The 57,167-nt window shown below is 65.7% G+C and carries 54 protein-coding genes and 1 tRNA gene (1 of these 55 running past the window's edge); 42 read left to right on the forward strand and 13 right to left on the reverse strand.

Annotated elements, in window-relative coordinates:
- From DSM43276_RS07640 to DSM43276_RS24075, 5 genes are all read right to left on the reverse strand, one after another.
- A protein-coding gene (locus DSM43276_RS07640) for a sulfate adenylyltransferase subunit 1 (RefSeq protein ID WP_078325482.1) crosses the window boundary here: on the reverse strand, nt 1–1,161 show its 5' portion. 120 nt of this gene lie to the left of the window's left edge; 1,161 of the gene's 1,281 nt are visible here — the first part of the coding sequence; the start codon lies at nt 1,159–1,161; its stop codon lies off the left edge, out of view.
- 37 nt (nt 1,162–1,198) lie between these two features.
- Nucleotides 1,199–2,137, reverse strand: a complete 939-nt coding sequence (gene cysD / locus DSM43276_RS07645; protein WP_078328983.1) for a sulfate adenylyltransferase subunit CysD — start codon at nt 2,135–2,137, stop codon at nt 1,199–1,201.
- A complete protein-coding gene (locus DSM43276_RS07650) occupies nt 2,134–2,856 on the reverse strand; it encodes a phosphoadenylyl-sulfate reductase (RefSeq protein ID WP_078328984.1) in 723 nt (240 codons plus the stop codon). Before DSM43276_RS07650 ends, cysD begins: the two co-directional genes overlap by 4 nt.
- Entirely contained in the window at nt 2,853–4,535 is a 1,683-nt protein-coding gene (locus DSM43276_RS07655; protein ID WP_078328985.1) for a nitrite/sulfite reductase, read from the reverse strand. Before DSM43276_RS07655 ends, DSM43276_RS07650 begins: the two co-directional genes overlap by 4 nt.
- 103 nt (nt 4,536–4,638) lie before the next feature.
- Nucleotides 4,639–4,800 carry an Ms4527A family Cys-rich leader peptide gene (locus tag DSM43276_RS24075; RefSeq protein WP_412458644.1) on the reverse strand — a complete coding sequence of 54 codons (162 nt, stop codon included), beginning with the start codon at nt 4,798–4,800 and terminating at the stop codon, nt 4,639–4,641.
- A 71-nt stretch (nt 4,801–4,871) separates the two neighbouring features.
- Here DSM43276_RS24075 and hemW point away from each other — a divergent pair, with 71 nt between their 5' ends.
- Entirely contained in the window at nt 4,872–6,047 is a 1,176-nt protein-coding gene (gene hemW, locus DSM43276_RS07660) for a radical SAM family heme chaperone HemW (protein WP_078328986.1), read from the forward strand.
- Nucleotides 6,048–6,053: 6 nt separating this feature from the next.
- Here hemW and DSM43276_RS07665 read toward each other — a convergent pair whose 3' ends face one another.
- Nucleotides 6,054–6,362 (reverse strand): type II toxin-antitoxin system VapB family antitoxin, encoded by a 309-nt coding sequence (locus tag DSM43276_RS07665; RefSeq protein ID WP_078328987.1) that lies wholly within the window; start codon nt 6,360–6,362, stop codon nt 6,054–6,056.
- A gap of 121 nt (nt 6,363–6,483) precedes the next feature.
- On the opposite strand from DSM43276_RS07665, the gene hrcA reads away from it, so the two are divergent.
- The 9 genes from hrcA to DSM43276_RS07710 all read left to right on the forward strand — a co-directional run bounded on the left by hrcA (nt 6,484) and on the right by DSM43276_RS07710 (nt 14,673).
- Nucleotides 6,484–7,509: a heat-inducible transcriptional repressor HrcA gene (gene hrcA, locus DSM43276_RS07670; RefSeq protein ID WP_078329037.1), complete on the forward strand. Its 1,026-nt coding sequence runs from the start codon at nt 6,484–6,486 to the stop codon at nt 7,507–7,509.
- Between the two features lie 45 nt (nt 7,510–7,554).
- A complete protein-coding gene (dnaJ, locus tag DSM43276_RS07675; protein ID WP_078291061.1) occupies nt 7,555–8,703 on the forward strand; it encodes a molecular chaperone DnaJ in 1,149 nt (382 codons plus the stop codon).
- A gap of 6 nt (nt 8,704–8,709) precedes the next feature.
- Nucleotides 8,710–9,498, forward strand: coding sequence for a 16S rRNA (uracil(1498)-N(3))-methyltransferase (locus tag DSM43276_RS07680; RefSeq protein ID WP_078328988.1), 789 nt, complete (start codon nt 8,710–8,712; stop codon nt 9,496–9,498).
- Between the two features lie 106 nt (nt 9,499–9,604).
- A complete protein-coding gene (locus DSM43276_RS07685; RefSeq protein ID WP_078328989.1) occupies nt 9,605–10,657 on the forward strand; it encodes a PhoH family protein in 1,053 nt (350 codons plus the stop codon).
- Entirely contained in the window at nt 10,654–11,166 is a 513-nt protein-coding gene (gene ybeY, locus DSM43276_RS07690) for an rRNA maturation RNase YbeY (RefSeq protein ID WP_078291054.1), read from the forward strand. Before DSM43276_RS07685 ends, ybeY begins: the two co-directional genes overlap by 4 nt.
- Nucleotides 11,166–12,482, forward strand: coding sequence for a hemolysin family protein (locus DSM43276_RS07695; RefSeq protein ID WP_078328990.1), 1,317 nt, complete (start codon nt 11,166–11,168; stop codon nt 12,480–12,482). Before ybeY ends, DSM43276_RS07695 begins: the two co-directional genes overlap by 1 nt.
- Nucleotides 12,475–12,801, forward strand: coding sequence for a cytidine deaminase (locus tag DSM43276_RS07700; protein WP_078325489.1), 327 nt, complete (start codon nt 12,475–12,477; stop codon nt 12,799–12,801). Before DSM43276_RS07695 ends, DSM43276_RS07700 begins: the two co-directional genes overlap by 8 nt.
- Nucleotides 12,798–13,718: a GTPase Era gene (era, locus tag DSM43276_RS07705; protein ID WP_078328991.1), complete on the forward strand. Its 921-nt coding sequence runs from the start codon at nt 12,798–12,800 to the stop codon at nt 13,716–13,718. The genes DSM43276_RS07700 and era overlap by 4 nt, the downstream gene beginning before the upstream one ends.
- Before the next feature lie 106 nt (nt 13,719–13,824).
- Nucleotides 13,825–14,673 (forward strand): DUF559 domain-containing protein, encoded by an 849-nt coding sequence (locus tag DSM43276_RS07710; RefSeq protein ID WP_078328992.1) that lies wholly within the window; start codon nt 13,825–13,827, stop codon nt 14,671–14,673.
- 76 nt (nt 14,674–14,749) lie between these two features.
- On the opposite strand, the gene DSM43276_RS07715 is transcribed toward DSM43276_RS07710, so the two are convergent.
- On the reverse strand, nt 14,750–16,150 hold the full coding sequence (locus DSM43276_RS07715) for an amidase (protein ID WP_078328993.1): 1,401 nt from the start codon (nt 16,148–16,150) through the stop codon (nt 14,750–14,752).
- 73 nt (nt 16,151–16,223) lie between these two features.
- Here DSM43276_RS07715 and recO point away from each other — a divergent pair, with 73 nt between their 5' ends.
- Genes recO through DSM43276_RS07730 form a run of 3 tightly spaced genes read left to right on the forward strand, consistent with a single transcriptional unit; the run spans nt 16,224 to nt 18,320 of the window.
- The gene (recO, locus tag DSM43276_RS07720; protein ID WP_078325493.1) at nt 16,224–17,009 is read left to right on the forward strand and encodes a DNA repair protein RecO; all 786 of its coding nucleotides are present in this window, start codon (nt 16,224–16,226) and stop codon (nt 17,007–17,009) included.
- Nucleotides 16,972–17,880: an isoprenyl transferase gene (locus DSM43276_RS07725; RefSeq protein WP_109556006.1), complete on the forward strand. Its 909-nt coding sequence runs from the start codon at nt 16,972–16,974 to the stop codon at nt 17,878–17,880. The genes recO and DSM43276_RS07725 overlap by 38 nt, the downstream gene beginning before the upstream one ends.
- Complete coding sequence (locus DSM43276_RS07730; RefSeq protein ID WP_078328994.1) at nt 17,880–18,320, forward strand: hypothetical protein; 441 nt, start codon at nt 17,880–17,882, stop codon at nt 18,318–18,320. Before DSM43276_RS07725 ends, DSM43276_RS07730 begins: the two co-directional genes overlap by 1 nt.
- Here the strand turns inward: DSM43276_RS07730 and DSM43276_RS07735 are convergent.
- On the reverse strand, nt 18,317–18,709 hold the full coding sequence (locus DSM43276_RS07735; RefSeq protein ID WP_272948644.1) for a Fur family transcriptional regulator: 393 nt from the start codon (nt 18,707–18,709) through the stop codon (nt 18,317–18,319). The genes DSM43276_RS07730 and DSM43276_RS07735 overlap by 4 nt on opposite strands.
- A gap of 35 nt (nt 18,710–18,744) precedes the next feature.
- Nucleotides 18,745–19,104: an ArsR/SmtB family transcription factor gene (locus tag DSM43276_RS07740; RefSeq protein WP_078278400.1), complete on the reverse strand. Its 360-nt coding sequence runs from the start codon at nt 19,102–19,104 to the stop codon at nt 18,745–18,747.
- Between the two features lie 490 nt (nt 19,105–19,594).
- On the opposite strand from DSM43276_RS07740, the gene DSM43276_RS07745 reads away from it, so the two are divergent.
- The 24 genes from DSM43276_RS07745 (at nt 19,595) to DSM43276_RS07860 (ending at nt 44,888) form a co-directional block, all read left to right on the forward strand.
- The gene (locus DSM43276_RS07745; RefSeq protein WP_078329039.1) at nt 19,595–20,677 is read left to right on the forward strand and encodes a hypothetical protein; all 1,083 of its coding nucleotides are present in this window, start codon (nt 19,595–19,597) and stop codon (nt 20,675–20,677) included.
- A gap of 40 nt (nt 20,678–20,717) precedes the next feature.
- Complete coding sequence (locus tag DSM43276_RS07750; protein WP_169053095.1) at nt 20,718–21,833, forward strand: N-acetyltransferase; 1,116 nt, start codon at nt 20,718–20,720, stop codon at nt 21,831–21,833.
- Nucleotides 21,833–22,813 carry an SDR family NAD(P)-dependent oxidoreductase gene (locus DSM43276_RS07755; protein ID WP_078328995.1) on the forward strand — a complete coding sequence of 327 codons (981 nt, stop codon included), beginning with the start codon at nt 21,833–21,835 and terminating at the stop codon, nt 22,811–22,813. Before DSM43276_RS07750 ends, DSM43276_RS07755 begins: the two co-directional genes overlap by 1 nt.
- Complete coding sequence (locus tag DSM43276_RS07760; RefSeq protein WP_078328996.1) at nt 22,810–23,868, forward strand: fatty acid desaturase family protein; 1,059 nt, start codon at nt 22,810–22,812, stop codon at nt 23,866–23,868. Before DSM43276_RS07755 ends, DSM43276_RS07760 begins: the two co-directional genes overlap by 4 nt.
- Entirely contained in the window at nt 23,865–25,220 is a 1,356-nt protein-coding gene (locus DSM43276_RS07765) for an aminotransferase class III-fold pyridoxal phosphate-dependent enzyme (RefSeq protein WP_078328997.1), read from the forward strand. The genes DSM43276_RS07760 and DSM43276_RS07765 overlap by 4 nt, the downstream gene beginning before the upstream one ends.
- Complete coding sequence (locus tag DSM43276_RS07770; RefSeq protein WP_078328998.1) at nt 25,202–26,725, forward strand: pyridoxal phosphate-dependent decarboxylase family protein; 1,524 nt, start codon at nt 25,202–25,204, stop codon at nt 26,723–26,725. Before DSM43276_RS07765 ends, DSM43276_RS07770 begins: the two co-directional genes overlap by 19 nt.
- A complete protein-coding gene (locus tag DSM43276_RS07775; RefSeq protein WP_078328999.1) occupies nt 26,722–27,432 on the forward strand; it encodes a hypothetical protein in 711 nt (236 codons plus the stop codon). The genes DSM43276_RS07770 and DSM43276_RS07775 overlap by 4 nt, the downstream gene beginning before the upstream one ends.
- Entirely contained in the window at nt 27,429–27,947 is a 519-nt protein-coding gene (locus tag DSM43276_RS07780; RefSeq protein WP_078325500.1) for an SRPBCC family protein, read from the forward strand. The genes DSM43276_RS07775 and DSM43276_RS07780 overlap by 4 nt, the downstream gene beginning before the upstream one ends.
- Entirely contained in the window at nt 27,944–28,696 is a 753-nt protein-coding gene (locus DSM43276_RS07785; protein ID WP_078329000.1) for a hypothetical protein, read from the forward strand. Before DSM43276_RS07780 ends, DSM43276_RS07785 begins: the two co-directional genes overlap by 4 nt.
- A gap of 2 nt (nt 28,697–28,698) precedes the next feature.
- Complete coding sequence (locus DSM43276_RS07790) at nt 28,699–29,637, forward strand: ABC transporter ATP-binding protein (RefSeq protein ID WP_078329001.1); 939 nt, start codon at nt 28,699–28,701, stop codon at nt 29,635–29,637.
- Nucleotides 29,634–30,404, forward strand: coding sequence for an ABC transporter permease (locus DSM43276_RS07795; protein ID WP_078329002.1), 771 nt, complete (start codon nt 29,634–29,636; stop codon nt 30,402–30,404). The genes DSM43276_RS07790 and DSM43276_RS07795 overlap by 4 nt, the downstream gene beginning before the upstream one ends.
- Nucleotides 30,405–30,420: 16 nt before the next feature.
- Entirely contained in the window at nt 30,421–30,663 is a 243-nt protein-coding gene (locus tag DSM43276_RS07800; RefSeq protein ID WP_030095215.1) for an acyl carrier protein, read from the forward strand.
- Nucleotides 30,660–32,309: a fatty acyl-AMP ligase gene (locus DSM43276_RS07805; protein ID WP_078329003.1), complete on the forward strand. Its 1,650-nt coding sequence runs from the start codon at nt 30,660–30,662 to the stop codon at nt 32,307–32,309. The genes DSM43276_RS07800 and DSM43276_RS07805 overlap by 4 nt, the downstream gene beginning before the upstream one ends.
- A 35-nt stretch (nt 32,310–32,344) precedes the next feature.
- The gene (locus DSM43276_RS07810) at nt 32,345–33,175 is read left to right on the forward strand and encodes an MlaE family ABC transporter permease (RefSeq protein ID WP_078325623.1); all 831 of its coding nucleotides are present in this window, start codon (nt 32,345–32,347) and stop codon (nt 33,173–33,175) included.
- Nucleotides 33,172–34,032 (forward strand): MlaE family ABC transporter permease, encoded by an 861-nt coding sequence (locus DSM43276_RS07815; protein WP_078329004.1) that lies wholly within the window; start codon nt 33,172–33,174, stop codon nt 34,030–34,032. The genes DSM43276_RS07810 and DSM43276_RS07815 overlap by 4 nt, the downstream gene beginning before the upstream one ends.
- Nucleotides 34,033–34,045: 13 nt before the next feature.
- Nucleotides 34,046–35,542: an MlaD family protein gene (locus tag DSM43276_RS07820; protein ID WP_412458647.1), complete on the forward strand. Its 1,497-nt coding sequence runs from the start codon at nt 34,046–34,048 to the stop codon at nt 35,540–35,542.
- A complete protein-coding gene (locus DSM43276_RS07825; RefSeq protein WP_078329006.1) occupies nt 35,539–36,615 on the forward strand; it encodes an MCE family protein in 1,077 nt (358 codons plus the stop codon). The genes DSM43276_RS07820 and DSM43276_RS07825 overlap by 4 nt, the downstream gene beginning before the upstream one ends.
- A 1-nt stretch (nt 36,616) precedes the next feature.
- The gene (locus DSM43276_RS07830) at nt 36,617–37,660 is read left to right on the forward strand and encodes an MCE family protein (RefSeq protein WP_234802989.1); all 1,044 of its coding nucleotides are present in this window, start codon (nt 36,617–36,619) and stop codon (nt 37,658–37,660) included.
- Nucleotides 37,657–38,769, forward strand: coding sequence for an MCE family protein (locus tag DSM43276_RS07835; RefSeq protein ID WP_078329007.1), 1,113 nt, complete (start codon nt 37,657–37,659; stop codon nt 38,767–38,769). Before DSM43276_RS07830 ends, DSM43276_RS07835 begins: the two co-directional genes overlap by 4 nt.
- Nucleotides 38,769–39,884, forward strand: a complete 1,116-nt coding sequence (locus tag DSM43276_RS07840; protein WP_078329008.1) for an MCE family protein — start codon at nt 38,769–38,771, stop codon at nt 39,882–39,884. Before DSM43276_RS07835 ends, DSM43276_RS07840 begins: the two co-directional genes overlap by 1 nt.
- Nucleotides 39,881–41,080, forward strand: coding sequence for an MlaD family protein (locus DSM43276_RS07845; protein ID WP_078329009.1), 1,200 nt, complete (start codon nt 39,881–39,883; stop codon nt 41,078–41,080). The genes DSM43276_RS07840 and DSM43276_RS07845 overlap by 4 nt, the downstream gene beginning before the upstream one ends.
- Before the next feature lie 2 nt (nt 41,081–41,082).
- Nucleotides 41,083–41,979 (forward strand): metal-dependent hydrolase, encoded by an 897-nt coding sequence (locus DSM43276_RS07850; protein WP_078329010.1) that lies wholly within the window; start codon nt 41,083–41,085, stop codon nt 41,977–41,979.
- 94 nt (nt 41,980–42,073) lie between these two features.
- Entirely contained in the window at nt 42,074–43,480 is a 1,407-nt protein-coding gene (locus DSM43276_RS07855) for a glycine--tRNA ligase (RefSeq protein ID WP_078329042.1), read from the forward strand.
- Nucleotides 43,481–43,493: 13 nt separating this feature from the next.
- On the forward strand, nt 43,494–44,888 hold the full coding sequence (locus DSM43276_RS07860) for an aspartate aminotransferase family protein (protein ID WP_078329011.1): 1,395 nt from the start codon (nt 43,494–43,496) through the stop codon (nt 44,886–44,888).
- On the opposite strand, the gene DSM43276_RS07865 is transcribed toward DSM43276_RS07860, so the two are convergent.
- The 3 genes from DSM43276_RS07865 to DSM43276_RS07875 all read right to left on the reverse strand — a co-directional run bounded on the left by DSM43276_RS07865 (nt 44,885) and on the right by DSM43276_RS07875 (nt 48,691).
- Complete coding sequence (locus DSM43276_RS07865; RefSeq protein WP_078329012.1) at nt 44,885–45,907, reverse strand: 1-aminocyclopropane-1-carboxylate deaminase; 1,023 nt, start codon at nt 45,905–45,907, stop codon at nt 44,885–44,887. The genes DSM43276_RS07860 and DSM43276_RS07865 overlap by 4 nt on opposite strands.
- Complete coding sequence (locus DSM43276_RS07870; RefSeq protein WP_078329013.1) at nt 45,904–46,578, reverse strand: GntR family transcriptional regulator; 675 nt, start codon at nt 46,576–46,578, stop codon at nt 45,904–45,906. Before DSM43276_RS07870 ends, DSM43276_RS07865 begins: the two co-directional genes overlap by 4 nt.
- 70 nt (nt 46,579–46,648) lie before the next feature.
- Nucleotides 46,649–48,691 (reverse strand): TPM domain-containing protein, encoded by a 2,043-nt coding sequence (locus DSM43276_RS07875; protein ID WP_078329014.1) that lies wholly within the window; start codon nt 48,689–48,691, stop codon nt 46,649–46,651.
- 60 nt (nt 48,692–48,751) lie between these two features.
- Between DSM43276_RS07875 and DSM43276_RS07880 the strand changes: the two genes are divergently transcribed.
- Together DSM43276_RS07880 and dnaG are read left to right on the forward strand one after the other, a co-directional pair.
- Nucleotides 48,752–50,041: a deoxyguanosinetriphosphate triphosphohydrolase gene (locus DSM43276_RS07880; protein ID WP_078329015.1), complete on the forward strand. Its 1,290-nt coding sequence runs from the start codon at nt 48,752–48,754 to the stop codon at nt 50,039–50,041.
- Nucleotides 50,042–50,066: 25 nt separating this feature from the next.
- Nucleotides 50,067–51,971 (forward strand): DNA primase, encoded by a 1,905-nt coding sequence (dnaG, locus tag DSM43276_RS07885; RefSeq protein ID WP_078329016.1) that lies wholly within the window; start codon nt 50,067–50,069, stop codon nt 51,969–51,971.
- Nucleotides 51,972–51,976: 5 nt separating this feature from the next.
- On the opposite strand, the gene DSM43276_RS07890 is transcribed toward dnaG, so the two are convergent.
- On the reverse strand, nt 51,977–52,225 hold the full coding sequence (locus DSM43276_RS07890; protein ID WP_030095233.1) for a hypothetical protein: 249 nt from the start codon (nt 52,223–52,225) through the stop codon (nt 51,977–51,979).
- A gap of 228 nt (nt 52,226–52,453) precedes the next feature.
- On the opposite strand from DSM43276_RS07890, the gene DSM43276_RS07895 reads away from it, so the two are divergent.
- From DSM43276_RS07895 to DSM43276_RS07910, 3 genes are all read left to right on the forward strand, one after another.
- Nucleotides 52,454–52,526 (forward strand) — tRNA-Asn (locus tag DSM43276_RS07895).
- Nucleotides 52,527–52,919: 393 nt separating this feature from the next.
- Nucleotides 52,920–53,147 carry a PASTA domain-containing protein gene (locus DSM43276_RS07900; RefSeq protein ID WP_078329017.1) on the forward strand — a complete coding sequence of 76 codons (228 nt, stop codon included), beginning with the start codon at nt 52,920–52,922 and terminating at the stop codon, nt 53,145–53,147.
- A 567-nt stretch (nt 53,148–53,714) separates the two neighbouring features.
- Nucleotides 53,715–57,008: a DUF2339 domain-containing protein gene (locus tag DSM43276_RS07910; RefSeq protein ID WP_412458646.1), complete on the forward strand. Its 3,294-nt coding sequence runs from the start codon at nt 53,715–53,717 to the stop codon at nt 57,006–57,008.
- Nucleotides 57,009–57,167 lie beyond the last annotated feature (159 nt).

A 57,167-nucleotide genomic window follows, 5' to 3' on the forward strand; every position in this document is an offset into this window, starting at 1 on the left:
ATCGACACTGATCGCCTCGGCCAAGCGAACGCAAACCTGCCCGATGTCATTGAGTTCCAACGATTCCGGCGCGGGATCGGCCGACAGGTTCTGCTCGTCGAAGCGCTCCACCAGTTCGCTGACGATCGCCGGAACAGTGCGAGTGCCGTGCTTGAGCAGCAGGCGCGCGCCGGCCTTCAACGGCTTGTCGGCCAGCCAGCACACCGTGCCTTCAATCTCCGAAACCGGATCCGGCACGTCGGTTGATGCGATCAGATCGCCACGCGATGCATCGACGTCGTCGGCCAGGATCAGCGTCACGCTGCGGCCCGCCTCGGCGACCTCAAGTGGCCCATCGGCGGTGTCGATGCCCGCCACCGTGGTGCGCTGTCCGGCGGGGGAGATGACGACCTCGTCGCCCACCCGCACGACACCGGCGGCAACCTGGCCGGCGTAGCCGCGGTAGTCGGGGTATTCGGCGGTGCGGGGCCGGATCACGTACTGGACCGGGAAGCGCAGGCCGACATTGCTTGACTCCTCATGTGCCGGAATCGATTCCAGATGCTCGATGAGGGTTGGCCCGCTGTAGAAACCTGTCCGCTCGCTGCGGGTGGCGATGTTGTCGCCGTGCAGTGCCGATACGGGGATCTCCACCACGCTCTCCGGCTTCCAGCCCAGCGAGGTGGTGAGTTCGTTGAACTCGGCGCTGATCGCCTCGAAGATGCGCGCGCTATCGGCCACCAGGTCGATCTTGTTGACCGCCAACACCAGTCGTGGCACGCCCAGCAGTGCCAACACCGCCGCGTGGCGACGGGTCTGTTCGATGACACCCTTGCGTGCGTCGACGAGAAGGATCACCAGCTGTGCCGTCGAGGCCCCCGACACGGTGTTTCGGGTGTACTGCACATGCCCGGGGGTGTCGGCGAGGATGAACGAACGCTTCGGGGTAGCGAAGTACCGATACGCCACGTCAATGGTGATGCCCTGCTCGCGCTCGGCGCGCAGTCCGTCGACGAGCAGCGAAAGGTCGGGAGCATCGAGCCCGCGTGACTCGGAAGCCTTTGTCACAGCATCGAATTGGTCGATGAGCACCGACTTGGTGTCGTACAGCAGCCGGCCCACCAGGGTGGACTTGCCGTCGTCGACGCTGCCGGCGGTGGCGATACGCAGAAGATCGCTCATGATCGGCTCTGCCTTTGTTTCTTCGTGCAAGCCCTCATCAGAAATAGCCCTCTCGCTTGCGGTCTTCCATCGCTGCCTCGGATACTCGGTCGTCGCCGCGGGTCGCGCCCCGCTCGGTAATCCGCGATGCGGCCACCTCGGCGAGCACCGCCTGGACGTCGGCGGCATCCGAGAGCACGGCGCCCGTGGTCGAGCCGTCGCCCACGGTGCGGTACCGCACCGACAGTGTGTGCAGTTCTTCACCGTCGCGCGGCCCGCCCCACGGGCCCGGCGTCAGCAGCATGCCGTCACGGTTGAACACCTCGCGCTCATGCGCGTAGTAGAGGTTGGCCAGCTGCACATCTTCGCGAGCGATGTAACGCCACACGTCCAGCTCGGTCCAGTTGCTGATCGGGAACACGCGCACGTGCTCGCCCGGAGCATGCCTGCCGTTGTAGAGGCTCCAGAGTTCGGGACGCTGCTTCTTGGGATCCCACTGGCCGAACGCATTGCGCAGACTGAAGATGCGCTCCTTGGCGCGCGAGCGCTCCTCATCGCGGCGCCCACCACCCAGCACCGCGTCGAACTTGTTGTCGGTAATGGCTTCGAGCAGCGGGATGGTCTGCAACGGGTTACGAATGCCGTCGGGCCGCTCGGTCAGGCGGCCATCGGCCAGGTAGTCCTCCACATTCGCGACGACCAGGCGCAAGTTGTGGCGTTCGACGATCTCGTCGCGGAAGGCCAGCACCTCGGGGAGATTGTGGCCGGTGTCGACATGCAGCAGCGCGAAAGGAAGCGGCGCAGGCCAAAAGGCCTTGAGCGCGGTGTGTAAGAGCACCGTCGAATCCTTGCCGCCGGAGAACAACAGCACCGGGCGCTCGAACTCGCCGGCCACCTCGCGGATGATGTGAATCGACTCGGATTCCAGGTCGGTCAGTGTTTCGGTCTGATTCAACACGGTGTCCGTTCCGATTGCCGGTTCAATGTGTGTCGTCATGAGGCGTGCAACCCGCATTCTGTCTTGGCCATGCCCTGCCAGCGTCCGCTCCGCGCGTCGGCGCCGAGTGCCGGTTTGGCCGTGCACGGGGCGCAGCCGATCGATGGATATCCCTCGTCCACAAGCGGATTCACCAGGGTTCCGTGGTCGTCGATGTATTTCTGCATGTCCTCGTCGGTCCATGCGGCTATCGCGTTGATCTTCACCAGCCCGAATGCCTCGTCGAAGCTGATCAACGGTGCGTTGGCGCGGGTCGGCGCGTCGACGCGGCGCAGCCCGGTCACCCACGCGGAGTATCCGGAGAGCGACTTGCGCAGCGGCACAACCTTACGAAGCCGGCAGCATTCGCCGGGATTGCTCGCGAACAGGTCCTTGCCCACCAACTCGTTCTGCTGGGCCACCGTCTGCTCGGGGGCCACGTTGACGATGTGGATGTCGTACACCGATTCCACGGCATCACGCGTGCCGATCGTCTCGGCGAAGTGATACCCGGTGTCCAGGAACAACACGTCAACACCCGGGCGCACCTGTACGGCAAGGTCTATGAGCACCGCGTCCTGCATGTTGGAGGCGACGACGTACCCCTTGGGGTCATTGCCGAAGTTCTCCTCGGTCCAGCGCAGCAGCTCCTCGGCAGAGGCGTCCTGCAGTTCGGCGGCGCCGCGCTCAGCCAACTCACGCAGCTGGTCAGCGTTCCTCTGGCCCTCCAGAACGCTCATCGCAGATCCGCCTCCTCGGCCCGAACGGCCCACTGCGCGAAGCGCTCTCCGTCAGTGCGCTGCTTGACGAAGTTGCGCACCACCCGGTCGATGTAATCGCCGAGTTCGGTGCTGGTCACCTTGTGCTGACGCAGCTTGCGGCCGAATCCGCTGTCCAGACCCAGGCTTCCGCCCAGATGCACCTGGAAGCCCTCGACGCTGTTGCCCTCGCCGTCGTCGACCATCTGACCCTTGAAGCCGATGTCCGCGACCTGTGAACGCGCACACGAGTTGGGGCATCCGTTGATGTTGATGGTGACCGGAGTGTCGAGCTGTGCGTTGAGATCGTCCAACCGCTTGTCCAGCTCTGGCACCAGATCCTGTGCGCGCTTGCGGGTTTCGGTGAACGACAGCTTGCAAAACTCGATGCCGGTGCAGGCCATCAGATTCTTGCGCCAGTGCGACGGACGTGAGGGCAGCCCGAGCGCATCCAGCCCCTCCGTCAACTCGCCGAGTTTCTCGTCGGGGACGTCGAGGATGATCAGCTTCTGATACGGGGTGAACCGGACACGGTCCGAGCCCGCCTTCTCGGCAAGATCGGCGACGGCCGACAAGATGGTGCCGGACACCCGGCCGGCTATGGGCGAGACGCCAACGGCGTTGAGCCCGTTCTTGAGTCGTTGCACGCCGACGTGGTCGATGGGCCGCGGCGCCTGCACCGGAGCCGGTCCGTCGAGGAGTGGCCGCTTCAGATATTCGGTCTCGAGGACTTCGCGGAACTTCTCGACGCCCCAATCCTTGACCAGGAACTTCAACCGCGCCTTGGCGCGCAGGCGGCGGTAGCCGTAATCGCGGAAGATACTGACGACGCCTTCCCAGACATCGGGCACTTCGTCCAGCGGCACCCACACCCCGAGGCGCTGTGCCAGCATCGGGTTGGTCGACAGGCCGCCGCCCACCCACACGTCCAGACCCGGACCGTGCTCCGGGTGCACCACGCCGATGAAGGCGATGTCGTTGATCTCGTGCACCACGTCCTGCAGGCCGGAGATGGCCGTCTTGAACTTGCGGGGAAGGTTGGCGTACTCCTTCTTTCCGATGTAGCGGCGCACGATCTCGTCGATGGCCGGTGTCGGATCGAGCACCTCGTCCAGGGACTCACCGGCGAGCGGCGAGCCGAGGATCACGCGGGGGCAGTCGCCGCAGGCCTGCGTCGTGTGCAGCCCGACCTCGTCCAGACGGCGCCAGATCTCCGGCATGTCCTCGACCCGGATCCAGTGATACTGCACATTCTCGCGGTCGGAGAGATCGGCGGTATCCCGCGCGTACTTGGTGGACAGATCACCCAGGGTGCGCAGGGCGCCGACCGTCAACGCGCCGCCGTCCGAACGCACGCGCAGCATGAAGTGCTCGTCTTCGAGCATGTCGGTGTTCTCATCACCGGTCCAGCTGCCGTCGTAACCAGGCTTGCGCTGGGTGTACAGACCCCACCAACGGAAGCGGCCACGCAGATCGGTCTTGTCGATGCTCTCGAAGCCCTTGTGGGCGTAGATGGTTTCGATGCGCTCGCGCACGTTCAGCGGGTGGTCGTCCTTCTTCGCCTGCTCGTTGGCGTTGAGAGGTTCGTGGTAGCCGAGCGCCCATTGGCCCTCGCTGCGCTGTTGCTTCGGGCGAGCGGGCCGGGTCTCGCTGGTGGTCATGGTGCTCCTCAGAAAGGCAGGCACAGTCGTGGGCGACACACCGGGGGCTGACCGGAGGCGCAGATCCTCACGACCGTTTGGGTGGCAGACGGGTAGGACTACGTCAGTAAGGGAGACAACACGCGCTACAGACACGCTTCAGGTCGATGTGTCGCCGCGCGACAAGGGGGACCTGATGTGTGCTCACCCGGCCAATTGTGCCATGCGAAACTGGCACCCCGTACGACCGGGTCGTAATTCCGCTCATTGTGAGCAAAACCTCCATTCGGCTTGGGGGATTCCCGCTATTGACCGCACAGATTTTTTCTGCCGTCGACCCTGGCACACACTTGAGCGGTGAGACCCGAAACCATCGCCACCCTGCCGCCCCTGGTGCCAGCGGTGGGGCGTCCGTTCGGGATCTACATACATGTTCCGTTCTGTGCCACACGCTGCGGATACTGCGATTTCAACACCTACACCGCCGACGAGCTCGGTGACGGCACCTCGCCCGCGGGCTGGCTCGAGGCGTTGCGCGCCGAGCTGGAGCTGGCCGCGCGGACCCTGGACGGGAAACCGCCGGTGGAGACCGTATTCGTCGGCGGCGGGACGCCCTCTCTGCTGGGCGGTTCCGGGCTCGCGGAGGTGCTCGACGCGATCGGTGCGCACTTCACGGTGGCGCCGGGCGCCGAGGTGACGACCGAGGCCAACCCCGAGTCCACCTCGCCGGCGTTCTTCGAGACGATTCGTGCCGCCGGGTACACCCGGGTCTCGCTGGGTATGCAGTCCGCGGCCCCGCATGTGCTGGCCACGCTGGATCGTGTGCATGCGCCCGGACGGGCGGTGGCGGCGGCGCGGGAGGCTCGTGCGGCCGGTCTCGAGCACGTGAACCTGGACCTCATCTATGGCACCCCGGGTGAGACCGACGACGATCTGCGCCGATCCATCGATGCCGTGCTCGACGCCGGGGTAGACCACGTGTCGGCGTACGCGCTGGTCGTCGAGGAGGGCACCGCCCTGGCCCGGCGCGTGCGGCGCGGCGAACTACCGAATCCGGACGAGGACGCCCTGGCCGACCGGTATCAGCTGCTGGATACGGCGCTGTCGGCGGTGGGGCTGGACTGGTACGAGGTGTCCAACTGGGCGCGCCCCGGCGGGCAGTGCCGTCACAACCTTGGCTACTGGGCCGGGGGCGACTGGTGGGGTGCCGGGCCGGGCGCGCACGGACACGTCAACGGCGTGCGGTGGTGGAACGTCAAGCATCCCAACGCCTACGCCAAGCAGCTGGGGCAGGGGCAGCTGCCCGTTGGCGGGCACGAGATTCTCAGCCCCACCGAACGGCACACCGAGGACGTGCTGCTGGCAGTGCGGCTGAATACGGGAATCGCCTTGGCGGACTTAACCGTTGAGGAACGCGGCCGGGTACCCGCCGTGGTGGCCGGGGGGCTGGGGCGGTTGGTGGATGATCGGCTGGTGCTCACCGATCAGGGGCGGCTGCTGGCCGACGGTGTGGTCCGCGCCATCCTGGATTGACGCCGGCTAAATACCGCGCAGCTGATCCATATCGAAGACCCTGGCGTGCAGCACAACCCGATTACGCAGCGCGGCTCGCACGGCCCGGTGCAGTCCGTCCTCCAGATAGGTGACGCCCTGCCACTTCACGGCGTGCGGGAACAGGTCCCCGTAGAACGTCGAGTCCTCGCTCAGCAAGCGGTCCAAGGCGAGCACCGTGGTGGTGGTGACGAGTTCGTCGAGACGGATCTGCCGGGGTGGGATGCGCGACCAATCCCTCGTCGATAGCCCATGCTCTGGGTACGGCTTCCCCTCGCGAACACCCTTAAAGATCACTGCAAATCACTCCGTAATGATCCCTGCATAACACTTGAGGCTAGCGTGCACTGCCACGGTGGCGGGTCGGCGCAGCGTGGCCCCGTAAAATGGGGGCACATCACGCGTGAGGGAGGTGACCATGGCCAGTGCCGATGACCGGCGCTTCGAGGTGCTGCGTGCCATCGTCGCCGATTACGTCACCACCAAGGAACCGATCGGCTCCAAGGCCCTGGTCGACAGGCACGGCCTCGGGGTTTCCAGCGCCACCGTCCGCAACGATATGGCGGTACTGGAGGCCGAGGGCTACATCGCCCAGCCGCACACCAGCTCAGGACGCATTCCGACGGAAAAGGGCTACCGCGAATTCGTCAACCGGCTCGAGGACGTCAAACCGCTCTCGGGTGCCGAGCGCAAGGCCATCCTGAATTTCCTGGAAGGCGGCGTCGACCTCGATGACGTGCTGCGCCGCGCCGTGCGGCTGCTGGCCCAGATGACCCGTCAGGTCGCCGTCGTGCAGTATCCGACACTGTCCTCGTCCAGCGTGCGCCACCTCGAAGTGGTCTTGCTGACCCCGGCCCGGCTGCTGCTGGTGGTCATCACCGACTCCGGGCGGGTCGATCAGCGGATCGTCGAGCTGGGCGACGTCATCAGTGATGACCAGCTGAGCAGACTCCGCATCCTGCTGGGCGCGGCCCTGGACGGCAAGAAGCTGTCGGCGGCCTCGGTGGCCGTCGCCGAGCTCGCCGAACAGTCCGACGATGACCTGCGCTATCCACTCACCCGTGCGGCGACGGTCCTGGTGGAAACGCTCGTCGAGCATCATGAGGATCGCCTGCTGCTCGGTGGCACGGCCAACCTGACCCGCAACGCCGGTGACTTCGGTGGTCAGCTGCGCACCGTGCTGGAGGCGCTGGAGGAGCAGGTGGTGGTTTTGCGCTTGCTCGCCGCACAGCAGGAGGCCGGCCGGGTCACCGTGCACATCGGCCACGAAACCGCTGCTGAGCAGATGATCGGCACCTCCGTCGTCTCCACCCCGTATGGTGCGGGCGGAGCGGTATTCGGCGGTATGGGTGTGCTGGGGCCCACACGGATGGACTACCCGGGAACCATCGCGAACGTCGCGGCGGTTGCCATGTATATCGGCGAAGTGCTAGCCAAGCGCTAGCAGTTATGTGAATTAGACAGATACCAACGGAGCGAGATCAACACAGTGGCGCGTGATTATTACGGCATCCTCGGGGTCAGCAAGGGTGCCAGCGACAGCGAGCTCAAGCGGGCGTACCGCAAGCTCGCCCGCGAGCTGCACCCCGATATCAACCCCGATGAGCAGGCTCAGACGCAGTTCAAGGAGGTCAGCATCGCCTACGAGGTGCTGACCGATCCGGAGAAGCGGCGCATCGTCGACCTGGGTGGCGACCCGCTGGAGAACGGCGGTGGTGGCAACGGGTTCGGGGGTGGCTTCGGTTCGGGCTTCGGTGGTCTGGGCGACGTCTTCGAGGCATTCTTCGGCGGATCGGCCGGCGGCTCGCGTGGTCCGCGCGGCCGGGTGCAGCCCGGTTCCGACTCTCTGCTGCGCATGCGGCTTGAACTGCTGGAATGTGCGACCGGCGTCAGCAAGCAGGTGACCGTCGACACCGCGATTCTGTGCGACGGGTGTACCGGCAAGGGCACCCACGGAAACTCGGCGCCGAGCGCCTGCGAGACCTGTGGTGGCCGTGGCGAGGTGCAGACCGTGCAGCGCTCCCTGCTTGGCCAGGTGCTGACGTCGCGCCCCTGTCCGACGTGTCAGGGGGCCGGAGAGGTCATCACCGATCCCTGCCACAAGTGCGGCGGCGACGGCCGGGTGCGCGCGCGTCGAGACATCACGGTCAAGATCCCGGCCGGCGTCGGTGACGGCATGAGGGTGCGGCTGGCGGCCCAGGGTGAGGTCGGTCCCGGTGGTGGACCGGCCGGTGACCTGTACGTCGAGGTGCACGAGAAGCCACACGACGTGTTCATTCGTGACGGGGATGACCTGCACTTCACGGTCCGGGTCCCAATGGTGGAGGCGGCGCTGGGCACCAGTGTGTCGGTCGACGCCATCATCGACGGACCGACGGTCGTCAAGGTCGAGCCGGGATCGCAGCCGGGTTCGGTGGTGACGATGCGCGGGAAGGGCATGCCGCATCTGCGCACCGGTGTCCGCGGAAACCTGCACGCCCATTTGGACGTGGTGGTGCCGACTCGGATGGACGCCAAGGAACGCGAGCTGCTGAAGGACTTCAAGACCCGGAACAAGGAAACCGCCGAGGTGGTCTGGGCGGAATCGGCGTCGGGCGGGGTGTTCTCCCGGCTGCGCGAGGCGTTCACGGGCCGGTAGATCCAGATGGCGGCTGCCACGATCTTCTACGTTGACCAGGTTCCCGCCGTCGGGGAGCAGGTGAGTCTGCTGGGTGACGAGGGACACCACGCCACGCGGGTGCTGCGCATGCGTGTCGGTGAGCCCGTGATGGTGTGCGACGGCACGGGCGAGGTCGGCGACGGCGTCGTCGCCTCCGTTGACCGCACCAGCCTGTCGATCGCGGTGACGGCGCGCTGGAGCGCCGCCGCCGCAGTCCCCACAGTGACTGTGGTGCAGGCTCTTCCAAAATCCGATCGCGCCGAGCTTGCCGTCGATCTGGCGGTGGAGGCGGGCGCCGACGAGATCGTTCCGTGGCAGGCGCAGCGATGTGTATCGCGCTGGGACGCACAGAACGACCCGGACAAGGCGGCGAAGGGGCGGCGGCGCTGGGAGGCGGTGGCACGGGCGGCGTCACGACAGTCCCGCCGGGCCTTCGTCCCGACAGTGTCGACACTGCATTCGACGCCGCAGCTGGCCGAGCTGGTCCGTCAGCGGGCGGCCGACGGGGCCGTCGTGCTGGTGCTGCATGAGTCGGCGGACTCCGGGCTCAGCGCCCGGGGCGAGCGGCTGTCCGCGGCGTCGTCGGTGGTGCTCATTGTGGGGCCCGAGGGCGGTGTCGCGGACGACGAGCTGCGGGTTTTGGCGGACGCGGGTGCGGTCGCGGTGCGTTTGGGGCCGACGGTGTTGCGCACCTCCAGTGCCGCTGCGGTCGCGTTGGGTGCCCTCGGGGTGCTCACTGACCGATGGGCCGACGGTCCGCTGGCGCACCGGTGAGCGCTCGCGTGCAGAGACGACGACACTCATCGCGTGGAGGCGCACGGTTGCCAGCGGTAAACTCAAGGCAACTTCACAACCCAAGAAAGCAGGCGACCTTAACCACGTGACGAGCCGAGAAGAAGATGCCGCTGTCCCGTCGGTATTGCCGTCGGAAGTACGCAGCAGCGTCGAGATTCCGAACGATCTCATCATGGGCCTGCTGGGTTCTGCTGATGAAAACCTGCGCGAGCTCGAGGACATGTTGACCGCCGATGTCCACGCTCGCGGAAACACCATCACCTTCACCGGCGAGCCCGGTGACGTGGCGTTGGCCGAGCGTGTGGTCTCCGAGCTGATCGTGATCGCCCGCCGGGGCCAGCAGCTGACACCCTCGACGGTGCGGCATACCGGGGCCATGCTCACCGGTGACGACGACGAATCGCCCGCCGAGGTACTGAGCCTGGACATCCTGTCGCGCCGTGGCAAGACCATCCGCCCGAAGACGCTGAACCAGAAGCGCTATGTGGACGCGATCGACGCCAACACGGTGGTTTTCGGTATCGGCCCGGCCGGTACCGGCAAGACGTATCTGGCGATGGCCAAGGCGGTCAACGCGTTACAGAGCAAGCAGGTCACCCGAATCATCCTCACCCGTCCCGCGGTCGAGGCGGGGGAGCGGCTGGGCTTCCTGCCCGGCACCCTGAGCGAGAAGATCGACCCATACCTGCGGCCGCTGTACGACGCGCTGCACGACATGATGGACCCCGAACTCATCCCCAAGCTGATGTCGGCCGGGGTTATCGAGGTTGCGCCACTGGCGTACATGCGGGGCCGGACACTCAACGACGCGTTCATCATTCTCGACGAGGCCCAGAACACGACTGCCGAACAGATGAAGATGTTCCTGACCCGACTGGGGTTCGGCTCGAAGATTGTGGTCACCGGTGACGTGACACAGGTCGACCTGCCGGGTGGCGCCCGTTCCGGGCTGCGTGCCGCAGTCGAGATTCTTGACAATATCGAGGGAATTCACTTCTCGGAGTTGACCAGTGCCGATGTGGTTCGTCACCGGTTGGTGGCGGAGATCGTGGACGCCTATGCACGTTTTGAGGACTCAGATCTGACAGACAACCGAGCGCAGCGGCGCGCATCGGGGAACCGGAGCCGGCACCGATGAGCATAGAGGTCGTCAACGAGTCGGGTGTCGACGTCGCCGAGGGCGAGTTGGTCAGCGTCGCACGATTCGCCATCGCGGCAATGGATGTCCATCCGGCGGCGGAACTTTCGATGATGCTTGTCGATCTCGCGGCCATGGCAGACCTGCACATGCGGTGGATGGATCTGCCCGGTCCCACTGATGTGATGTCCTTCCCGATGGATGAACTGGAGCCCGGTGGGCGCCCGGACGCACCCGAACCCGGGCCCTCGATGCTCGGCGACATCGTGCTGTGCCCGCAGTTCGCGGCCGAACAGGCTGAGGCGGCGGGGCATTCGTTGGCACACGAGCTGGCGCTGCTGACCGTGCACGGCGTGCTGCACCTGCTCGGCTACGACCACGCCGAACCCGAGGAAGAGCGCGAGATGTTCGCGCTGCAGAATCAACTGCTGAAGGACTGGTACGAGCAGCAGGCCCAGCTGTATCGGGATAGCCGTCTGCTCGACAAGTCGCGCAACTTCGACGAGTGATGTCTGGCATAGGGCTGCTGCTGGCGGCGATCGTCCTGGTCGGCCTGGGCGGTACGTTCGCGGCGATCGACGCGGCCATCAACACCGTGTCCTCGGCGCGTGTCGACGAGCTGGTTCGTGAGGAAAGGCCGGGCGCGGTAAGGCTTTCGGTGGTGATCCGGGACCGTCCGCGCTATGTGAATCTGGTTGTCCTGCTGCGCACCACCTGCGAGATCTTGTCGACGGTGTGCCTGGCCGGGTATCTGACGGCGCGGATGAGCCTGGGCGCCGCACTGATGATTTCGGCGATCGTCATGGTGGTGACGAGCTTCGTGGCGATCGGGGTGGGCCCGCGCACGTTGGGACGCCAACATGCGTACTCGATAGCGCTGGGTGCCGCCGTTCCGCTGCAGGTGATTTCGGTGCTGTTGGGCCCCATTTCGCGGCTGCTCATCCTGCTCGGTAACGCGGTGACGCCCGGGCGCGGTTTCCGCAACGGCCCGTTTGCCTCCGAGATCGAGCTGCGCGAGGTGGTCGACATGGCGCAGCAGCGCGGCGTGGTGGCCGATGACGAACGTCGAATGATCCAGTCGGTGTTCGAGCTGGGCGATACGCCCGCCCGCGAGGTGATGGTGCCGCGCACCGAGATGGTGTGGATCGAATCTGACAAGACGGCCGGGCAAGCCACCTCACTGGCGGTGCGCAGCGGGCACTCCCGCATCCCGGTAGTCGGGGAGAACGTCGACGACGTCGTCGGGGTGGTCTTTCTCAAGGACCTTGTGCAGCAGACCTACTACTCGGTGAACGGTGGCCGCGATGTCACCGTGGCGCAGGTGATGAGGCCGGCGGTGTTCGTTCCGGACTCCAAGCCGCTGGATGCGCTGCTGCGTGAGATGCAGCAGCACCGCAAGCACATGGCGCTGCTCGTCGACGAGTATGGGGCGATCGCCGGGTTGGTGACCATCGAGGACGTGCTGGAGGAGATCGTCGGGGAGATCGCCGACGAGTACGACCACGACGAGGTCGCTCCGGTGGAGGACTTGAAACACAAGATCTTTCGTGTCTCTGCCAGGTTGCCGATCGAGGACCTGGGTGAGCTGTACGGCATTGAATTCGACGAGGACCTGGACGTCGAGACCGTCGGCGGACTACTCGCATTGGAGTTGGGACGCGTTCCGCTGCCGGGGGCCACGGCCGCTTCGCACGGACTTTTGCTACAGGCTGAGGGTGGCCCGGACACGCGGGGCCGGGTGCGCATCGGCACGATTCTGGTGCAACCCGACCCCGAGGGCGCGGCGGTGGCAGACGACGAGAAAGCAGAGAAAAGAGATGAGTGAATTGGACGCCGAAGATAACAAGCTCGTCGTGCTGGCCCGTGGAGCGATGGGACGTGCCGAGGCGAAGTCAGGAGCGGCGGTGCGTGATGGCGACGGTCGCACCTATGCCGGTGCACCGGTGTCACTTTCGGCACTGTCGCTGACCGCGCTGCAGGCGGCCGTGGCAGCCGCGGTGGCCAGTGGAGCGTCGGCCATCGAGGCGGCGGTGCTGGTCGGTGGTTCGCACGAGGATCCGGGTATCGCGGCGGTGCGAGAGCTGTCGCCTTCGGCGACGGTCGTCGTAACCGATCGCACCGGTGTGCCTGCGGGGCAGTTGTGAGCGGACCCGATCAGGAGTTCCGTTCTGGCTTCGTCTGTTTCGTGGGGCGGCCGAACACCGGTAAGTCGACGCTGACCAATGCGCTGGTCGGGCAGAAGGTCGCCATCACCTCGAACCGGCCGCAGACCACCCGGCACACGATTCGCGGAATCGTGCACCGCGAGAACTACCAGATCGTCCTCGTCGACACTCCAGGCCTGCATCGGCCGCGCACGCTACTCGGGCAGCGGCTCAACGACCTTGTGCGCGATACATATTCCGAGGTCGACGTGATTGGCCTGTGCATCCCGGCCGATGAGGGCATCGGGCCGGGTGACAAGTGGATCTACGAGCAGATCAAGCTCATCGCGCCGCGCACCACGCTGATTGCGATCGTCACCAAGATCGACAAGGTGAGCAAGGAGCGAGTGGCCGAGCAGCTGCTGGCGGTGTCCGAGCTCGTCGGTCCGGATGCGGACATTGTTCCGGTGTCTGCCGTCTCCGGAGCCCAAGTCCAGGTGCTGACAGAGGTTTTGGCGTCCAAGCTGCAGCCTGGTCCCGCGTTCTATCCCGATGGTGAGCTGACCGATGAGCCCGAAGAGGTGCTCATGGCGGAGCTGATTCGTGAGGCCGCGCTCGAAGGTGTGCGTGATGAGCTGCCGCACTCGTTGGCGGTGGTGATCGACGAGGTGAACGAACGCGAGGGTCGGCCCGAAGGCTCGGAGCTGATCGATGTGCACGCGATTCTCTACGTCGAGCGGGACAGCCAAAAGGGCATCGTCATCGGCAAGGGCGGATCACGGCTGCGCGAAGTCGGGACCAACGCGCGCAAGCAGATCGAAAAGCTGCTCGGTACCAAGGTATTCCTGGATCTGCGGGTCAAGGTTGCCAAGAACTGGCAGCGTGACCCCAAGCAGCTCGGCAAGCTGGGGTTCTAGCTCACCCCTCCACGCCGACACCGAGGTTGTGGCGGTTTCGTCTCGCACAAATTCACCACAACCTCGGTCTCGCTGACTTGTCAGAGGTCCGTGGCATGGTCGCGACATGGGGAACCTGGTCATGGGGAGTTCGGCCATTACGTCGGGAGCGCTAACCCGCCACGAGTTGCGAACCGGTTATCGACGCATTTATCGCAATGTCTATCTACCCGTCGGAGTTGAGCTCACCGCGCGTGCGCGTGCCGAAGCAGCCTTTCTGTGGTCGGGTGGGAGCGGCGTGGTGTGTGGCATCTCGGCTGCGGCTATGCACGGTAATCCGTGGATATCCGCTGACCGGCCCGCCGAGTTGATTCGTGAATGGCGTAGTGCACCCGAGGGGATCATCTTGCATGCGGACACGTTGTGCCCTGACGAGTCGACGGTGATCGACGGGGTTACGGTCACGACGCAGGCCAGGACGGCGTTCGACATCGGCCGCCGGGTGTATACCTCTCGTGCAGTCGAATTGGTTGACGTGCTTCTTCGGGACTGCGCGAAGAGCGAAGTGAATGATCTTGTCTCACGGTATCGGGGCGCGCGGGGCATTCGGCGATTGATGAATGTGTTGTCGCTGGCAGACCCCGGCGCTGAGTCTGTTCAAGAGACACGACTGCGGATGTGCCTTGTCGGTGCGGGACTACCGCGTCCTGAAACTCAGATCGAACTGCGGGGTCCCGACGGGCGGATCATTCGGCTCGACATGGGCTGGCGGGAGCACCGGGTGGCCGCCGAATTCGACGGGGCGCAGCACTGGGGCGACTCTGCCCAGCATCGCCGCGATATCGAACGGCGCGAGACGATCGCTTCGATGGGCTGGCGGCTGGTGCGCGTCAGTCGGGACCAGCTCGTCAACCAACCGTTGGCGGTCGTCCACCGGGTTCGAGCCGCCCTGAGTGCCGCATCCCGAGCGGCCTAGTCACCGAGACCGAGGTTGTGGTGAATTTGTGCGCGACGAAACCGCCACAACCTCGGTTTCGGCGAAGGGCACGTCCTCACCACCAGGGGTCGGGGGTCTCCGATGCCCAGTCGTTGATCGACTCCAGCTGCGCGGCAAGGGAAATCAGCAGCGGCTCGCTGTTCGCCGGGCCCATCAGCTGCACGCCGACCGGCAGCCCGTCCTCGGTGAACCCGGCGGGTACGTTGACCGACGGCCACCCGAGTACATTCCACGGCCAGGTCATGGGACAGGCACCGATTTGTCCGCGGTCCGTGGCGATACTGCCGATATCGTCGAAATCGTAGATGCCCGTGGGTGGTTGGGCCGTCGTCGGTGCCAGCACGACGTTGAAGCTGCCGAAGATCTTGCCGACGCGTGCCTGTAACCGCGGCTCCGCGGCACGCGCCCGCCGCAGCGCCCAGCCTGCCAGGCGTCGGCCCGTGCGCATGTTGGTCACTGTGCGGTGATCCCAATGCGCCCCGGCATCGAGCCGGTCCCGCCACGGCAGCAGCCCGGCGGTCGCCCGCGGCAGGAAATTCAGACCGAGCCCGACGCCGTAATCCGGATCGCCCTCCGACACCATGTGCCCAAGGGAACGCAGCTGATGGGCCACATACCGAGTGGCGGCTTCGATCGTCGGATGAATGTGTGCGGGAAACCCCGAGAACGGAACCTTGAGCGACAGGGCGATACGAAGCTGCCCCGGATCCTCGTGGACGGCGTCGAGCACCCGGACGAGGGGTGGCTTGTGTAAATCCCCGGGAGCGCTCCCCGAGACGGCGTCCAACAGCAGCGCGGCATCGGCAACCGTGCGCGCCAGGGGCCCGTGCACCGTTATCCCGTTGAACGCCTCCGCCAGTGGCCAGGTGGAGATCCGGCCACGCTGCGGCTTGATGCCGATCAGATGCGTCCAGGCGGCCGGAATCCGGATGCTGCCGGCCCCATCCGAACCGATCGCCCCGGCGACGAGCCCGGCCGCCACCGCGGCGGCGCTGCCGCCCGACGATCCGCCGGGGGTGTGACCACGGCTCCACGGGTTGCGGGTGTGTCCGAAGCCGGGACCGCTGGTGAAGCCCCACTGACCGAGCTCACAGGTGTTGGTCTTGCCGACGATCACCGCACCCGCTGCCCGCAGCCGTTTTACCAGCTCGGCGTCCTCGGATTCGGAGCCGACGGCTCCGGCGGTACCGAATGCGGTGGGGGTGCCCGCCAGGTCGGTGTCGTCCTTGATGGCGATGGGGACCCCGAGTAACGGCAGCCGCTCGCCCCTGGCTAATCGCTTGTCGGCCTCGGCGGCGTCGGCGAGGGCACTCTTGGCGCACACCACCCGGAACGCGTTGAGGGTCGGCTGGCTGGATTTGATCGCGTTGAGCGCCGCGAGGGTCAGGGAAACGGAGCTGGCCGAACCCTCTACCAGCGCGGAGACCTGGGAGGTGAGCGTAGGAAAGCCCGACATGACCAGAAGGGTAAGCCGTCGAAATAGTGCGTCAATGCGGGGATTCGTCGGTACCAGATGGAAAACTGTTTGCATGCGGCTTTATCGGGATCGTGCTGTGGTGCTGCGGCAGCACAAGCTCGGTGAGGCCGACCGCATCGTGACCCTGCTGACCCGCCAGCATGGCCTGGTCCGCGCGGTAGCCAAGGGAGTGCGCCGCACCCGCAGTAAGTTCGGGTCACGGCTGGAACCATTCGCGCATATCGATGTGCAGCTGTATCCGGGACGCAACCTCGACATCGTCACGCAGGTGCAGGCTATCGATGCCTTCGCGTCGGACATCGTCAGCGATTACGGCCGGTACACCACCGCCTGCGCCATCCTGGAGACCGCCGAGCGGATCGCCGGTGAAGAACGCGCTCCGGCCCTCGCTCTGCATCGCCTCACCGTCGGCGCGCTCAGGGCCATCGCCGATCAGCAGCGCTCGCGCGAGTTGGTTCTCGATGCATATCTGTTGCGCGCCATGAGCATTGCCGGGTGGGCACCCGCCATCAACGAGTGTGCGCGCTGTGCCACCCCCGGCCCGCACCGTGCCTTCCATGTGGGGGCGGGTGGCAGCGTCTGTGTGCACTGTCGTCCCGCGGGTGCGGTGACCCCACCGCCGGGTGTGCTGGAGCTGATGGCCGCGCTTCATGACGGCGACTGGGCGGCCACCGATGACGTGCCGCAGACCCAGCGCACCCAGGCCAGCGGATTGATCGCGGCGCATTTGCAGTGGCATCTGGAGCGCAAGCTGCGGACACTCCCGCTCGTCGAACGCGGGACCAGGTTAAATATGACCCATGGTGAAGAGCAGCCAGCCCGATCCGCAGCAGGATAAGTACTTCACGGATTGGGCCGACGTCCCGCCCGGCTACGCCCCGACGTTCCCGGACAAGACGGTTTTTCCTGCCGTTTTCCCCAAGCTGCTGCCCGGTTCGGGCCCCCATGGCACCCGTCCACATCCCGCGCCGAAGCATCCCTCGGGTGCCATACCGCCGGTCATCCCCAAGGAACTGATTCCCCGGCACGTCGCGGTGGTGATGGACGGCAACGGGCGCTGGGCGCGGGCCCGTGGGCTGCCACGCACCGAGGGGCACAAGATGGGCGAGGCCACCATGATGGACATGGTCTGCGGTGCCATCGAGATGGGCATCCCGTGGCTCACCACCTACGCGTTCTCGACGGAGAACTGGAGAAGGCCCGCGGACGAAGTCCGATTCCTCATGGGCTTCAATCGCGACGTGGTCAAACGGCGGAGGCACGATCTGAACAACATGGGGGTGCGGTTCCGCTGGGCGGGGCAGAAGACGCGGTTGTGGAGCAGTGTCTACAAGGAGCTCGAGATCACCGAGGAGCTGACCAAGAACAACAGCACGCTGACGTTGACCACGTGCATCAACTACGGCGGCCGCGCCGAAATCGCCGAAGCGACAAGACGAATCGCCCGGCTGGTGGAGTCCGGACAGCTCAAGCCGGACCGCATCACCGAGGAGACCGTCGCCAAGTACCTCGACGAGCCCGATATGCCCGATGTCGATCTGTTCCTGCGGCCCTCGGGCGAGTTCCGGTCGAGCAACTTCATGATGTGGCAGTCGGCCTACGCTGAGTTCGTGTTCCAGGAAAAGATGTACCCCGACTTTGACCGCCGCGATCTGTGGGCGGCCTGCCTGGAATACGCGCAGCGCGACCGGCGATTCGGTACCGCCTGATGGTTGATGAGCCGCTTGCGCGAAGAGGATCAGGCGCTGACCCCGATAACGGAGCCGACGAGATTCTGGACCGCGTGTACCGCGTGCTGCACCCGGTGCTGCCGGTCACCAGGGAAGCCGATGGTGCGCTGACCGCCGACTACGAGGGCACGCTCTCCTCGATCCGCGCAGTCACCATCGCACCAGGCCTGGATGTGGTCTCGCTGTCGCAGGTGCTGGCCTGGGATGTCGCCGTCAATGCGAAATCGCGGCACCTGGTCGACGGGCTCGCGCAGAAGTCCCTGTTTGGGAACATTCTGTTGATCGCCAAGGGGCGCAAGGCAGATGTGTTGTTGCGCTACAACTTTCCCGCCACCGAAATCACGGATGAGGCATTGGTGACACTGCTGCTGATGGTGTTTTCGACGGGCGCTGACGCGAGAAAGGCGTTGGGCAACTAGGAGACCGCGTTGGCCGCGCTGCAGCGACTACACAGGCCGAAGACCTCCACCGTGTGGTGGACCTCGGTGAAGCCGTGCTCCACGGCGATGTCGGCGGCCCACCCCTCGACCGCGCCCGCCTGAACCTCGACCGCGAAACCGCAACTCTGGCAGACCAAGTGGTGGTGGTGGCCGTCCGAACAGCGCCGGTACACCGACTCGCCGGTGTCGTTGCGCAGCACATCGACCTCGCCCGAGGTCGACATCGACTGCAGGGTCCGATACACGGTGGTCAGGCCAATGCCTTCCCCGGTGCGCTTGAGTTCGTCATGCAGCTCTTGCGCAGACCTGAATTCGTCGGTCCGTTTCAGCAGGGCGGTAATGGCCGCCCGCTGGCGGGTGGACCGCACGGTTCCTGGCAAGACCGCCCGCTCCTCGCGGACGCTCATCTCTGTTCCTCGGTGTGGGCAACGGCATCGACGACGATATGGGAGAGGTGATCGTCGACGAGGCGGTACATCACCTCTCGCCCCTGGCGCTCCCCGGAGACCACTCCCGCGGCCTTGAGTACCCGTAGGTGCTGACTGATGAGCGGCTGGGCGACACCGACGGCGTCGACCAACTCGTGGACGCAGCGTTGCGATTCGCGCAGCTGCAGCACGATGGCGATGCGTACCGGCGCGGCAAGTGCACGGAGCAGCTCACCGGACTGTTCGAGGATCTCACGCGAGGGCAGCGGACCGGGCGGCGTGAGCGGAGCATGCGGTGGTTCGTCATGTGCGGAACTAAGCACGGTGTTCACCACGGCGCTTCACCTTCAACCTGAATCACGCCCCGGCCTGTCCGGAGACCCAACATACGGTCCGGCGGCAAACCGGGCCCATCTCTTGAGGGTAGTGGCCGATTGCCGATCTGGTTATCAGGCTGTGGTCGTGGCGGGTGGGGACCGGTGTGGGCTCGGGCCACGGCGGGATACCTCCTCCGACTCTTTGAAAGTTTGCTGAAATGTCGAGATGTGTCCGTGTGGCGGGCGGCGAACGGTGTGAAAGGTCCTGCGAGTCTGGCCACGGCCGGTGATTTAACCATGGCGGCCTGGTGTTCACTCCAGGTTGGAGTGGTCGGGGTTCTGGCGTGTCACATCGCAATTTATGCACCTTAACCGGCCAATTCTGGGTGAGCAGCGTCACAGCGCACTCACAGGACTCGGCGTTGACATGCAGCCACTCTATCTCTACGTTATGAAAACGATAATCATTACCAATTATTATTGTGACGCCTACCTGAGGATGATCGCCATGGCCACCTTTGCTACCGGCACCGACGAGCTGAAGAACATCGACGGTGTGAACCGGCCGGGATGGTTTGTCAGCAGACGCGTCGACATCCTCTTCGTCTTCGGTTTGGGCGCGTTGTTGTCGGCAGTGCTCTTCGCGGCCGACGGGCACAAGGGGGTATTCCTCGTCGGTGCGGTGGCCTTCTCCCTGCTTTCCGACCTCCCGCATGTGCTGACGACGACGGCGCGCGTGTGGATGGATCCCCGCGAGCGGTCCCGGTTCTGGGCGCACTACGTGATCAGCTTCATCGTGGTCGCCGCGATTGTCGGCACGTTGTGGTTCGGCGGCTGGATGGTGCCGCTGCTGGCCGTCTGGGCCTATTGGCAGGTGTTCCACGTTCTCAAACAGCACTTCGGCATCATCAACATCTACGCGGCGAAGAATGGTTACAAGGGCCCGCGCAACCGGATCAAGTACGCCTTGTATGCCGTCTGTCTGGCTCCGGTGCTGTACCGGGCGAGCCAGGGCCTGAACTTCTCCGAGTACGTGGTCTTCGGTCACCGACTGCCCTTCTCGAACCTGAGTGTGCCGGTGCCGCCCATTCCCGGATTCCTGGTTATCGGTGGGTTCGTCTGCGCCGCAGTCATGTTGGGTATCGCCGTCTGGGAGCAGGTGCAGCTGAAGCGGGCCGGGCAGCGCACGCTGCCTGCCATGTCGGTGGCCACCTTCATCATCGCGGCGCTGTCCTACAACCTGTCCTACCTGCTGGTCTCGGACCTTTTCGCGCTCATTCTGATCGCGACGACTACGCACAGCCTGCAGTACCACCTGATCAACTGGACGCGGAACAACACCCGCTTCGCGCGCACCGAGGATCCGGGCGAGAAGAAGCTGCTGCTGGCACGGCTCTCGACGCGTAAGGCGCTGCCGCTGTACATCGCGTTCTTCGGGGGGCTGGGCATCCTCGCCGGCCAGCTCGACACGGTCATCTTCGCGGTCCCGCTGACCTTCGTGCTGCACCACTTCTACATGGACGGCGCGCTGTGGAAGAGCAAGGGCAATCCCGAACTGGCCCACGACCTGGGAATCGTCCGTGCTGGATAGCGGATTGATCGAGCAGCGGCAGGCTCGCCTACCGGTGTCGGTGCGGCGCGTCGGATCGCGCCGCGAGGCCAAGCAATTCGTCGCGATGCCGTGGCGCATCTACGGCGACGACCCCAACTGGCGCCCCACGCTGCGCCGCGTCATGCACGCGAAGATGAACTCCACGCACAACCCGCTGCACCGCGAGGTGCAGATCGAGAACTTCGTCGCCTACCGCGGCGACAGCCCCGTGGGCCGCATCTCCGCCAGCATCGACTCGGCCTACGTGCAGCGCTATGGCGAGTGTGCATTCTTTGGGTTCTTCGAGAGCGAGGATGACGACGCGGTCGCCGGCGCCCTGCTCGGGGCGGCCGAACAATGGGCCGTGCGCCGGGGCATCACCAAGATGGTCGGTCCGTTCAGCTATACCTCCCGTGAGGAAGTCGGACTCCTTGTCTCCGGGTACGACAGGCCGCCGGCGGTCATGCAGCCGTACAACCCCCGGTACTACCCGGCGCTGGTCGAGGCGGCCGGATATCGCAAGAAATTTGATTCCGCCTCCTTCCGTTGGCATGTCGATGGCAACCCGGAGGTTCAGCAGCGCCTGCTCAGGCGGGCCGACGCGGTCATGCGCGACCAGGGCGTAACGGTGCGCTCGGTGCGGATGCGCGACTATGGCGACGAGCTGGAGATGTTGCGCGGTCTCTACAACGACTCCTTTGCCCACCATCCCGAGAATGTCCCGCTCAGTCGTGAGGTGTTCTCGGGGATGGCCGCGGAGATGCGGCCCCTGATCGATCCGAACATCGTCCGGATAGTCGAATCCGGAGGCACTCCAGTGGGATTCCTGCTGATGCTGCCGGACGTCAATGAGGTCGTCGGGCGCTCGGGGCGGCTCACGCCGGCGCTGCTGACACGGCTCGCGGCCCGGCGCAAGGGGCGCATCCGCGGGATCGAAACCGCCGTGGTGGTGCTCATCGGCGCGGTGCAGACCCAGTTCGGGGCCGGGATCGGACGGATCCTGGCGGGGGAGATCGTCCGGACGATCACCGGCAGCGGCTACTCCTCGGTGGCCACCACCTGGGTGCACGAGGACAACGTGTGGTCGAATTCGCTGACCTCCCAGATGAAGACGGACCCGGAGAAAATCCATCGGGTCTACCAGAAGGCGCTGTGATGGGCGGCCGGATATTGGTCACCGGGGCCACCGGGTACCTGGGTTCCACGCTCGTCGCGTCTTTGGTGCAGGCGGGCGAGCGGGTCACCGTCGTGACGAACCCGCACGACTCTGCCGTTGTTGGCGACGAGCTGCGTCCGCATGTCGACACGGCCTGCGCCGACATCACCGATGCGCAGAGCGTCGATGAGGCGATGCGAGGTGTGTCCCACGTGTATCACCTCGCCGGTATCGCATCACCGAACTCCCGCCTGGGGCATCGTATTTGGCAGACCAATGTGCTCGGCACCTACCAGGTGGCGCGTGCCGCCCTGAAGCACGGTGTCCAGCGCGTGGTACACGTGTCGTCGACCGCCGCCGTCGGCTATCCGCCCAACGGTGTGGTGGCGGACGAAGACTTTGATCTGCGGGATTCGGTGCTGGACAACGTGTATTCGGAGTCCAAGCGCGCGGGGGAGCGGCTGGTGCTGGACTTCGCCGAGCGCGGTCTGGACGTTGTCGTCGTGAACCCCGCCGCCGTGTTCGCGCCGGGCGCGGGGCCTGCCCGGTCCTGGCAGGGGCTATTGGTCGCTGCCCGCAAGGGCCTGCTGCGCGTGGTACCGCCCGGCGGCACCGCGGTGTGCTCGGCGCAGGATTTCGTCGTGGGTATCACCGCGGCGATGGCCAAGGGCGACACCGGGCGCCGGTACATCCTGAGCACCGCGAATCTGTCCTACCGGCAGATCGGGGAGTTGCTCGTGACCGCGGTGGGGCGCGAGCACCCGGTGCGGTCCGCGCCCATGGGACTGTTCCGGGCGGTGGGCAAGGGCAACAGGTTGGTGCGCGATGTCTCTACGCGCTTCGACCCCGACGATGCGCTGATTCCCGAGAACGTGGAACTGATGGCCCGCGAGTTGTACTACGCACCCGATAGGGCAGTGCGAGAGCTGGGAATTCCCCAGGTGTCTACCCACGAATTGATAGCGGAGTTTGTGCGATGACGGTCGAGGCACGGCAGACGCAGGGTGGCTCCAAGGAGGCGCTCGGCATCTCGATGGCCGATGCGCGCGCCCTGGTGGCAGACCTCACCGCGCGCCGCCAGTGGATCTATTGGCTGGACCTGGCCGCCTGCGTGGCAATCGGATACACGGCATTCCTGTTGTGCCCGGCCGACGATCTGCTGTCACTGCCGGCGGCGGCGTGCATGGTGGTGGCGGCCTTCGCGTTTTATCGCGGAGTGTTGTTTGTCCACGAGCTGGTGCACGCCGAGCGCGATCTGCGCTGGTTCTCGGTGGTCTGGCACGTGGTATGCGGAATCCCTTTTCTGGCACCGAAGTTCACCTTCGAGTTCCATCATGAACATCACGCGTCGCGTACCTATGGCACAGCCGAGGACGGGGAGTACGTGGCGTACGGCAGCGAGCCGCGCTGGCGCATCATCTTGTTGCCGTTCACCGCGCTGGGCGGGCCGTTGGCATTCGTCTTCCGGTTCCTGGTGCTGGCTCCGCTGAGCTGGTTGATTCCCGCGATCAGGCCCGTCGTGCTCACCCGGGCGTCATCGCTCATGATCGACGCCGATTTCGAGCGCCCGCTGCCGCCGGCAGGCACGCCTCGCTCCTGGCTGATGCAGGAAATCGCTTGTTTCGCTTACACATCGGCCTTGCTGGTGCTGCTGCTCCTGGGCGCCTACTCGCCGTACCGGCTGCTGGAGGCGTACCTGGTGGTCGCCATAGCGCTATTCGTGAACTGGCTGCGAGTGCTGGCGGCGCACCGGTACGAGGGCACGACCGAGCGGATGACCTTCCCGGAGCAGGTTCTCGATTCCATCGACCATCCCTCGGTCCCGGTACTGGGCTCACTGTGGGCGCCGGTGGGGTTGCGTTTCCATGCGGTACACCACTTCTTCCCTCAGTTGCCCTACCACCAGTTGGGTGAGGCGCGCCGTCGGCTCATGGCGGCGATCCCGCCTGATGCCGGGTACTGGTGCACCGAAGACCGTTCACTCGCCTCATCGCTGCGGCGTCTACTCGCCCACCCGCGTAAGGACACGGTATGAACACCACCCAATTGACTTCCATGGCACGAGAATCCGGAGCTGCCACCTACTCTCGTCGCCTGCCGATACGGCCGGTTGAGGCGCGCGGCGCCCGGGTGCGCGCCGACGACGGGCGCTGGTACGTCGACTGCCTGGCCGCTGCCGGGGCCATGTCCTTGGGCTGGAATCACCCCGTCGTCAGCGAGGCCGTCATGAAGACGGTGTCCTCCGGAGAACCGTTACTGTCACTGGATTTTCACACGCCGTCTCGGGACCGTTTCGTCGAGGAGCTGCTGTCCATCCTGCCGGTGCGGCTTGCCGCCGACGCCAGCATCCACCTGTGCTCGCCCAGTGGGGCGAGCGCGGTGGAGGCGGCGCTCATGCTCGCCGAGGTCGCCACCGGCGGGCGCGAACACGTGGGTGTGCAAGGCGGATTCCACGGCTGCACACGGGCCGCACGTGCGGCGAGCTCTGGCGGCGGTCTGCGCCAGCAGCCGGTGGTGCTGGCCCCGCACGCGAGCTTCCTGCCATACCCGCAGGAGTACCGCAGTCCGTTCGGGGTGAGCGGAGAGCAGGGGGTTGAGCTGGCGATCGCGGCCGCCGACGCGCTTGCGCGCCCGCACAGCGGAGTGACGGCGCCCGCATCGTTGATCGCAGAGTTCGTGCTGGGTGAGGGCGGGGTGATTCCCGCTCCACCGCGCTGGGGTCAGGCCTTGCGCCGGACCGCATCGACCCTCGGGATACCGCTGATCGCCGATGAGGTGCAGGCCGGTATGTACCGCACGGGTCCGGCATGGGCATTTCAGCACTGTGGCATCGAACCCGACATGGTGGTGATCTCCAAGGGACTCGGCTCCGGTATCCCCATCGCGGTCCTGGTGGTGCGCAAGGAGTTCGACGTGTGGGAACCCGGCGCGTTCACCGGGACCTTCCGCGGGAACGCCATGGCCTTCGCCGCCGCCAGCGCCGTGATGCGCTTCGCGCGCGAGAACGGACTGCGCGGGCAGGTTACCGCCCGCGGCAAGGTCTTCCTGGATGGCTTGACCGCCATCGCATCCCGCTCGAAGCTGGTCGGCGATGTGCGCGGGATCGGGCTCATGCTGGGTGTGGAGATCGTAGACCCCGACCTGCCGTGGCCGCATGACGCCGGAGCGCCGGCGCCCGAGCTCGCCGCCGACATCCAGCGTGCGTGCCTGCACCATGGCCTCATCGTCGAGACCGGCGGCCAGTACGGCAACGTGGTGCGTTTCTTGCCGCCGTTGATCATCGAGGAACCCGATATCTCCGCGGCGCTGAACGCATTCGAATCGGCCCTTGTCGCGGTGGAGCGCACCCGGTCCACCAGCGAGCGCGCATGGGCAGAATCCCGGTGAGGCCCAACCCGAGCCCCTTCGTGAGTGACTTCCTCACCGGGGAAAGCACAAGCCCGTATCGCGAAGCCATGGCCTTGGCGGCCGACCGGGCGAGTGCTGCACTGGGCGGTGCCACCAGGCCTGGCCTGGTAGACGGTTACGCGGCGCTGAAACGTGATGCCGGACGACTCGACCTCGACGATCCCGAGGGCGTCGGACTGAGCCGGGCATTGGACGAAGCCGCCGGGCTGCTCGCGGAGAACTCCGTGGTGGTCACCCATCCGGCGTATCTGGCGCATCTGCACTGCCCGCCCGCGCTGCCGTCGCTGGCCGCCGAGGTACTGATCAGTGCGTTCAATCAGTCAATGGACTCCTTCGATCAGGCGCCGGCCGCCACCGCGATCGAGCAGCAAGTCATCGAATATCTTTGCGCCAGAATGGGATACGCGCCCGATTCGGATGGGACCTTCACCAGCGGGGGCACCCAGTCGAACCTGCAGGCCCTACTGCTCGCGCGGGACCTGTTCGCCCACCACACCTACGGCTGGGATATCGCGGCACGAGGCTTGCCGCCGCAGGCCAGTTCCTGGCGTGTGCTGTGCACCCGGCAGACGCATTTTTCGGTGCGGCAGGCACTCCGGCTGCTCGGGCTGGGGACCTCCGCCGTCATCGAAGCACCCACCGATGGGGCCGGGCGCCTGCGCGTCGAGGAGCTCGCGGGAATCCTGGACGAGGCGGACCGCGCGGGGACGCCCGTGTTCGCGCTCGTGCTCACCGCGGGGACCACGGATTTCGGGGCGATCGACCCGCTGGCAGCGTCCATCGCCCTGGCGCGTGCGCGCGGGATCTGGAGCCATGTGGATGCGTGTGCGGGTGGGTGCCTGATCTTCAGCGAGCAGCACCGGGACCTGCTGCACGGTATCGAGCTGGCGGACTCGGTTGCCCTCGACTTCCACAAGCTGTTGTTCCAGGCGATCAGTTGCAGCGCCCTACTGGTCCGCAGCCGTGAGAGCTTCGATGTGCTTGCCGCACATGCCGATTACCTCAACCCGGAGAGCGACTCCGAGCACGATGTGCTCAATCTGGTGGGCAAGTCGCTGCAGACCACCCGCCGTTTCGATGCGCTGAAGGTATTGGTCACGTTGAGGGCGGTGGGCCAGCGTCATGTCGCGGCGATGATCGATGCCACCTGTGCGGCGGCGCACGCCGCCGGCCGCGCAGCGGCCGAACACCCGGACCTGGAACTGGCGGTGCCGGTATGCACCAACACGGTGGTGTTGCGCTGGCGGCAGCCGGGCGTGACGGGCGAGGCGTGCGACGGGATCAACGACACGGTGCGCGCCGAGCTGGCGCACACCGGCAGGGCAATTGTGGGCCGGTCCAGTGCTGCTGGGGGGCAGGCGATCAAGCTCACCTTCGTCAACCCCTTGGTCACGGCGTCGATGGCGGCCGCGATGGTCTCCGAGATAGCCGCCCACGGCAACCGGATCTGGTGTGCCCGTATCCCGGAGGGCAGCGCCGTATGAACAATCCTGTAGTACGCGTCGAACGTGTTCCGGCCTCCGATGCCCGTTTTGCCTGGGCAAAGAATGTCGAGTTCTCGATTTTCGGCCTGGAGAACGATTTCGCCGACGGTGTCGATATCGCGGCGGGGGAGATGGTGCACTACCGCCCGTGGGAACGGTCGTCGGAGATCTATGTCGGGTTTACCGAGGAGTCCCGTGAGCATCCCGTGGGCGTATTGCGTTCCCTGCGGCACGATCCCGAGCTTGGGTTCGACAGTTTCAGCACCTTGCGCGACGCCCGGAACTTCCGGGGCGGCGGTGCACCGGCGCGCAATTATCTCTATCCGCGCTGGGATTCGTTCTTCGGCGAGATGGCGCCGGAGCGCATCGCGGAGCTCGCCACCCAAGGGGTACGCAAGAAGTACCGGCGCGCCGGAATGATCGAGCAGATCTGGCAGGCATTCTTCGGCAGCCTGGCCGCCGACGGCGTCCAGTTTGTGACGGTGGCACTGGTGGTGCCGCTGTTCGACTGGTACCACCACCTGCTGCCACACCGGCTGCATCAGATCGGCGACATCCTGCCCAACTACATCGGTGCGGACAGCGTGCCGGCCGTCCTCGACATCAGCGGCTCCTTTGTCCCCGACGCCGCCGACGCCGTGCGCGACGGCTCGCTGCTGACCGCCACCACCGCACTTCCGTCCCCCGATAAGGAAAGAACCAGATGAGATCGATTCACACCGAAGAGCATGTGTTCCGCAAGGTCAGCGAGATCGACTGTCCCGTCGACAAAGTGTGGGAGCGGGTCACTTCGCAAGAGGGCATCAACGATGAGATGGGCCCCTACATGAAGATGACCATGCCCAAGCAGTTCCGTGGCCGGTCCATCGCGGACGTCACTCCGGGCACCCGAATCGGCAAGAGCTTCTTGCTGTTGTTCGGCGTCCTGCCGTTCGGATTCGATGACATCACGGTGGCGCGGCTCGAACCCGGCCGGATGTTCCGTGAGGAGTCGCTCATGACCGGCATGCGGGTGTGGGTACATCACCGCACCCTGGAGCCGGTGGCGTCCGAGACCGGTGAAAAGACCAGAGTCACCGACGAGATCACGCTGGCCCCACAGGCGCCGCTGGGCCTGATCCCCGGGTGGGGCAGGCTGATGAGCAGGATTCTGGCGGCCTTCTTCGCGCATCGGCACCGGCGGCTGGACCGGACCCTGTCCGTCACCGGAGCTCCGCGATGACACGCCTCGGCGCGGCAGTCGCCGCAGTGCTCTCGGTCGCGGTGGCTGCTGCCTGCGCGCCGGTGAATGAGGAGGCAGGGAAGCCCGTCGGACATGCCTTCGCACTGTTGAAGTACCCAGCAGGACAAGGGGAACCGGCTTCCGAGCCACAGGGCAAGTCGCCCTTCGGTGACTATGCGCAGGAGGTCTCCGGCTCGGTGACCTATCTCGGGGAGACCACTGCGCTACCCGGTGCCGGAGTCATGACCGTCGGCCCGGGCCCCCGACGCGGCGAACTGAAGATCGAGCAGTACTACCGGGGAGACCGATTCCCGTACGAGACCGGGATCGTCTCCGGCGGCGAGGGCAAGCCCAGCACCCTGGACGCCATCACCATCGTCAACCCGCTGGACTCGCGGGTGACGCTGCAATGCACCATCGACGGCGGAATCAGCCTGGCGGACATCGACAGTGAGCGTGAAATCAACGGCACCTGCAGCGGGGGAGCCACGGCCCACGGTCACATCAGGCCCGACGGCAGCCGCAAGGCGACGTGGCGCGACAAACCCATCGAGCTGGTGCGCACCGTCATGGATCTCACCGTCAGCGGTGCCAGCAGTGGCCAGATCCACCAGATCAACGAAGTCCCCAGGGACAGCACGGTCGGCAGCTTCCCGCTGTTCACATCGATCGACGTGAACATGACGGCACAGGGCATCAGCCTTGCCGAGAAGCTGGAACGTCACGTGCTCCTGAAAGTGAAGGGCTGAGCATGACCACAGAGGAGAAGACCCCGGCATTACGTGCGGCAGATCTGGTCAAGGCCTATCCCGGCGCGCAGACTCGCGCTGTCGACGGACTGAATCTGACTATCCCGCAAGGCATCGTCTACTGTCTGCTGGGCCGCAACGGTGCCGGGAAGACCACCACCATCCGCATGGCGACGACGCTGCTCGCCCCCACCAGCGGGGAGCTCGAGGTGCTCGGAATTCCCGTCGACAAAACCAAGGAATTGCGTCCCCTGATCGGTGTAGCGCTACAAGAGGTGGCGCTGGATCTGTGGATGTCACCGGTCGAGCAGATTCGGATGAGTCTGGCCATCGCCGGCTGGCCCAAGGGACAGCGCAAGGCGCGCGAGGAAGAGCTCGTCGAGCAGTTCGGCCTCGGTAGTTACCTGAACCGGAAGGTGGGGGCACTGTCCGGCGGCATGCGCCGACGCGTCGATGTCGCACTGGCGGTCGCCCACAACCCGCAGATGTTGTTCCTCGATGAGCCGTCCAGCGGGCTGGATATCGAAGGCAAACAGGAGGTGTGGAATGCCATCCGGCTGCTGCGCGCCGAAGGACGCACCGTCGTGCTGACGACTCACGATATGGATGAGGCGGTGTCGCTTGCCGACGAGGTCGGCATCGTCAAGAGCGGTCAGCTTGTCGCCTCGGGCTCCACCCAGGAGTTCACCCGCAGCCACGGTTACGCGGTCGAAATTTCGGCCGACGGCGGCGTCTCGGAAGACACGGCCAAGGAGTTGGTGGCCGCGGGCTACACCGTGCGGCGCACGGAGACCGGGACCCTCTCCGGGACTTTGGATTCCGCGTCGGCATCGGATCTGGGGGCGCTGAGCGCCGACCTGGGCCGGGTCGGGTTGGGCACGGCCAGTATCGAAGTGCGATCCACCTCGCTGCGCGACGCATTCTTGGAGGTAACTCAGTGAGCGCCTTGTCCAATACCGCACGGTTGTTCCGTCGCTACGTCGTCGTGGGCCTGCGGCAGCCGGTCTTCGGATTCATCTTCCCGATCGTCTTCCCGGTGGTTCTGGTGATCTTCGTGCGGTCGATGTTCCAGCGCGTGGCCGACCTGCCCGGATTCCCGCTCTCCTCGTACACCGCGTACATCGCGCCCGGGCTCATCATGCTCATTCCGATGCTCGGTGCGGGGTACGGCGCCGGGACGCTCATCGACGAGATCAGATCGGGGTTCACCGACCGGCTGCGGCTCTACGGTGTCTCCACCGGGCAGATCATGGCGGCCAAGATCGGCTTCGAGATGTTCCGCATCCTGCCCGCCGCGGTCATCGTCATCGGGCTACTGGCCTTCCTTGACGCACCACTGCGGGCGGGCGCGTTGACCGGGGTATTCCTTGTGCTGGTGATGTTCCTGTGGTCGGCGGCCTATAGCTCGCTGTTCTATCTGGTCGCGCTGCGCACTCTCAATCCGCAAGCGCCCGTGGCGATGTTGCCGCTGGCGTTACCGGTGCTGTTTGTCAGCCAGGCGCTGATGCCCTCGGTGTTCCTGTCCGACTGGCTCAGGATCAGCATCAACGCGAACCCCTTCTCGCACATTGTGTCCGCCGCCTCCACGATCATGTACGGCGAATTCGACGCGATGCTCGTGGTCAAGGGCGCGCTGGTGGCCATCGGCATGTTCGCGCTGCTGCACATCCCCATCCATCTGGTGATCCGCCGAAAAATAGGCAAGTAGAGGGCTTGGAAAGAACATGGAAACTACGTCAGAAGTCCGCGAGTTCCTCATTGAGTTCATCGCCGAGGAACTCGAGATGCCCACCGGAGATGTCAATGACTTCTCCGAACTGGTGGGCGATCTCGGATTCGATTCGTTGTCGTTCGCGGTGGGAGTCTCGGAAATCAAGGGCCGCTTCGGCATTCAGCTGACTAAGGACGATGTCTTCGAGTGCAAGACGCTCGGGGCGTTGATCGAACTGGTGGAGAGCCGTTTATGAACCCGGTGCTCGACAGACTGCGCGGCAGCGCCGTCACCGACCGCGGCCTCACCTCGGCGCCGATCGGAGCCGACGGCACATCACGGCTGACCGAGTTGCGCACCACGGCATGGGCCGATGTGCACCAGCAGGGCCTGCGGATCGCGGGCGCCCTGCAGGCCGCGGGTGTGCGTCCCGGCGACGCGGTGACCGTATTGGCCGGTAGCCCCGGTGAAATCGCGCCGTTGGTGCAGGGCATCTGGATGTCGGGTGCCTCCGTGACCATGCTGCACCAGCCCACGCACCGATCCGATATGCAGGTGTGGATCGAGGACACCCGCAAGGCACTGGCGGCGGTGGGCTCCTCGACCGTCGTCGTGGGGGACCCGTTCCTCGCGGCCGCCGGGCAGTTCGCGTCGGTCGGCGCCCGCGCTCTGGAGCTTCCGGGCCTGCTGACGCGCGCACCGGGGGAGATCGTGGATGCCGACCAGGACGCTATCGCCTTCCTGCAGTTGACCTCCGGGTCCACCGGGACACCGAAGGCGGTCAGCATCACTTATCGCAATATCGAGGCCAATCTGCGGGCAATGGTGAGCGCTTCGGGTGCCGATCCAGAGTCCGATGTGGTGGTGAGCTGGCTGCCGCTGTTCCACGACATGGGCATGATGGGTTATCTGATCGTCCCGATGTGCCGGGGGATGAACACCGTCAGCGTGACTCCCATGGACTTCCTCGGTAACCCGCTGCTGTGGGCAGAGCTGATCAGCAGGTACCGCGGCAGCATGACAGCGGGGCCCAATTTCGCGTACTCGCTGCTGGCCCGCCGGCTGCGCAAGGCGCCCGACGGTGCCTACGATCTGTCCTCGTTGCGGTTCGCGCTCAGCGGCGCCGAGGCCATCGATGTCGCGACACTGGAACGATTCGTCACCGAGAGCGCCCGGTTCGGTATGCGCGCCGACGCCATGGTCCCCGCGTATGGCATGGCGGAGGCCACCCTGGCGGTCTCGTTTGTGCGGCGCGGCGAGGGCTACCGGGTGTGCCCGCCACATCCCGATCTCGTCGCCGCCCAGGGTGAAGAGGCCAGCGCCCGTGTGGCACTGGGTCTTCCCCTGCCCGGCTGTGAGGTGCGGGTGGTGACCGAGGACCGCTCGGTGTTGCCCGCGGAGGCAATCGGTGAGCTTGAGATCCGGGGCGAGAACGTCACTGCCGGGTACCGCACCGCCGCGGGGTTCGAGCCGATGCTCGACGCGCAGGGCTGGCTGTCCACCGGCGATATCGGGTACCTGACCGAGGATGGGCAGCCGGTGATCTGCGGCCGCAAGAAGGACATCCTGATCATCTCGGGTCGCAACGTGCACCCCGAGGACATCGAGCGGTCGGTCGCGGGCGTGCCGGGAGTGAAGTCGGGCGGTATCGCCGCGGTCCGTCTGTCCACCGCCGCGGCGGGCGAGGGGTTCGCGATGGTGGCCGAGTCGGCGCTGCATGCCGACAGCGCCGAGAGCGCACGCATCCGTGCCGAGGTGGCCGACCGTGTCTACCGCAGCCTGGGGGTGAGTCCACGCGATGTCCACGTGGTCCCCGCCGGGTGGATTCCGAAGACATCCTCGGGAAAGTTGCGCAGGAGAGCGACCAGTGACCGGCTGAAGAGGTGTGAACCGACCCGATGACGACACGGGAACAACTTCTCCGTGTCCGCACCTGGATGCCCGAAGGGCTTCGCACGCTTGGCGATCGCGGTGCCCGCTACCTGCGGCACCATCCGATCGCCGCACTCACCACCGTCGGCGAACAGTTCGTCCTCGGTGCGCACACGCTGCGGTACTTCGCGACCGACCTGGTGACGGGCCGGTTCCAGTGGGCGGAGTTCGTGCGGCAGGCGGCGTTCATGGCAGGAACCGCCGTGATGCCGACGGTGCTGGTGGCACTGCCCATCGGGGTAACGCTCTCCATCCAGTTCGCACTGCTGTCAGGTCAGGTCGGTGCGACCTCACTGGCCGGTGCGGCCAGCGGGCTGGCCGTGGTGCGGCAGGCCGCCTCGTTGGTGGCGGCCATATTGCTGGCCTCGGCGGTGGGCTCGGCGATGACCGCCGATCTCGGCTGCCGGACCATGCGGGAGGAGACCGCGGCCATGGAGGTCATGGGGGTGTCGGTGGTGCGGCGTCTGGTGGTGCCGCGCTTCGCGGCGGCGATCGTCGTCGGTATCGCCCTGACCGGTGTGGTCTGCTTTGTCGGGTTCTTGGCCAGCTATCTGTTCAACGTGTACGTACAGGGCGGTGCCCCAGGAAGTTTCGTCGCCACCTTCGCATCGTTTGCGACCACGGGAGACCTGCTGCTGGCCTTGCTGAAGGCCGCGGTGTATGGCGCCATCGTGGCGGTGATCGCCTGCCAGAAGGGGCTGGCCTCGCATGGCGGACCGACCGGGGTGGCCAATTCGGTCAACGCCGCGGTCGTGGAATCTGTACTGCTGCTGATGGTCGTCAACGTCGTGGTCAGCCAGGTTTACACCATGGTGTTCCCGCGGGGGGTGCTATGACCGCCACCCTGCCGACTCCTCGGATGCTCTTGCGGCCCATGATATTCCGCGCAGACGCCGTAGTGGGACCATTGGCGCGGTTCGGTCATATGGTCACCTTCTTCCTGCATGCCTTCCTGGCGATCCCGATTGCGCTGCGCCGTTACCGGCGCGAATTCCTGCGCTTGCTTTCCGATATCACCTGGGGCAACGGGTCGATCGTGGTCGGCGGGGGAACCGCCGGTGTGGTGCTGGTGCTCGGCGTCACCACCGGTGCGCTGGTGGCGATCGAGGGTTACAACTTCCTGGAACTGATGGGGCTGGGCCCGGCGACGGGGGTCATCTCCTCGTTGGTGACCACCCGCGAGCTCGCCCCGATCATGGCCGCGCTGGCCTTTGCCGTGCAGGCGGGATGCCGCTTCACCACCCAGCTCGGGTCGATGCGTATCGCCGAAGAAGTGGACGCGATGGATTCCCTTGCCATCCGGCCGATTCCGTATCTCGTGACCACACGCCTGCTGGCCTCGGTGGTCGCCATCATCCCGCTGTACGTGGCATGTCTGACGATCAGCTATCTGTCCTGCCAGGTCATGGTGGGCATTGTCAGCGGTGGCTCGCAGGGCCCGTACCTGCACTACTTCACGCTGCTGTCCAGCGGCACGGATATCCTCTACTCGGTTCTCAAGGCCATCGTCTTCGTCTGGATAGCCTCGGCCATCCAGTGCTATTACGGGTTCTGCGCCGACGGCGGACCGGAGGGTGTCGGCATCGCGGCAGGGCATGCGATGCGTGCCAGCATCACCGCGGTGATCGTCGTCAACATGCTGCTCACCATGGCGCTGTGGAGTGTCGACTCGGGCGCCAGGTTCGGAGGATGATGTGACGAATCACGTGGGTACTCATTATGACCTGGACGGTGTCGTCTTCTCGCGGCGGCAATTGCTGGTGCGCGGGGGAGCCGCATTGGTCGCCGTCGCCGCCATCACATCGGCCCTGTTGATCAAGTCGACGGGAGTGCTGGACAGGTACGTCAATGTGGTCGCCGAGCTCCACAACGTCGGCGACGGGCTGCCGCCGCGCTCGGATGTGAAGTACCGGGGTGTACTCGTCGGTGCGGTGGACAGCGTCAGCCCGGCGGCCGGTGCACAACCCAATCGGGTGTATCTGCGTCTCAAGCCGCTGTACGCCAGGTCGATCCCGGCGACCGTCACCGCGCGCGTAGTGCCGAGCAATGTCTTCGCCGTCTCGGCGCTGCAACTCGTCGACCACGGGTCCGGTGCACCGGTTCGCGACGGGGCGCATATCGCCGAGGACACCCGGCTCCCGACCGTGCTGTTCCAGACCACGGTGAACAAGCTGCGCCAGATCCTCTCCGCGGCGGGCCGCGGCCGCGAGGACAACACCGTCGGGATCCTGGCGGCTGTTGGTGCGGCCACCGATCACCGTCGCAACGAACTACTCACCAGTGCAGCGCAACTCGATCGCATCCTGGACCAGCTCAACGCCGTCGTGGCGACGGACCAGGGTCCTTCCACCGTGTCGGCACTGGTCGATGCGGCACGCGGGCTCTCGCAGACCGCACCGGATCTGGTGGATGCCCTGCACCAGGCGGTGGCTCCCATGCGCACCCTGGCCGAGAAACGGGACCAGTTGCGCACGTTCATCGGGGCCGGGGTGCACACCACCGGTACCACCGTGGAGTCGCTGCGTAACCACACCGATCAGCTGATCCAGATCACCACCGACCTGACGCCGGTGCTGGGCGTGCTGGCCGATAACGCCGAGCACTTCGTGCCGATCACCCGGCGCATCACCACGTTCTCGGACACCTTCTTCCAGGAAGTGTGGGACCCGGAACTGGCCACGGCCCGTGGGCGGATCAATCTATCGTTCACCCCGTCGTACACCTATACCCGCGCCGACTGTCCACGCTACGGGGAACTGAAGGCGCCCAGCTGTTTTACCGCTCCTCAGATCGCGGTGCGGCCCGACCTTCCCGAGGTGTTGCTACCCCAGAATTACCAGCCTCCGGCCAACCTGGCCCCGCCGCCGGGGACAGTGGTGGGTCCGGGCGGCAATCTTGTCGCCGTTGGGCCGCCACTGGTCAACCCCAACCCTGACCTGCGGGATCCCAATCCGCCGGTGCCGTCGTGGCTCAGTCCGGCTCCACCGGTACCCGGAAGCGCGGTGCCGGGCGAAACCGCTGTCGCACCGGCATCTTTCGGTGGGAATGTGGGACCCGTCGGCAGTGCCCAGGAACGGAGCCAGCTGGACCGAATCCTGGGGCAGCCGGTGACGGCGGCTGATCAGCTCATGCTCGGGCCCATCGCCCGCGGCACGGCCGTGACCCGAAACCAGGACGCGCACAACGAGGAAGGTACACGATGAGGCGCTCGGCAACCGCGAGTTTGCGTGGTCCCGTGATCGGCCTCGCCATCTTCCTGGTGATCACCACGGTGTTGACGTGGCTGGTCTACGTCACGCTGCGGCGCGACGTCAAGGGTTCGACCATCTCGTACGCCGCGGTGTTCACCGATGCCTTCGGGCTACGCGAGGGTGACGACGTCCGGATCGCGGGGGTCCGCGTGGGCAGAGTCCAGGGCATCGAGCTCAACGGGACACTCGCGAAGGTGAGCTTCGCCGTCCAGGACGGCCAACGGCTCCCCGACAGCACCACCGCTTCGGTCACCTATCAGAACATTGTCGGCCAGCGCTATCTCGCACTGGCGCAGGGCCACTCGGGACACGGTGGCCTGCTGGCCCCGGGCGGCGTCATCCCCGTCGAGCGCACCGAGCCCTCGTTCGATATCGGCATTCTGCTCAATGGGTACGAGCCCCTTTTCGCGGTGCTGGACCCTGCCCAGGTGAACAATCTGACCCAGGCGGTCATCGGCTCCCTGCAGGGGGACACCGCCGCGTTTGCGACGCTCGTGGACCAGACATCGGCATTGACAAAGACATTCACGGGCCGCGATGACGCCCTGGATCACGTGATCGGGAGCCTGGACCGGGTGGTGGGCAGCCTGGCGGCGCAGAATCGTGACTTCGAGGAGGCGATCGCCGCGACCCGTGCGGTGGTCGGCCAGTTCGACGGCCGCAGGCCCGAGCTGGTGTCCTCCGTGGGCAAGATGACCGCGGTGGTCAGAAACCTGTCGCGGATCGCCCATGACGTGGACCCGCAGCTGCACGAATTACTCACGCGTGAGCCCGGTTACACCCGGCACATGCTCGACATCGAGCCGCAGATCGCTTACACGGGACTCAACACACCGCTGTTCCTCAAGGGCCTGGCGCGCATGTTCGGGGAGGGCCCCTACATGAATGCCTATGGGTGCGATGTGAATGTCTACGGTTTCTTCCCCGGGCTCAACGATGTCGTCCCGATCATCGTCAACGCGGCCACGCCGGGCGGCAAGGCCAAGCACACGGCGCGATGCAGGAATGCCGGCGATGGTGGCTGAGATGATGCGGCCACACTGGCTCTCCGCCATTCGTAGGCCGCTGGACTCCTACAACAAGACCTGGCTCGGTGTGATCGCCGTGGCGGTTGTCGCGGTGCTCATCGCCGCACTGCTTCTGGTGAAGGAGCTGGGGATCGGATACCGGCAGTTCACCGCCGAGTTCCTGCAGGCCGCCGCGCTGCGACCGGGAAATATCGTCACCATCGCGGGGGTGCAGGTCGGGTCGGTGACCGGTGTGCGGCTGGCCGGTGACCGTGTGGAGGCCACCTTCCGGGTCCGGGACCACGTCCCGGTGGGCGGCGATACGCGGGCGGCGATCAAGATCACCACGCTGTTCGGTTCCCGGTATGTCGACCTGCGGCCCGCGGGCGCCGGCATGCTCGCGGGGAAGCGGATCGGCCTGCAGCACACTGAGGTTCCCTATGACCTGCAGGCAGCGCTCGCCGACTCCACCCGCACCTTCGAACAAGTGGATGCCGACCGCATCGCCTCCTCGTTGAACGTGCTGGGCTCCCAGCTCGACGGTCTGCCGAGCGTGGTGCCGCAGGCCATGGAGAACGTGCGGGCGCTGTCCGCGGTCATCGCGCAGCGGCGCGATCAGCTCGGCACGTTGCTGGCCAGCACCGAGAAGGTGACCGGCATGCTGCGCCGCCAGCAGTCCGATATCGGGACCTTCATCCGCCAGGGGCAGGAGCTGGTAGGGGAGTTCGTGGCGCGCTCGGCCGCCTTCCACGCGATGATGCGCGCACTGCAGAGCGTCGTGGACTCGCTGCGCAGCATCGTGGTCGATGATCACCGGGTACTCGACGGTGTCATCCACACCATGGATGAGCTCGCCGGCAAGCTCGCCGAGCAGGATGCCCTGTTGCGCAACCTGCTCCAGATCGCGCCTGTGCCTATCCGGGAGATCGCCAACGCCACCGGATTCGGCAACTCGATCGAGGTCAGTCCGACGGGCGGTGCCCTCATCGACTCGTGGATGTGTGCGATCAGCGGCCGTGCCAAGCAATTCGGGATGATCGAGTACTTGAAGGACTGCCAATGAGCAAGATTCGCACACTGACCCTGATCGGGCTGGGGCTGCTCGCGATTACCGCGACGACAGTGGGCGCGGCCTGGTCCGTCACGGGAGGCGGCAGGACCATCACCGTCACGGCCCAATTCGACAGTGCTGCTGGGATTTATCCCGGAAACGTGGTTGCGGTGCTCGGCATGCCGGTGGGGCAGGTCTCCAAGATCACCGCGAGGGGCGGCTACGCCGAGGTGGAGTTCACCGTCGACAGGCAGGTCCAGATCCCCGCCGATGTCCAGGCCGTCACCCTCTCGACGTCGATTCTGACGGACCGGCAGATCGAGCTGTCGCCGCCGTATCGCGGCGGGCCGACGCTGCGCGACCACGACACGATCGGCCTGAACCGGACCAAGACCCCCGTCGAATTCGACAGGGTGCTCGGCATGCTCGACAAACTGTCCGGGTCCCTGCATGGTGACGGCACAGGCAGCGGACCCATCGCCGCAGTGCTGAACGCCGGCGACGGTGTCGCGTCCGGCAACGGTGATCGCATCAAGACGGCGCTGGATGAACTGTCCCGGGCGTTGCGTCTGGGTGCCGATGGCGGGGCGCACACGCGCGAACAGATGACCGCCATCGTCAAGAATGTCAGCGGCTTGCTGGACGCGGCGTCCCGCAACGATGCCAGCCTGCGGCAGTTCGGTTCCACGGTGCGCCAGCTCAGCGACATCCTGGCGCGCGAGAGCTTCGGCTCGGGGAGCACCGGCCGGCAGTTCAACGAGGTGATCGAGCAGGCGGGGAACATCCTGCAGTCCAACCGGGATGCGATTGGCCGCGGTATTGCCAACGGCAACAAGAGCATCCAGACGGTGTACGACCGCCAGCGCGAACTCGCCGAGTTCTTCGACGTGCTGCCGCTGATGGCCGACAACTTGTATAACGCCATCGACCAGCGCAATGGCGCGATCCGTGCCCACTTCCTGGCCGACCGCATGGTCTTCGATGGGCAGATGGGCAAGGAGATCTGCAATCTGCTGGGTTTGCGCCAGCTTGGCTGCAGCACAGGGACATTGCAGGACTACGGCCCAGACTTCGGGCTGACCTACATGCTCGACGGTCTCGCGGCGATGGGACAGAAGTGATGGGGCGCGGGCTATCGGCGCTCGCCGCTGTGGTGTTTCTCTGTGCGGGGTGTTCCACCACGGGGCTGGCCGACCTGCCACTGCCGGCACCCGGATTGGGTGCCGGGGGGTATCGACTGACCGCGGTCTTCGCGAATGCACTGAATCTGCCCGATCGCGCCAAGGTGAAACTGGCCGGTGCCGATATCGGCGAGGTGGAATCCATGGCGGCGCGGGATTTCAGCGCGGTGACCACTCTGCGCATCCGGCATGATGTCACGCTTCCGGTCGGCAGCACCGCGCAATTGCGCACTGCCACACCGCTCGGCGATGTGTTCGTGGCCATCGCGCCACCGGAACAATCCGTTGGCGGCATGCTTGCCGACGGCGATACCATCCCGATCGACCGGACGCGGGCGGCCGCGACCGTGGAATCGGTGCTCAGCTCGGCGGCGATTCTCGTCAACGGCGGTGCGGTGCATAACCTCACCAACGTTGTCAACGGCACGGGCAGGGCCGCCGGGCAGGATGGACAGGCCTTCGGGCGCATGATCGGGAAGTCGAATGAGCTGCTGGGCAAGCTCAATGCGCGCTCGGGACAGCTGGACGCCGCGATGACCGAAACGGCTCAGCTGGCCGCGGCGCTCGACGGCAAGAGCGAGAAACTCGCTGAGGTGCTGCACGCGGCCGCCCCGGCCACCGCAACCCTGCGGGACAATGCCGATCAGATCTCGAATCTTGTTCTGTTGCTGGGTGATACTGCCAGTGAGCTGAGCAAGTTTCCGTCCATCGCGGGTACCGATGCCAGCGGGCGCAGCGTGGTCGCCGACGCGAATGCCATCTCCCGGTCCTGGAATGACGTGGTGCTGGATCCCGAGACCAGCCTGCTCGCGCTGAACCGGCTGTACGCGCCGTTCATCAAAATCACCGCGGGCTCGGCGATCTCCGGCAGCGCCGGTATCGATCGCCTGGTGCTGGGTGCTATCCCGGATGCCGGTTTCGGGGGAGACCCGGGCTTTCACGGGCCCAAGCGGTACGACTGGGCCAAACTTGTCGGGACCTTCAAGTACACGCTGTGGCGACTGCAAGAACGCGTGGTAGGTCAAGGGCCCGCGGCGCAGGAGGCCCCCCGATGAGCCGCGCCTGGGCCAGCGGCCTGTCGCTGGTACTCATGTTGACGGTCTCGGTGACCTATCTGCTTGTCGGGGTGCTGCACGTGCGGCCGTTGGCGTCGAGCTACCCGGTGACCATCCAGCTCGCCGAATCCGGTGGCCTGCTGCCCCATCAAGACGTGACGCTGCACGGGGTGCGCATCGGCTCGATCGATGCGCTGAGCTTCACCGGCCAGGGTGTGAACGCGACGGTGAGTGTGGACGGTGGTGTCCGGCTTCCCGCCTCCAGCACGGTGCGGGTCTCCGGGCTGTCCCCGGCCGGTGAGCAGTATCTGGATTTCTCGTCGGGATCCGAAGCGGGCCCGTTCCTGTCCGCCGGGGCTGTGATCACCCGGGACCGCACCGCCATCCCGGTCACCCCGGCGCAGCTGCTGGTCCATGCCGACGGTGTTCTCGCCCAAGTGGATCCGGCGAAGATCGAGCGCATCAAGAAGGAACTGAGCCTGAGTGACGAAGGGCCACAAAAGCTTACGTCGATCGTTGACGGCGGCGTCTTCCTGCTCGCCACCCTCGACTCGGTGCTGCCCGAGACGGTCAGCGCGATACAAGACAGCCGGACGGTGTTGTCGGCCGCGATCGACGTCAACGGCGGCATCGCGGCCACCGCACGCAATCTGCGCGGCACCCTGGCGGGCATCAACAGGATGGATGGCGGCTACCGGAAACTTATCGACCAATCGCCACGTGTGTTGGGGGCCACCGACAATCTGTTCACCGATAACTCCGACACCATGGTGCAGCTGCTGGCCAACCTGGCGACCAATGCACGACTGGCGTATGTGCGGGTGCCGGCGCTGAACGGGCTGTTCCCCGACTACCGCGGTTCGGCACTGGAGGCGTTCATCAGCACCATGCACGAGCACGGGCTGTGGGTGAACACCGATTTGTACCCGCGGTACGTCTGCGATTACGGCACGCCGCGGCGCCCACCCTCCTCGGCTGATTACCCGGAGCCGTTCCTGCACACCTATTGCCGCGACGACGATCCCGCGGTTCTGGTGCGCGGTGCCAAGAACGCCCCGCGCCCCGCAGGGGACGACACCGCCGGGCCGCCCTCGGGTGCGGACCTGGGTGCCACCTCCGACCCGACGCCGCCGGGCCGGTACACCATCCCGACGCCTTACGGCGGCCCTGCGCTGCCGATCGAGCCACCGAGGTAACGATGCCGGCCAACAGTGCGCATGACCGTCCACAGTCCGCTGCCACGCGGGCGGTGTACACCCGCCGGATCGCGTTCACCTTTGACGGGGCGTCACCCGCGCAGCGGCACTTCGTCGCGGGCGATATCGCGATGAGCCATCTGGTCGCCCTGTTGTCCGGCTTCTTTCCCTCGGGAGAGGAGTTCTTCATCCAGTCGGTACGGCGCTATGACAGCCAGATCGTAGATCCCGTGCTCAGGAAGCAGGTCGCCGGATTCATCGGGCAGGAGATGACCCATGGCATCGCGCACCGCGAGCTCAACACGCAGCTGGTTCAGCGCGGCTACTGGGCCACCGGGCTCATGGACCGGCTGGGCACGCGGCTGGTCACGCGGATGAAGCAGAACAGGGACCGGCTACCGGATCGGGTGGCCCGGTCCGCTCTCGCGGTGACGGCGGGGGTTGAACATCTCACGGCGATCCTCGGGGAGCAGGTGCTCAGTGTCCCGTGGATACAGCAGCAGCTGACCGATCCCGAGGTGCGCGCGATGCTCAACTGGCATGCCATCGAGGAGATGGAACACAAATCCGTCGCCTTCGATGTGTATCGCCACGTCGGGGGCACCGAGCGCATGAGGATCGGGGCGATGGCCGTCACGCTGGCCCTTTTCCTGAGTCGGACGCTGATCCTGCTGGCCTCGATTTTCACCGATCCGTGGGCGTGGCGCCATCCCGCGGCGACCCTGCGCAGCATCGTCACGCTGCCGCGCACGCCGCTGTTCGCCGGGCTCGGGGCCAAGATCCGGTGCTACCTGCGCTCCGGCTTCCATCCCGACGACATCGACCACGGCCTCCTGCTGGAGAAGTGGCGCGACGAGTACTTCGGTCCCGAAGGCATCCTGCTGGACCATCTGAAGTAGCTGCTAGAAGCCACCGAGGTAAAAGGCGCTGTGCGCGGCCCTTAGGCTGTTCAGGTCAATTACTGCAGTCTTGCAAGAGGAGCCTGAGCAGATCGTGGCCGCCAAGCCGAACGCCGCCGGTAAGAAGATCGAGGCCGTCGTCAACCTCGCCAAGCGCCGGGGACTGGTGTACCCGTGCGGCGAGATCTACGGCGGTACCAAGTCGGCGTGGGATTACGGCCCGCTCGGTGTGGAGCTCAAGGAGAACATCAAGAAGCAGTGGTGGCGCTCGGTCGTCACCAGCCGCGACGACGTCGTGGGCCTGGACTCCTCGGTGATCCTGCCCCGTCAGGTCTGGGTCGCCTCCGGTCACGTCGAGGTCTTCAACGACCCGCTGGTCGAATGCCTGAACTGTCACAAGCGCCACCGTCAGGATCATCTGCAGGAGGCGTACGCGGAGAAGAAGGGCATCGACGATCCCGAGTCGGTGCAGATGTCCGACATCGTGTGCCCCGACTGTGGCAACAAGGGCCAGTGGACCGAGCCGCGCGACTTCAACATGATGCTCAAGACCTACCTGGGTCCGATCGAGACCGAAGAGGGTCTGCACTACCTGCGTCCGGAGACCGCGCAGGGCATCTTCGTGAACTTCAAGAACGTCGTCACCACCTCGCGCCAGAAGCCTCCGTTCGGCATCGGCCAGATCGGCAAGAGCTTCCGCAACGAGATCACCCCCGGGAACTTCATCTTCCGCACGCGTGAGTTCGAGCAGATGGAGATGGAGTTCTTCGTCGAGCCGTCCACGGCGCCGGAGTGGCACAGGTATTGGATCGACACCCGGCTGCAGTGGTACATCGATCTGGGTATCGACCCGGAGAACCTGCGGCTCTACGACCACCCCAAGGAGAAGCTGTCGCACTACTCGGACGGCACCGTCGACATCGAGTACAAGTTCGGTTTCAGCGGCAACCCGTGGGGTGAGCTGGAGGGTGTGGCGAACCGTACCGACTTCGACTTGTCCACGCATTCCAAGCATTCCGGTGAAGACCTGTCGTACTACGACCAGGCCGAGGACCGGCGTTACACGCCGTACGTGATCGAGCCCGCGGCCGGGCTCACCCGCTCGTTCATGGCATTCCTGGTCGACGCCTATCACGAGGACGAGGCCCCCAACGCCAAGGGCGGCGTGGACACGCGCACCGTGCTGCGCCTGGATCCGCGTCTGGCCCCGGTCAAGGTCGCGGTGCTGCCGCTGTCGCGCAACGCCGACCTGAGCCCGCGCGCCAAGGCGCTGGCCGCCGAGCTGCGGCAGAGCTGGAATGTCGACTTCGATGACGCCGGCGCCATCGGCCGCAGGTATCGTCGACAGGACGAGATCGGCACCCCGTTCTGCGTCACAGTCGATTTCGACTCGCTCGAAGACGACTCCGTCACCGTTCGCGACCGCGACGAGATGACACAGCAGCGTATTCCGATCGGCGGCGTGGCCGATCATCTCGCCAAATCTCTCAAGGGCTGCTAGCCGAGGAGCAGAAATGACTGACGTCCAGAATCACATCGGAATCGATCCCGCCAGCGCGCCCATCGAGGCACCGGCGGCCGAGGCGCAGGTCCGCGCCGACGATCGTGGACATGTTTTCCACTCGTGGTCCGCCCAGGCGGCCATCGACCCGTTGCCGGTCGCCGGCGGTTCGGGTGCGACGTTCTGGGATTACACCGGCAAGGAGTACCTGGACTTCGCCTCGCAGCTGGTGAACCTCAATCTGGGACATCAGCATCCGCGTCTGGTCGAAGCCATTCAGCGTCAGGCCGGCCGGCTGGCCACCATCGCGCCCGCCTTCGCCAACGACGTGCGCGGTGAGCTCGCCCGGCTGGTCGCCGAGCGTGCGCCGGGAACCCTGAACAAGGTCTTCTTCACCAACGGTGGCACCGAGGCCGTGGAGCATGCGGTGCGCATGGCCCGCCACCACACCGGTCGCCGCAAGGTGCTTGCCGCGTACCGCAGTTACCACGGCGGCACCACCACCTCGATGTCGCTGACGGGTGAGCCGCGCCGCTGGGCCAATGATCCGGGTGACAACTCGGTGGTCCGCTTCTTCGGTCCGTACGCCTACCGTTCGGTCTTCCACTCCACCTCGCCCGAGGAGGAAACCCAAAGGGCGCTGGAGCATCTGGAGCAGGTCATCGCTCTGGAGGGTCCGCCCACCATCGCCGCGATCATCCTGGAATCGGTGGTCGGCACCAACGGTGTGCTGGTGCCCCCGCCGGGCTACCTGGCCGGTGTGCGGGAGATCTGCGACCGGTACGGCCTGGTGTTCATCGCCGACGAGGTGATGGTCGGCTTCGGGCGATTCGGGGAATGGTTCGCAATCAACGCCTTTAACGTCACCCCGGACCTCATCACCTTCGCCAAGGGCATCAACTCCGGTTACGTCCCGCTGGGCGGCGTGGTGATCTCCGATGCCATCGCCACCAGCTTCGATCATCGTCCGTACCCGGGTGGGCTGACGTACTCCGGTCACCCGCTGGCCTGCGCGGTCGGCGTCGAGACCATCAAGGTGTTCGAGGACGAGAAGCTCCTGGAGCGCGTGCGCGACCTCGGTGAGCGCGTGGTGCGTCCGGAGCTCGAGCGCTGGGTGCAGACTCACCCGAGCGTCGGCGAGATCCGTGGCCGTGGCCTGTTCTGGGCCGTGGAACTGGTGCGCGACAAGCAGACTCGCGAACCGCTGGTGCCGTTCAATGCCAGTGGTGAGGCGGCCGCGCCGATGAACGCCTTCGCGGCGGCGTGCAAGAAGGATGGCCTGTGGCCGTTCACGCACTTCAACCGCACGCATGTGGCACCTCCGCTGATCATCAGCGAAGAGGATCTGCGGCGTGGGCTGTCGATCATCGACGAGGCACTGAACGTCGCCGACGGGTATGCCAACTAGCCGGTGAAGACGCCGCTGTAGGCGTTCAGGGCCGGCTGGCCGCCCAGGTGGGCGTACAGGACGGTGGAGCCCGGCTCGATGGTCCCGTCGGTGACCAGGTCGATCAGGCCTGCCATCGATTTGCCCTCGTACACCGGGTCGGTGATCATCGCCTCCAGACGCCCGCACAACTCGATCGCCTCGATGGTGGAATCGACAGGCACGCCGTACTTTTCGCCTGCCCACCCCTCGAGCACGGTGATCTCATCGGCGCTCAGGTCGCGTTCGAGGCCGATCTGGCCTGCGGTGTGCCGGGCGATGCGGGTGACTTGGTCGACGGTCTTCGGGAGAGTGGCCGACGCGTCGATCCCCAGTACGCGCCGGGGCGGGCCGCCGGCATCGGCGAGTGCGGCGAACCCCGCGATCATGCCGGCGTGCGTTGAACCGGTCACGGTGCAGACAACGATGGTGTCGAAGAAGACGCCCAGCTGTCGCTCCTGCGCGGCCACTTCATAGGCCCAGTTGGCGAAACCCAGGCCGCCGTACTTGTGTTCGGATGCTCCTGCCGGGATGGGATAGGGCTTGCCGCCGCTGTTTTCGACGGCGGCCAGCGCGTCCTCCCACGACCCGCGGATGCCGATGTCGAACCCCGCAGGGTCCAGCTGAGTCTGGGCTCCCATAATCCGTGAGAGCAGGATGTTGCCTGCCTTGTCGTTGACCGGGTCCTCCCAGTCCACCCAGCGCTCCTGCACCAGGTGGCACCGCATACCGAGTACCGCCGCCACGGCGGCCACCTGTCGGGTGTGATTGGACTGGTAGCCGCCGATGGACACCAGGGTGTCGGCGCCGCTGGCCAATATGTCCGGGACGATGTATTCGAGCTTGCGTGTCTTGTTGCCGCCGAAGGCAAGTCCGGAATTGCAGTCCTCGCGCTTGGCCCAGATCTGAGCGCCGCCGAGGTGCCGGCTCAGGCGCTGCAGCGGGTGGACCGGGCTGGGCCCAAAGGTCAGCGGGTAGCGGGGGAAATCGTGGATCGTCAAGACGTTCTCCTGGCTTCGGCGCCTTCCGGTGCGGCGATGAGGGTGTGCCAATTGGCGCGCGCGGCATGACCGGCGCCCTCGCCGTCACCGGCCTCGCACCGGGCGATGATCTGCTCGTGCAGGGCCACGGAGTGGCGCCCGTCGCGGCTGGCGAACCGGATGCGCTCGAGGCGGCGCAGCACGGGGGTGACTTGCTCGAGCACCGCCGCGATGTAGGGGTTGGCACTGGCCTCGACGGCGATGGCATGAAACTCGTCGTCCGCGGTCAGCGCAGCGTCGGGATCGTGCGCGTCGAGCGCGGCGGCGAAACGCGCGTTGGCGTGCCGCATCGCGGCGAGGTCACCGGCGGAGATGTTGGTGATCGCCTCCCGCACGGCGAGCTCGTGCATCGCCGCGGCGACGGACTGCGCCGCGCGTGCCTCCCGAACGTCGACGGGGCTGACGATGGTGTGCCGGCCCGGCTGGGTTTGCACCAGACCGGCCTGCTCCAAACGGGCGAGGGCTTCGCGGATCGGGGTTCGGCTCACGCCCAGCCAGCGACTCAGCTCGTCGTCCCGCAGCCGCTCGCCGGGGGCGAGGGTGCCGTCCACGATGGCCTTACGCAGGGCTTTGTAGGCGTCGTCGCGGAGCAGGGACCGCGCGACGACGCCCTCGGAGGGCGGTACTGGCATGCAATATATTGCACATCGTCAGCCGCTTGCCGTCAAGTGTTGTGCGAAATTTCAGGCAGAGACGGCCCTGCTAGAAGCGGCCGCCGCCGCCCCGGAAGCTCGAGCCCGAGGATCGGGACGACCCGCCGTAGGACGACGACCCGGAGCCGGACCAGGAGCTGTGGTGGCTTGATCCGCCGCTGAGCATGCCGCGCAGGATGCCGCCGATCACGGCACCCGCGACGTTGCCGGCCACATCGCCTGCGACGGAGTATCCGGCGGAACCGCCGTAGTTGCCGTACCCGTTGCTGTAGTAGGACTGGGCCGCGCGCACCTCTTGTATGGCGCCGCCTTCGGCGCGCGTTGACAGTTCGGCTGCCCGGTTGGCCCACAGAATGGCGTTCGAGGGATCCGACTGGCGGGCGGACTCGGCCGTGGCGATGCTGCGCTCGGCCTCCGCGAGGTATCCCCGCGCGGCGGCACCGACGGCTCCGCGGTGCAGGCCGATGTACTGGCCGACCGCATTCACCTTCTGGCGGGCGGTGCCGATCGCTTGATCGAGCGCCCGGGCGCGGCGTTCGGCGGCGTCCTTCTCCTCCCGCACGGCCGCCAGGAGCTTGTCGAGCTCGGCATCGGCCGTGGCGAGGTGGGTGAAGGCGGTCAGCGGATCGGTGGACCCGACGCGCTCGGCATCGGCCACGGCGGTGACGGCGGTGTTGTGGGCCTTCGTCAGCTCGTCGGCACGCGGCACCGAACCTTGCCGTTGGAGTTCCTCGGCCTGGGCGATTCCCGACTTGGTGTCCGCGATGGCCGCGGGCAACGCCTCGGTGGCGCGCCGGATGTTGTTGGCGGCGTTGTCCACCGCGTCCAAGAGTGCGGCGGCCTGGGCCAGTGCCGATTCGGCGCCGCGCACGGCGTCGACGAGATTCATCTGCTGGCCCTCCAGGGGGCGGGCCGCCAGCTCGCGGCCGTGGGTAATCCGGGAGTCGGCGAACGTGGTGCGTTCGGTGGCCTCGGTGATGTTGTCGGCAATCGAGGCCAGCGCCGCAGCGTCGAACTGGGCGCGCAGTTGTTCGAGGACACGCTGCGACTCGGGCACCCGAGCGGTCGTGGCGACCACCTGCTGGGTCAGGGTGTCCAACTTCGTGGGTGCGTTGATCACCAGGTTGCGCAACGCGTCAAAGGCATTGGACTGATCATCGAGGGTGCGGTCGGCGCGTGCGGCCGTGGTGATGACATCGATCAGCAGGCGGCGCTGCTCCGTGGGTGTCTCCGGGACCGCGTCGTCGAGCTGCTTACGCACGGAGAATGCCTGAGCCAGCGCCTTTTTCGCGGAGTCGACGGCTTGCTGGAAGGGTGCGGTCTGGTCGGTGCCGAATTCCTCGACGGCCAGCGTGAGCTCGGCCTCGCTGGTTCGCACCGCGTTGTCGACATTCACCACAATCGATTTCGACAAGCCGTCGAGCGCATCGACCGACTGCGCGGCCAGGGCCTCGGCGTTGGTCGGATCGATGCCCTTGGCGGCCTCGACCTCCGCGCGGCGACGGGATCGATTGCGGAACCAGGAGTACAGCATGAAGGCGCCGACCACGACGGCGCCGAAGGCCAGCGCGGCCAGGATGGCCTTCCACGGAACGGAGGATGACGATGCGGCGGCCGACTCCAGGCCGTTGGCGGTGTTGATGGCGGCGCCATCCCAATCCGATGCGCGTAGCGCGGGCTCGATCGTGTTGGTGCGCAGTTCGTAGATCTCGGAGTCGCTGACGTTCTTGATCTCTGACGCGACGAGGAACGCGTAGCTGCGCTCCTGGGTTGCCACGGCCAGCAGGGCGTCGCGATCTCCCAATCCGCTTGTCTTGAGGGTCTTGTTCGCCCATGTCACGGGATCGGTGCCGTCGAAGTCCTTGACGTACACCACCCAGAGCCGCACGTGTTGTTGGTCGTAGAGCTGATCGATGGCGGCGCGCACCTTCGTGGGGTTCTTGAGCGCCCCGGCCCGATCGGTGACATAGCCGGGTATCCGGAAGGGTGGGTCGGCGCTCGCCACGGGTGCCAGCAGCAGGGTCGGGGCAAACACCGTGAGCACCGCGATCATGACTCCCAGCAGGCTCCCGAGGGCACGCAGCAGACGCATGGTCGCCAATCTAATGCCTCGCGAGGCGCGTGGACCCGTCCTGGCAGACTGGTGCCCACGATGCGTACTCCGGATGCCCACAAGGATGCCTACACCGACTCCGACCGTGAACGCGTCGTCACCGAGACACCGAAGACGGCGGCGATCGTCGAGATTCCATCGTCGGAGCACCGGACCGACTTCGCGCGTGACCGGGCGCGGGTTCTGCATAGCGCCGCCTTCCGGCGTCTGGCCGATAAGACACAGGTGGTGGGCCCGCGCGAGGGGGATACGCCGCGCACGCGGTTGACGCACTCGGTGGAGGTGGCGCAGATCGGCCGCGGTATCGCCACCGGGTTGGGCGCCGACCCGGACCTGGTGGACCTGGCCGGGCTGGCGCATGACATCGGCCATCCGCCATACGGGCACAACGGTGAACGCGCGCTCGACGAGGTGGCGGTCGACTGCGGTGGGTTCGAGGGCAATGCCCAGAATCTGCGGATCCTTACTCTGTTGGAGCCCAAAGTGGTTGACGCCGAGGGCAACAGCGCCGGGCTGAACCTGACGCGCGCGGCCCTGGATGCGGCGACGAAGTACCCGTGGCTGCGTCCGCCGGGCGGCGGAAAGTTCGGTGCCTACGTGGAGGACGCGGCGGCCCTGGACTGGGTGCGGGCCGGTGCGCCGCCACGGCGGCGCTGCCTGGAAGCGCAGATCATGGACTGGTCCGATGACGTCGCCTACTCGGTGCACGACGTCGAGGACGGTGTGATCTCCGGACGCATCGACCTGCGGGTGCTGGCCTCGCCGGGGGAAGCGCAGGTGCTCGCGGAGCTGGGGGTGAAGTCCTTCGGCGGGGTGGAGCAGGGCGCGTTGGAGGAGGCTGCCGCGCGCCTGGCCACGCTGCCGGTGGTCGCGGCCATCGGCCCGTATGACGGCACCCTGAGCGCGTCGGCGAACCTCAAACGGCTGACCAGCGAATTAGTGGGCCGGTTCGCCTCGGCCGCGATCGGGGCCACCCGTGCGGTGGCCGGGGATGGGGCACTGGTCCGATTCGAGGCCGAGCTGACCGTGCCCGAGGTAGTAGCCGCCGAGGTGGCGGTATTGAAAATGCTTGCGCTGCAATTCATCATGTCCGATCCGCGGCATATCGCGGTCCAGGGCCGTCAGCGTGAACGCATCCATCGGGTGGCGCAGTGGCTGGCGGCGGGGGCTCCCGCGACGCTGGATCCGGTGTTTGTGCCCGCGTTCGAGGCCGCCGCGGACGACGCGGCGCGCACCCGGGTGGTGGTGGATCAGATCGCCTCGTACACCGAAAGCCGACTCGAGCGGGTGGACCGCGATAGCCAGGGTGTGCAAGCCAGCTGGGCCTGACGGCGCGGTTGGCTAAGCTGACTCAGTGGCCGGCCGGATTCCTGATCGCGATATCGCGGCGATCCGTGAGCGCACCCAGATCGAGGACATCGTCGGCGACTACGTTCAGCTCAAGCGCGCGGGTGCCGACTCGCTCAAGGGACTGTGCCCCTTCCACGACGAGAAATCGCCGTCCTTTCATGTGCGACCCAATCACGGCCAGTTCCACTGCTTTGGCTGCGGTGAGGGTGGCGACGCCTACACCTTCATCCAGAAGATCGAGCACATCACGTTCGTGGAGGCCGTCGAGCGGCTGGCCGACCGCATCAACTACACCATCAACTACGAGGGTGGCGGCACGGCTGCGCAGCGTGACCGTGGCACCCGGGCGCGTCTCGTCGCCGCCAACGCTGCCGCGCAGGAGTTCTACGCCTCCGCGTTGGATTCGTCCGAGGCGGCACCGGCGCGCCAGTATCTGACGGAGCGCAATTTCGATGGCGCCGCCGCCAAACAATACGGTTGCGGATATGCGCCCTCGGGGTGGGACGCCCTGACAAAGCATTTGTTGCGCAAGGGTTTTGAGTTCAAGGAGCTCGAGGCCGCCGGGCTGTCCCGGGAGGGCCGCCGCGGTCCGATGGACCGGTTCCACCGGCGGCTGCTGTGGCCGATTCGTGCCAGTAGCGGTGAGACGATCGGCTTCGGAGCTCGCAAGATCTTCGAGGACGACACCATGCCGGGCAAGTACGTCAACACCCCGGAAACCATGCTGTACAAGAAGTCCTCGGTGCTGTTCGGTCTGGATCTGGCCAAACGCGATATCGCCAAGGGACATCAGGCCGTCGTCGTCGAGGGCTACACCGACGTGATGGCGATGCATCTGGCCGGGGTGACCACGGCGGTGGCTTCCTGCGGTACCGCCTTCGGTGACGAGCACCTCTCGATGCTGCGGCGTCTGATGATGGACGACTCCTACTTCCGCGGTGAGCTCATCTACGTGTTCGACGGGGATGCCGCCGGGCAGGCGGCCGCGCTGAAAGCCTTTGAGGGAGAGCAGAACCTGGCCGGCCAGTCGTATGTCGCGGTGGCACCCGACGGAATGGACCCGTGTGATTTGCGGCTCAAGTCAGGGGAGGGGGCGCTGCGGGATCTGGTCGCGCGCCGCACGCCGCTGTTCGCCTTCGCGATCCGGACGGCGCTGACTGATTCGGATCTGGAGATCGCCGAGGGGCGTGTGGACGCGCTGCGCCGGTGTGTGCCGATGGTCGCCAAGATCAAGGACCCGACGCTGCGCGACGAGTACGCCCGGCAGCTGGCCGGATGGGTCGGGTGGGATGACGTGGCCCAGGTGCTCGCGCGGGTGCGTGAGGAGGCCAGCAGGGCGGCGAAGGGCGGTTCGGTGTCCCCTGACCGTCGTCCCCGCGGTTCCGAACCCGCGGCGGCACCCAAGGTCGCCATGCCCGACGCCAAGGACCCCACGTTGTGGCCGCAGCGCGAGGCGCTCAAGGCGGCGCTGCAGTTCCCGGCCTTCGCCGGACCGGTGTTCGACTCGCTGACCGCGGAGAGCTTCACCCACCCTGGATATGTCGCGGTGCGCACCGCGATCGAGACCGCAGGTGGTACCGGGGCGGGGATTGTCGGTGGGGAGTGGATCGACAAGGTGCGTCAGAGCGCGTCGTCGCAGAACCAGGTGATGCTGATCAACGCCCTGACTGCCGAGGCCATCCAGGTGGATAACGAAGAGCGGCTGCCGCGGTACATCGGCTCGGTGCTGGCCAAGCTGCAAGAGGTGTGGGTCGGACGGCAGGTGGCCGAGGTCAAGTCGAAGCTGCAGCGGATGTCGCCGGTGGACAACGCCGACGAGTACCACGCGCTGTTCGGCGATCTGGTGGCGCTGGAGGCGTATCGGCGCAGCCTCGTGGAGCAGGTCAGCGGGGACGATCTGTCGGTGTAGCGGCGCTACTTGTTGTCGAGCTGAGGCTCGGGCTCCAAGATCATGGTCGTCTCGTCGATGGGTGTGAGCTCCACCATGTGCGGGTCCGGGGACAGTGAGTTGGCCAGGCGACGACGGCTGATCTCGATCAGCTTCTTGGTCGCGGGGCTGCCTGTGACGGCCTGATACCCGTTGACGATCTGCTCGTATCGGCGACGGCCAGCCTTCGCACCCAGCACGTAGCCAGCGGCCAGCACTAACAAAACCCGAATCACGAACCCTCCACCAACTAACGAAGTTCTCCCTATCCTGCCTGACGCACCTGTGAACGGCTGAGCCAGGACACTTCCTTGTGCCCGACTATGAGCGACAACACCCTGTGCACTCCGTCTTTGTCGCTCGTAGGCGGGCGATACGGCCTGGCGGCCGGTTTGGCTTTCACCCCTACCCGTACGCTAAAGTCATGCCTCGGTTCGCGGTACAAACCGACGCGATCCGGATAGTCCCCTGTAGCTCAATTGGCAGAGCTTCCGACTGTTAATCGGACGGTTCTTGGTTCGAGTCCAAGCGGGGGAGCATAGCAGGTTTCATGCCTTGAACTCCGTCTCCTTCTGGAGGCGGAGTTTTGCATTCACCGGCCAGCAGCAGCGTGAGCCGCCGCCGCAGGATCCCAGGTTGGATCGATGCGGATACCGCGAGTGCGGCGAGCAGCGCGACGAATCCGAACCAGTGCCGGTCTCGCGCATCAGTTCGCTGCGCGAGACAACGTCAAGCACTGAACAGTAAACTTGGATACGGGAATGCTTCGCCAAAGTTGGCAGGGGGTGCGCGGTGAGGGTACTGCAGGGACTGTGTGTTGTCGGAGGCCTGCTGGCTGGCTGTTCCACACCCGCTGGGCCACCGGATGCTCCGGCAGAGTCTTCTAGCGTCCAGCCCAAGATCACCGCTACGGCCCCGCCCCTATTAGTCATGCGTGACTTAGTGGGGATGCAATGGGCAGACGCCGAACCCATCTGTTTTGATCTGGGCCTGGTCAACTTTCAAGTCAAGGATGTCGCAATCGACGATCCTGACAAGGTTGGGCGGATCATCGCTCAAGACCCTCCTGCGGGTGCCCTTGTCAGGCCAGGCTCGGTCGTCATCCTCACTTTCGGGATCAACCCGGCGTCTGAACGAAGTGACGTCGAGAAACGCTGATGCCCAGGGCCCCGCGTCCCTGCCAGTGTCTGGATGCCGAATTCTACTGTGTGCACTGGCTGGTCAAGCAGGCCAATCCCGATGCCGCCCTTGGAGATATCCAAATCGAGGCTCTCGACACGGTTCGTGATCTGGTGAGCGCTGGGCTGTACGAATCCGGTCGCAGTATCTCGACCACTACGGCGAACAAGGCGCCTGGGACTACTGCGCCTGGCTTAACCTCACCGACCGGGGGAGCGAATCGCTGAATCTCTTCTGCCTAAGGCCCAGGGAGCAGAAGTAGCTAAACAGGCCAACGCGGGCGATCAACACTCTCTGGAGCTGTTGTGGACGCCTAGAACGGTGTCGTAGCCAATCTTGACGAGAAGCTTCGGAGAAGGTGACTCATCGTTGGCACGCAAGTGCGGGTGGGGGCCAGATGGGCGGCTGCTCATAGCTCAGCTGAAAGTTTGCTCGTCTGGTGGACGATTATCGGTTCGGGCCTGTACCGTTGTCTTCACATTCTTTGCTTGAACTTTGACGGGGGCGATTGTGGCCAGGCACGAACTACCGGCGGAATACCTAACAGTGGGCGTAGACGACCGCGATCTGGCCACGCAACCCGTCGCGACCAAACAGTTTCCTGCGCGCGACGTTGAATCGCGGCCTGGTGCAGGCAAGGAGAGCGGCCGACGTGTCGCCGCTTTCGCTGCTGGGGGCGTCCTGGTGGTTGGCGCGGTGGCCGCGTTGCATAACCTTTACCGCGGTGGCGACGGCACCGCCGAGCTGATCGGCTGGGCGGGGCTTTTGCTGCTGAGCATGACTGCGCTTGGGGGAGGCGTCAAGCTTGCGTTGTGGGGAGCCAGGCCAGTGATCGATGCCGGATTCGCGGCCGACAAGGCCAGGGTGCCTGAGTCGGTGCAGGCGGTGGCCGCGTCAGGGGTCGTCATCGCGGGGGCGTTGGGTATGTGGTGGGTGTTCCGCGGCGGATACTCCAACTGGTGGCAGCACCTCACCGGCGAGAGCCAGTGGACGCTATTGCTCGGGGTTGGCCAGATGCTCGTCGCAGTGCTCGCTGGGGCCGCGCTGTTCACCGGAGGCAAGTACCTGACCGGTTTGGCCAAAGAGGTGTTAGTCGATGCCGGAGTGCTCTTGGAGCGTGACCGCACGTCAGGCAGCGGTGCAGCAGCAGAGAGTGTGTGGCATCCGGGCCTGGTGGCTGCCTTGATCGCTGGCGGTTTGGGTTTGGTGCTGCTGACCGCCGGGATCACTCCGCGGTTGTATGTGTGGATCACCGGCACGGACGTGCTTCCCGCTATTGCAGCCATCACCTTTGTGTTGCTGTGGGCGATCGGGTCCAATCTGGGGTGGTGGAAAGGCCTTGCCGGTCTGTGGAAATGGGCCACCGATGCCTCGCAGAAAGCTACCGCGACCGCGGGTGTGGTGGGGGTGCTGATGTTCTCGGCTGGGGGACTGGGTTTGGGCTGGTTCACTCCTGCGACGGTGCCGGTGGCGCGTGCGGCGTGCCCGCCGGATTGTGGTGGTCCGGGTGGTAGTGACGGTCCTCCCGGGGGCGGGCAGATATTTCAGCCGCCGAGCCAGGGTGGGTCGCAGATGCCCGATTATCAGGGCGGTGTTAATCAGCCGCCGATGGATCAAAACGGCTCGGTATCGATCTATAACACGCAGGCACCCTCGGTCAGCAACAACGGCGTGAATGGGTCCAATGGGCAGCAGGGTTCTCAGCAGGGGTGGGATCAGCCCGCACACGGTACTCAACCCCCCGATTATCAGAACGCGACCCCGTACACGCAGGGACCGGGCAGGCCGAATCCGGATTTCAACCCAGGATCCCAAGGCGGCCAGGCCAATCCGGGCAGCAATGCGGGATCGCGAGGTGGTCAACCGAACCAGGGTGTGCAGCAGCCGGCGCAACAGCCACAACAGGCACTCCAACAGCAGCCGCCGCAACAAGACACCGGGCAGGAGCCCAATCAGCAGCCGCAGCAGTCGGATGAGCAGAAGATCGATGACCTGACGCGCCAGCTGCAGGAGAAACAGCAGCAGTCCAGCCAGGATCGTCAGCGTGCTGATGATCTGACTAAGCAGTTGCAGCAGAACAAGCAGAGCCAGAAGCAGCAGCAGTTGCCGAAGTTCCCGTCGAAGGACAAGAAGAAGGACGATAAGGACGAGCAGGACGACCGCGATAAGCAGTCCGGTGACAACGATTTGGCGGCGCTGTTGATGGGTGCGGCCTCGACGCGGCGCCGTAAGCAAGACGAACAAGAACCACAAGGCCCGGATACGCAAGCCCTTGGGCAGGATGCATCCCAAGCGGTGCAAGGTCTTCCGGGTGATGTGCAGACCTATGTGCAGTCCGGCCAACAGATCGGGCAGTCGTCGGGTCAGGCCGCGCAAGGTTTCGGGTCAGCTGCCCAAGCCGGTGCCTCGCTGGCGTCGTCGGCGCAGTCCGGTGCGGTGAACCCGCAGGACGCCATCACGCTGGTTCAGGGTGTCTCACAAGGCATCCAGGGAACGGCCGATGCCGTCAACGCGGGCAGTCAGATCGTGAAAACCGGTCAGAAAGAAGCCGACCAGGCCGCTCAAGCGGTCGGGGACGCCAACCCGCAGCTCAAACCACAGATGCAGCAACTCACCCAACTCAACGACCAGGCATCACAGGTCACCGACCTCGTTGGGCAGGGCGCCCAGCTCACCTCTCAGGGTGCAGGCGCGGTCAACACCGTTTCCAGCCTCGGGGCGGGTGGAATACCCGACGGTGGTGGCACAGCCGAAGCGATGTCCGGACCTGCCAGCCAGGCAACTAACGCTGCCGCCGAGGCGCAGCCCGTCGAACTGATGTCCGGCCCTGTGCCGCAGGACGTGCCGGGGGATCCGGAACCCGCAGCCCCGGCCGTGCCTCCTCCGCCTGCCGACCCCACAATCAACGGACCGGCAGGTGCGCCTCAGCTTGAGCAAACTCGCTACGACCTGGTGACGTCGTTCCCCAACGCGGGACCGGCATACGAATACGGGGGTGACCCAAGCACATATCCGACCAAGGTGGGAACCGATCCGACCACTCAGGCGATCACCAACAAGCTGCCTGCCGGGCACCGGGCGATTCCGACAGGGAGCATGACCGGTCCCAACGGCACGAAGTACGAATTTGTCAGCACCCCTGACGGGACGGGTCAGGGTGTCGCGCAATATGTCACAAACGGGTCCGTCTTCAACGTGACCTATCCTTCCAAACCTACCAAGGTTGGCGATCTGCCTCAGATATTTCAGGGGAGCGGATTCTTTACGACCGAGAACAATCAGACAACCGCGGTTGTTATCGGGAACACCGGCAATGCAGACACTGACGTGACGAGACAAGTATGGACTGCACCCTACGACCCTAAGAACCCTGACAGCTGGATAAACAATCTCACCTCAACTGGCCAGAGCATCAGTAACCTCCCCGGAAACCGGGAGAGTCAGGCAGTGCCGCTACTTGGCGGCGGCTTCTTATTCGTTGGCACATCAGACGGAGGGATCTCTGGCGTGGCATCCGGAACTCCAGGAGGTCTCGAGAATGCAGGTAAGGTCCCACTGGTATCTGATTCAAGTTTGCCAACAGTCTACGGGCCGACGATAGTGAGTCAAATGCTCAGTCCTGACAAGACCATTGAGACAATCACCATGCGGGTCAGTGCCTGGCCTGCGGTGGGTGTCTACCAGGCTGCCGCTGACGCTCCAGGCGCAACCCCGGAAAGCATTGCGGCGGCAGTGCATGCAGCCTACCCAGATTGGAAACCCTCATTTCCGGCAGAGAAGTTCCCCTACAATCCAATGACCTACCTCACGACATTCACGGTCCAGCACCCGCAGCCGTGACTTGATGAAAAATAGAAGAGGTTAGATAATGCGGAAACCGATACGATTTAGACCAACAAAAAGCGCCTTCGCCGTCACCGCTGCTACTGTTGGCGCGCTTATATGGTCAGCTGTTGACCTTGTGTCGATAGCCCATGCCGATGGGTTTCCAGACCCTAG

It is taken from the genome of Mycobacteroides salmoniphilum (assembly GCF_004924335.1).
Lineage (GTDB): Bacteria > Actinomycetota > Actinomycetes > Mycobacteriales > Mycobacteriaceae > Mycobacterium > Mycobacterium salmoniphilum.

Excerpts from the sequence above, each read along its gene's own strand:
- DSM43276_RS07880 (WP_078329015.1), top strand. The coding sequence starts at position 48,752 with ATGCGTACTCCGGATGCCCACAAGGATGCCTACACCGACTCCGACCGT.
- DSM43276_RS24075 (WP_412458644.1), bottom strand. The coding sequence starts at position 4,800 with ATGGAGGTTTTGCTCACAATGAGCGGAATTACGACCCGGTCGTACGGG.
- DSM43276_RS07875 (WP_078329014.1), bottom strand. The coding sequence starts at position 48,691 with ATGCGTCTGCTGCGTGCCCTCGGGAGCCTGCTGGGAGTCATGATCGCG.
- DSM43276_RS07730 (WP_078328994.1), top strand. The coding sequence starts at position 17,880 with ATGGTTGATGAGCCGCTTGCGCGAAGAGGATCAGGCGCTGACCCCGAT.
- DSM43276_RS07850 (WP_078329010.1), top strand. The coding sequence starts at position 41,083 with ATGCCGGCCAACAGTGCGCATGACCGTCCACAGTCCGCTGCCACGCGG.
- DSM43276_RS07710 (WP_078328992.1), top strand. The coding sequence starts at position 13,825 with ATGGGGAACCTGGTCATGGGGAGTTCGGCCATTACGTCGGGAGCGCTA.
- DSM43276_RS07680 (WP_078328988.1), top strand. The coding sequence starts at position 8,710 with ATGGCGGCTGCCACGATCTTCTACGTTGACCAGGTTCCCGCCGTCGGG.
- DSM43276_RS07810 (WP_078325623.1), top strand. The coding sequence starts at position 32,345 with ATGCCCGAAGGGCTTCGCACGCTTGGCGATCGCGGTGCCCGCTACCTG.
- DSM43276_RS07785 (WP_078329000.1), top strand. The coding sequence starts at position 27,944 with ATGACACGCCTCGGCGCGGCAGTCGCCGCAGTGCTCTCGGTCGCGGTG.
- DSM43276_RS07790 (WP_078329001.1), top strand. The coding sequence starts at position 28,699 with ATGACCACAGAGGAGAAGACCCCGGCATTACGTGCGGCAGATCTGGTC.
- DSM43276_RS07845 (WP_078329009.1), top strand. The coding sequence starts at position 39,881 with ATGAGCCGCGCCTGGGCCAGCGGCCTGTCGCTGGTACTCATGTTGACG.
- DSM43276_RS07760 (WP_078328996.1), top strand. The coding sequence starts at position 22,810 with ATGACGGTCGAGGCACGGCAGACGCAGGGTGGCTCCAAGGAGGCGCTC.
- DSM43276_RS07860 (WP_078329011.1), top strand. The coding sequence starts at position 43,494 with ATGACTGACGTCCAGAATCACATCGGAATCGATCCCGCCAGCGCGCCC.
- DSM43276_RS07805 (WP_078329003.1), top strand. The coding sequence starts at position 30,660 with ATGAACCCGGTGCTCGACAGACTGCGCGGCAGCGCCGTCACCGACCGC.
- DSM43276_RS07900 (WP_078329017.1), top strand. The coding sequence starts at position 52,920 with ATGCGTGACTTAGTGGGGATGCAATGGGCAGACGCCGAACCCATCTGT.
- DSM43276_RS07715 (WP_078328993.1), bottom strand. The coding sequence starts at position 16,150 with ATGTCGGGCTTTCCTACGCTCACCTCCCAGGTCTCCGCGCTGGTAGAG.
- cysD (WP_078328983.1), bottom strand. The coding sequence starts at position 2,137 with ATGACGACACACATTGAACCGGCAATCGGAACGGACACCGTGTTGAAT.
- DSM43276_RS07700 (WP_078325489.1), top strand. The coding sequence starts at position 12,475 with ATGAGTGAATTGGACGCCGAAGATAACAAGCTCGTCGTGCTGGCCCGT.
- DSM43276_RS07825 (WP_078329006.1), top strand. The coding sequence starts at position 35,539 with ATGAGGCGCTCGGCAACCGCGAGTTTGCGTGGTCCCGTGATCGGCCTC.
- DSM43276_RS07830 (WP_234802989.1), top strand. The coding sequence starts at position 36,617 with ATGATGCGGCCACACTGGCTCTCCGCCATTCGTAGGCCGCTGGACTCC.
- DSM43276_RS07745 (WP_078329039.1), top strand. The coding sequence starts at position 19,595 with ATGGCCACCTTTGCTACCGGCACCGACGAGCTGAAGAACATCGACGGT.
- DSM43276_RS07655 (WP_078328985.1), bottom strand. The coding sequence starts at position 4,535 with ATGACCACCAGCGAGACCCGGCCCGCTCGCCCGAAGCAACAGCGCAGC.
- DSM43276_RS07650 (WP_078328984.1), bottom strand. The coding sequence starts at position 2,856 with ATGAGCGTTCTGGAGGGCCAGAGGAACGCTGACCAGCTGCGTGAGTTG.
- hrcA (WP_078329037.1), top strand. The coding sequence starts at position 6,484 with ATGGCCAGTGCCGATGACCGGCGCTTCGAGGTGCTGCGTGCCATCGTC.
- recO (WP_078325493.1), top strand. The coding sequence starts at position 16,224 with ATGCGGCTTTATCGGGATCGTGCTGTGGTGCTGCGGCAGCACAAGCTC.
- DSM43276_RS07765 (WP_078328997.1), top strand. The coding sequence starts at position 23,865 with ATGAACACCACCCAATTGACTTCCATGGCACGAGAATCCGGAGCTGCC.
- DSM43276_RS07835 (WP_078329007.1), top strand. The coding sequence starts at position 37,657 with ATGAGCAAGATTCGCACACTGACCCTGATCGGGCTGGGGCTGCTCGCG.
- DSM43276_RS07815 (WP_078329004.1), top strand. The coding sequence starts at position 33,172 with ATGACCGCCACCCTGCCGACTCCTCGGATGCTCTTGCGGCCCATGATA.
- DSM43276_RS07840 (WP_078329008.1), top strand. The coding sequence starts at position 38,769 with ATGGGGCGCGGGCTATCGGCGCTCGCCGCTGTGGTGTTTCTCTGTGCG.
- DSM43276_RS07870 (WP_078329013.1), bottom strand. The coding sequence starts at position 46,578 with ATGCCAGTACCGCCCTCCGAGGGCGTCGTCGCGCGGTCCCTGCTCCGC.
- DSM43276_RS07695 (WP_078328990.1), top strand. The coding sequence starts at position 11,166 with ATGTCTGGCATAGGGCTGCTGCTGGCGGCGATCGTCCTGGTCGGCCTG.
- DSM43276_RS07725 (WP_109556006.1), top strand. The coding sequence starts at position 16,972 with ATGGTGAAGAGCAGCCAGCCCGATCCGCAGCAGGATAAGTACTTCACG.
- ybeY (WP_078291054.1), top strand. The coding sequence starts at position 10,654 with ATGAGCATAGAGGTCGTCAACGAGTCGGGTGTCGACGTCGCCGAGGGC.
- DSM43276_RS07755 (WP_078328995.1), top strand. The coding sequence starts at position 21,833 with ATGGGCGGCCGGATATTGGTCACCGGGGCCACCGGGTACCTGGGTTCC.
- DSM43276_RS07770 (WP_078328998.1), top strand. The coding sequence starts at position 25,202 with ATGGGCAGAATCCCGGTGAGGCCCAACCCGAGCCCCTTCGTGAGTGAC.
- DSM43276_RS07800 (WP_030095215.1), top strand. The coding sequence starts at position 30,421 with ATGGAAACTACGTCAGAAGTCCGCGAGTTCCTCATTGAGTTCATCGCC.
- DSM43276_RS07780 (WP_078325500.1), top strand. The coding sequence starts at position 27,429 with ATGAGATCGATTCACACCGAAGAGCATGTGTTCCGCAAGGTCAGCGAG.
- DSM43276_RS07775 (WP_078328999.1), top strand. The coding sequence starts at position 26,722 with ATGAACAATCCTGTAGTACGCGTCGAACGTGTTCCGGCCTCCGATGCC.